We start from the raw sequence: 56,367 nt of genomic DNA, 5'->3' as shown, positions 1-56,367 counted from the left end.
ACTGGGCACGTCCGCCAAGATGCTGTCGATCGTGCCGCTGATGGCGGGTGGCGGCATGTACGAAACCGGCGCCGGCGGCTCCGCGCCGAAGCACGTGCAGCAGCTGGTCGAAGAAAACCACCTGCGCTGGGATTCGCTGGGCGAGTTCCTGGCCCTGGCCGTCTCGCTGGAAGACCTCGGCATCAAGACCGGCAACAACAAGGCCAAGGTGCTGGCCAAGACCCTGGATTCGGCCACCGGCAAGCTGCTGGACAACCGCAAGTCGCCATCGCCGAAGACCGGCGAGCTCGACAACCGCGGCAGCCAGTTCTACCTGTCGATGTACTGGGCGCAAGAGCTGGCCGCGCAGACCGAGGATGCCGAACTGGCCGCCAAGTTCGCGCCGCTGGCCAAGCAGCTGGGCGAGGGCGAAGCCAAGATCGTCGCCGAACTGCTGGAAGTGCAGGGCAAGCCGGCCGACATCGGCGGCTACTACAAGCTGGACGAAGCCAAGGTCGGCGCCGTGATGCGTCCGAGCGCGACCTTCAACGCTGCGCTGCAATCGCTGGCGTAATCTGGAGCGTCAATAAAAAACCCGCCGTACCGTGAGGTCGGCGGGTTTTTTTATATTCTTACCTCGGTATATTCACCTGGCATCAATGGATGCGTCGCCAGCGAGAACGGCCCGATACTGCTTCGCACCAGGCGCAGGGTGGGGAAGCCCACCGCCGCCGTCATCCGCCGCACCTGCCGGTTCTTTCCCTCTTCGAGCGTGATCGCGATCCACGCGGTCGGCTTGTCCTGGCGCGCGCGGATCGGCGGATTGCGCGGCCACAGCCATTCGGGCTCGGCGATGCGCACCGCGCGGCATGGGCGGGTAGTGAAGTCGCCCAGGTCGAGCGGCGCCTGCAGGCGCGCCAGCGCGGCGGCGTCCGGCACGCCATCCACCTGCACCAGATAGGTCTTGGCTTCCTTGTGGTCGGGGTGGGCGATCTTGTGCTGCAGCTTGCCGTCGTCGGTCAGCAGCATCAGGCCCTCGCTGTCGGCGTCCAGCCGGCCGGCGGGGTAGATGCCTGGAATATCGAGATAATCGGCCAGCGACTCGCGGCCCTCCTGCGGCGAGAACTGGCACAGGACCTGGAATGGCTTGTTAAAGAGAATCAGGGGCATGGGATAGCGTGTGAACGGATGAGGATAGCTGAGGCATAATGCAGGGCACGCCGATGTCTCGTGGCGGCAGGCCGGGCGTCATTGTAAGCGAGTTCGCGCCGCCGGCCGCCGCCCTAATGGAGGAATGGATGGTCCAGCATATCACCGTCCCGGCCGCTGGCCGGAAGATCACCGTCAACGCCGACTCTACCCTGAACGTCCCGGACAACCCGGTCATTCCCTATATCGAGGGCGATGGCACCGGCGTGGACATCACGCCGGTCATGGTCAAGGTGGTCGACGCGGCGGTCGACAAGGCCTACGGCGGCGCGCGCAAGATCAGCTGGATGGAAATCTTCGCCGGAGAGAAGGCGACGCAACGCTACGGTGCGGATACCTGGCTGCCGGACGAGACGCTCGCCGTGCTGAAGGACTACGTGGTCTCGATCAAGGGCCCTCTGACGACGCCGGTGGGCGGCGGCATCCGTTCGCTCAACGTCGCGCTGCGCCAGGAACTCGACCTGTATGTCTGCCTGCGTCCAGTGCGCTACTTTGCCGGCGTGCCGTCGCCGCTCAAGCAGCCGGAAAAGACCGATATGGTCATCTTCCGCGAGAACTCCGAAGACATCTATGCCGGCATCGAGTGGGAAGCCGGCTCCGAAGGCGCGAAGAAACTGATCGCTTTCCTTTCCGAGGAAATGGGCGTGAACAAGATCCGCTTTCCGGACACCTCGGGGCTGGGCATCAAGCCGGTCTCGCGCGAAGGGACCGAGCGCCTGGTGCGCAAGGCGATCCAGTACGCGATTGACCATGACAAGCCTTCGGTGACCCTGGTCCACAAGGGCAATATCATGAAGTACACCGAAGGCGCGTTCCGCGACTGGGGCTACGCGCTGGCGCAGAAGGAATTCGGCGCTGAACTGTTCGACGGCGGCCCGTGGTGCAAGGTGAAGAATCCGAAGACCGGGCGCGACATCATGATCAAGGATTCGATCGCCGACGCCTTCCTGCAGCAGATCCTGCTGCGTCCGGCGGAGTACAGCGTGATCGCCACGCTGAACCTGAATGGCGACTATATCTCGGACGCGCTGGCTGCCCAGGTCGGCGGCATCGGCATCGCGCCGGGAGCGAATATGTCCGATTCGGTCGCGATGTTCGAAGCGACCCACGGCACGGCGCCGAAATACGCGGGCAAGGATTATGTGAATCCGGGTTCGCTGATCCTGTCGGCCGAGATGATGTTGCGCCACATGGGCTGGAGCGAGGCGGCCGACCTGATTATCTCGGCGATGGGCCGGGCGATCGCCGCGAAGACGGTGACCTACGATTTCGCGCGCCTGATGGAAGGGGCGACCCAGGTGTCGTGTTCGGGATTCGGCGAGGCCATGATCGAAAACATGTAGGCGTCATTTCATTCAATTCGCATAAGGAGGGACTGTGAGCGAAGAATCGATCACGCAAGCCAGATACGAGAGAATCGGACGTTTTATCTATGCCTTTCAGCGGCACGCCGATCCGGAACGATTGCGCGCGGCAGCCGCGACCGCTGAACTGGCGCCCGACCTGGCCGAACGTGCGGCGTCGCTGGTGCGCCGTTACGACGAGGCGCTGGATGCGCTCCAGCGCAACAGCGCGCAAGCCATGCCCGATTCGATTGACGACGATCAGCTGAATGCGATTCTCGCCGACGCGGAGGCATTCGTACGGGAGAGCGGCTGGACGCACGGAGATGCGCCTGGTTGATGGTCAAAAAAAGGACGAAAAAAAACCCCGCATGCGCGGGGTTCTTCGCTTCCGGGAGGGGAGAGATTACAGACCCTGGATGTTGGAAGCTTGCTTGCCTTTAGGGCCTTGCGTGACTTCGAATTGGACTTTTTGACCTTCTTTGAGGGTCTTAAAACCGTTCATGTTGATCGCGGAGAAGTGAGCAAACAGATCCTCGCCGCCGTCATCAGGAGTGATGAAGCCAAAACCTTTGGAATCATTGAACCACTTAACAGTACCAGTTGCCATAAAAGAACTTTCAAATTTAACAAATCACACGAGCCATAAAAGCAAGAAGCTTCTTGCCCCCTCCTCAGCCTGCTCACTTCTTATCAACAAGTACATAAGTACAATGTCAATAACTGCATTGTTGGTGGAATAATCACTGAAGTCAAGCGCGTTTGCGTGCCTATTGCCAAATATTTCCGCGCCAACTCATCGGTGCTCTTGATTTCCTCAATCGGAACGCCATCTGCGCAAATATCCGAAAACGCGTAAGATGGAAGCACCAGAAAACGAGCTGATGTTTACGCTTGGCACCAACCTCGGAAGTATTAGAATAACCCCATGGCAACGAAGCACGATACTGAACAACTGCTTGAGCGGCAGACCGTCAAACCGCCTCCGCTGTACCAGGTGGCGCTACTGAACGATGACTACACGCCGATGGAGTTCGTGGTCGCCGTGATCCAGGAGTACTTCAACAAGGATCGCGAAACCGCAACCCAGATCATGCTCTCTGTTCACCGTCATGGTAAGGGTGTGTGTGGGGTGTTTTCCAAAGATATAGCGTGTACCAAAGTGGAGTTTGTCTTAACGCATGCGCGCAAGGCCGGGCACCCCCTGCAGTGCGTGATGGAGGAAGTATGATTGCGCAGGAACTTGAAGTATCCCTACACATGGCCTTTGTCGAGGCACGCCAGGCACGCCACGAATTCATCACCGTGGAACACCTGCTGCTCGCGCTCCTCGATAATCCATCGGCCGCCGAAGTCCTGCGTGCGTGCGCGGTCAATATCGAAGACCTGCGCAAGACCTTGACTAATTTTATCGGTGATAACACCCCGACCGTGCCAGGCACGGGCGAGGTCGACACCCAGCCGACGCTCGGTTTCCAACGCGTGATCCAGCGCGCCATCATGCACGTGCAGTCGGCCTCGAACGGCAAGAAAGAAGTCACCGGCGCGAATGTGCTGGTCGCGATCTTCGGCGAGAAGGATTCGCACGCCGTCTACTACCTGCACCAGCAGGGCGTGACGCGCCTGGACGTCGTCAACTTCATCTCGCATGGCGTGCGCAAGGACCAGCAGATGGACACCCAGAAGGCGTCCGAAGGCGTGGAAGAAGCGCAGGTCGAAGGCCAGGCGAAGGAATCGCCGCTCGACCAGTTCACCCAGAACCTGAACAAGGCGGCCGCCGACGGCAAGATCGATCCGCTGATCGGACGCGAGGAAGAAGTCGACCGCGTGATCCAGATCCTGTGCCGCCGCCGCAAGAACAACCCGCTGCTGGTGGGCGAGGCTGGCGTCGGTAAAACCGCGATCGCCGAAGGCCTGGCCTGGCGCATCGTGCAAGAGGACGTGCCCGAGATCCTGCAGAACGCCGTCGTGTTCTCGCTCGACATGGGCGCGCTGCTGGCCGGCACCAAGTACCGCGGCGATTTCGAGCAACGCCTGAAGGCCGTGCTCAAGCAGATCAAGGACACCCCGAACGGCATCCTGTTCATCGACGAGATCCACACGATCATCGGCGCCGGCTCGGCCTCGGGCGGCACGCTCGACGCATCGAACCTGCTCAAGCCGGCACTGGCAAATGGCCAGCTCAAGTGCATCGGCGCGACCACGTTCACCGAATTCCGCGGCGTGTTCGAGAAAGACCATGCGCTCTCGCGCCGGTTCCAGAAAGTCGACGTCAACGAACCGTCGGTCGAGCAGACCGTGGCGATCCTGCGCGGCCTCAAGTCGCGCTTCGAGGAGCACCATGGCGTGAAATACTCGGCGTCGGCGCTGTCGACCGCGGCCGAACTGGCGGCCCGCTTCATCAACGACCGTCATTTGCCGGACAAGGCGATCGACGTGATCGACGAAGCCGGCGCGGCCCAGCGCATCCTGCCGAAGTCGAAGCAGAAGAAAACCATCGGCAAGACCGAGATCGAGGACATCATCGCGAAGATCGCGCGGATTCCCCCGCAAACGGTCAACCAGGACGACCGCAGCAAGCTGCAGACGATCGACCGCGACCTGCGCAACGTCGTGTTCGGGCAAGACCCTGCGATCGAGGCGCTGTCGGCCGCGATCAAGATGGCGCGCGCGGGCCTGGGCAAGACCGACAAGCCGATCGGCTCCTTCCTGTTCTCCGGTCCGACCGGCGTCGGCAAGACCGAGGTGGCGAAGCAGCTGGCCTTCATCCTGGGCATCGAGCTGGTACGCTTCGACATGTCCGAGTACATGGAGCGTCACGCCGTGTCGCGCCTGATCGGCGCGCCGCCGGGCTATGTCGGCTTCGACCAGGGCGGCCTGCTGACCGAGGCGATCACCAAGAAGCCGCACACCGTGCTGCTGCTGGACGAGATCGAGAAGGCCCATCCGGACATCTTCAACATCCTGTTGCAGGTGATGGACCATGGTACCCTGACCGACAACAACGGCCGCAAGGCGGACTTCCGCAACGTGATCATCATCATGACCACCAATGCGGGCGCCGAAAGCCTGACCAAGCGTTCGCTGGGCTTCGTGGATTCGCGCGCGACCGGCGACGAGATGGCCGACATCAAGCGCATGTTCACGCCGGAGTTCCGTAACCGCCTGGACGCGATCATCAGCTTCCGCGCGCTGGACGAGGACATCATCCTGCGCGTCGTCGACAAGTTCCTGATGCAGCTCGAAGAGCAGCTGCACGAGAAGAAGGTCGAAGCGGTGTTCACCGAGAAGCTGCGCAAGTTCCTCGGCCAGAAGGGCTTCGACCCGGCGATGGGCGCGCGTCCGATGTCGCGCCTGATCCAGGACATGATCCGCAAGGCGCTGGCCGACGAGCTGCTGTTCGGCCGCCTGGTCAACGGCGGCCGCGTGACGGTCGACCTGAACGAGAAGGACGACGTGGTCCTCGAGTTCCCGGAGGGCGACGCACTGCCGCCACCGGCGCCGGCCGAGACGGTCGAGATCGAGTAATCGCGATCGATTAGGCCAGATTGAGGCGGCCGACAGTCGTCTCATTCAAGAAAGCCCGCGCACGGATGTGCAGCGGGCTTTTTTACTTTTCGCTGCGATTATGTGATTTGTCGGAATTAGCACGATGACGATCGGGGAGCCAAGGCCGGAGTGTAGAAACTCCACTCAAATATCACCAACTTGGGTACACTTGGAAGAAAGCCGCTTGCCGACCTTCGTTTTTCGGGTGACGGTAGAAAGCGTTATCGCTGCAAGGAGCATCAATGGCCAAAAGAGATTTTTTTTCTGAGCTAATGGAAGGGTTCGACGCACTGGAAGGTGCACGGCAAGGAAAAGTTACGCTCAAAACGTCCGAAGTGGAAATCAAGGCGCCGCCTGTCATGGACGCGGCAAGGGTAAGAGCGGTGCGGGAAAAGCTGCGTGTATCGCAGCCGGTCTTCGCGCGCAAGTTACGTACCAATCCGCAAACCATCAAGAATTGGGAGCAAGGTACGGCGAAGCCAAACGCGCAGGCCGCCATTCTCTTGAGCCTGATCGATCGCAACCCCCAGTTGATCGAAGAAATCGCGGCGCTGTGACTGCGGCTGGCATTCCTGATAACTATATTGATCGAAGTGCAATAAGGTTTGCAAAGGCTTATGGCAATTCTTGAAATGTAAGTTCATGACTGTGTCATATAACATTTCTAAAATGCACGCATCGTTGCCCCACCTCATCACGGACTACCCATGCGACTCGCACAGCTCAACACCTCCGCCAAGCTCATCGGCGCCTTCGGCATCCTCTCCCTCGTCATCGTGATCATCGCCGCCGTCGCGGTATGGCGCATGCACGCGGCGGATGTCATCACCTCCAACCTGGTCGACGACAAGCTGGCCAAGCAGCAGCTGGTATCCGACCTGCTCGGCATCGAACGCCTGAATGGCTCGCGCACGGTCTCGATCGCGCGCAGCGACAGCCTGGAACTGGCCGACTACTTCCAGGCCGAGCTGGCCGAAGGCCGCAAGAACATCGCCGCCATCGAGGCCAAGCTGGCCAAGTTGCCGGTGTCGGAACGCGAGCGCGCGATGCTGCAGGACGCGGCCCGTCACAAGGCCGCGCTCGGCACGGTGCAGGAAGCGCTGTTCAAGGCCAAGGACCTGGGCCAGACCGGCCTGGTCGAGGAGATCCTGACCAAGAAATGGGAACCGGGCTACAAGGCCAAGGTCGGCGCCTTCGAAGCCTTGCTCGCCTACGAGAGCAGCGAGGCGCACCGCCTGGCCGACGAAACGACCGCGTCGTCGAGCTTCAGCAAGATCCTGCTGCTGGGCCTGGGCGGCGCGGCGCTGCTGGTCGGCGTCGGCCTGGCCTGGGCCTTGAGCCGCAACCTGGTGGTGCCGCTGCGGCAGGCCGCGATGCTGGCCGAGCAGGTGGCCCACGGCGACCTGCGGCCGACCATCAGCCACCAGCGCAGCGACGAAATCGGCCGCCTGTTCGACGCCCTCAACGGCATGACCCACGGCGTCTCGAATACCGTGTCGCAGGTGCTGGTCGGCGCACAGGCGATCGATTCGGCCTCGAACGAGATCGCCGAAGGCAACCAGGACCTGTCGACCCGTACCGAGCGCCAGGCCGATGCGCTGCGCCAGACCGTGAGCGCAATGGATGAACTGAGCGAGGCGATCGCCAGCAACAACACCAATGCGAAGAATGCCAATGCGCTGGCCCAGACCGCGTCCGGCGTCGCGACCGAAGGCGCAAGGGCGGTCGAGCAACTGGTGGCGCGTATGGAAGCGATCAAGGCTTCGGCCGCGCGCATCGTCGACATCACCGGCATGATCGACAGCATCGCCTTCCAGACCAATATCCTGGCGCTGAACGCGGCGGTAGAAGCGGCGCGCGCCGGCAGCGAAGGCCGCGGCTTTGCCGTGGTGGCCAGCGAGGTGCGCAACCTGGCCCAGCACTCGGCCGGGGCGGCCAAGGAAATCAAGAAGCTGGTCCAGGAGTCGTCGAGCGAGATCGAGGCCGGCACCGGCATGGCCGAATCGGCCGGATCGACCATGCGCGCGATGCTGCAGCACGTGCACGAAGTGGCCGGCATCCTCGGCCAGATCCACACCGCCAGCGCGGGCCAGGCCGATGGCGTCACCCTGGTCAGCAAGTCGATCGCCGAGATCGACATGTCGACCCAGCAGAACGCGGCGATGGTGGAAGAAGCCGCGGCGGCGGCGGCCTCGATGCGCCAGCAGGCGGCGGAGTTGTCGGCGCTGGTGGCGACGTTCAAATTGCGCAGCGCGCTCGCCGCGCCGGAGCAGCCGCATCAGCGCCTGCTCGAAGCGGCTTGATCGACCTTCAGATCGCCGCCAATGCGCGGCGCAGATCCTCACGCTGGTCGTCGATGTGCTCGATGCCCACCGACAGGCGAATCAGCCCATCGCCGATCCCCAGCTCGGCGCGCTGCTCCGGTGGAATGGTGGCGTGGGTCATCAGGGCGGGATGCTCGATCAGGCTTTCCACGCCGCCCAGGCTCTCGGCCAGGGTGAACACTTCGCAGGCCTCCAGGAAGCGGCGCGCGCCGGCGATGTCGGTGTCGAGGTCGATCGACACGATGCCGCCGTAGCCGTGCATCTGGTGGCGCGCCAGCGCGTGCTGGGGATGCGATTCCAGGCCCGGGTAGTACACTTTGCGCACTTGCGGCTGCTGCTCGAGCCAGCTGGCCAGCAGCAGGGCGTTGGCGTTGCTGCGCTCGACGCGCAGGGCCAGGGTCTTGATCCCGCGCAGCACCAGGAAGCTGTCGAACGGGCCCTGGATGGCGCCCACGGCATTCTGGATGAAGCCGAGCTTCTCGGCCAGGCCGGTCTGGGCGTCGCCGGCGCCGACCACGGCCACGCCGCCGATCACGTCCGAGTGGCCGTTCATGTACTTGGTGGTGGAGTGCACCACGATGTCGAAGCCGTGTTCCAGCGGACGCTGGTTGATCGGGCTGGCGAAGGTGTTGTCGCACACGCTGATGATGCCGCGCGCGTGGCAGACGCCGGCGATCGCCGTCAGGTCGGCCAGCTTGAGCATCGGGTTGGTCGGGGTCTCGACCCACACCATGCGCGTTTCGGGCTTGATGGCGGCGGCCAGCGCGTCAGGGTCGGACAGGTCGACGTAGCTGAACGACAGGCCGGCGCTGTCGCGGCGCACGCGCTCGAACAGACGGTATGTGCCGCCGTACATATCGTCGCCGGCCACGATGTGCGAGCCGCTGGGTAGCAGCTCGAGCACCGCCGCGATCGCGGCCAAGCCGGAAGCGAAGGCGAACGCGGCGCGGCCGCCCTCGATGTCGGCCACGCAGCGCTCGAGCGCCCAGCGCGTCGGGTTGTGCGAGCGGCCGTAGTCGAGGCCCTTGTGCACGCCGGGGCTCTCTTGCCGGAAGGTCGAGGTGGCGAAGATGGGCGGCATCACGGCGCCGGTGGCCGGTTCGGGCGCCTGGCCGCCGTGGATGACGCGGGTAGCCAGGTGGCGCTTGAATTCGATTGGATGAGTCAAGACAGGGTCCTTCGCAGATGGTTGAGCAGGTCGTAGCGCGTGATCAGGCCGTAGAAGGTCGGCCCGTCGGCAATGACGGCGGTCAGGCCGCGGTCGAGGATCTCGCGCAGCTGGCCCATGCTCGCCGCCGGATGCAGGGTTTGCAGTTCGGACGTCATGGTGCCGGACACCGGCGCATTGAAGCGCGCGGTATCTTGCGTCACCTGGTGCAACAGGTCGGATTCGTCGATCAGGCCCAGCAGCCGGTTGCCGGCGTCGACCACCGGCAGCTGCTGCAGGTCGCTCGAGCGCATGCGGTTGAAGGCGGTGAGCAGGGTGTCGTCGGGCGAGAGCGTGATGACTTCACCCAGGTCGTGGCGGCGGCCGATCAGGTCGCGCAGGTCGCCCGTTTTCGGCCGCGTGATCAGGCCCTGGTCGACCATCCAGCCGTCGCTATATACCTTGCTCAAGTAGCGCGTGCCGGTGTCGCACACGAAGGTGACCACGCGCTTGGGTCGGGTCTGTTCGCGGCAATAGCGCAGTGCAGCGGCCAGCAGGGTGCCGGTGGAGGAGCCCGCCAGGATGCCTTCGCGCTGCAGCAGCAGGCGCGCGGTGGAGAAACTCTCTTCGTCGCTGATGGTATAGGCGGTTTTTACGCGCGACAGGTCGGCGATGCCGGGGATGAAATCCTCGCCGATGCCCTCGACCGCCCACGAGCCCGCGTGTTGCGAGACGTGGCCGGTCTCGACGTACTCGGCCAGGATCGAGCCTTTCGGATCGGCCAGGACGAATTCGAGCAGGGGCTGGGTCTTCTTGAAATAGCGCGACAGGCCGGTGAGGGTGCCGGATGAGCCGACGCCGACCACGATGGCGTCGAGCTTGTGGTTGGTCTGGTCCCAGATCTCGGGGCCGGTCGTCGTTTCGTGGGCGCGCGGATTGGCCGGATTGTTGAACTGGTCGGCGAACCAGGCGCCGGGGATCTCTTTCGCCAGGCGCGCGGCGTAGTCCTGGTAATACTCGGGATGGCCCTTGCCGACGTCGGAGCGGGTCAGGTGGATCTCGGCGCCGAGCGCCTTCAGGTGCAGGACTTTCTCGGCCGCCATTTTATCGGGAACGACGAGCACCACGCGGTAGCCCTTGATGCGCGCCACCAGCGCCAGGCCCAGGCCGGTATTGCCGGCCGTGGCCTCGATCACGGTGCCGCCGGGCTGCAGCAGGCCGTCGTGCTCGGCCTGCTCGATCATGGTCTTGCCGATGCGGTCCTTGATGGAGCCGCCCGGGTTCTGCGATTCGAGCTTGAGGAACAGCTGGCAGGGACCGGTATCGATCCGGGTGACTTCAACCAGCGGGGTATCGCCGATCAGCGAAAACAGTGCAGCTTGCGACGCATGTTGCATATTGCCTCCGTTAAGCCGACCAGCCGGCGCGGGTAGCGCAAGAGTCCGCGGCGGGCCGACGTGCTACGACGAACTGGCGCGGGTAGGCGCCAGCACTTTAAAGATTCATGATACGAGTTTTTGTCGAGCGCTGCTTTGGATCAGCTTAAAGTTTTGTTAAGAGCCCTCGGCCTTGATACGGCGCCACAGGGTGGTGCGGCTGATGCCTAGATGCTGCGCGGCAAGATCACGCTGTCCGCCGAAGCGGGCCAGCACGGCCGCCGTCGATTCGCGCGCCGAGCCGGGCGTGGGCAATACGTCGACCGCCGGCGCCGCTTGCCGCCCCAGTTCCGGCGCCACCGACAGCATGAAGGCCGGCGTGAGCGCCTGCAGCGGCTCGGCCGCCAGGAACAGCGCCACCCGCTCCATCAGGTTGCGCAGCTCGCGCACATTGCCCGGCCACGCATAGGAAGCAAGCAGTGGTGCGCAAGCGGTGATCTCGGCCGCCAGGTTCGGATGCGGGCGTGCGTCGAGCGCGGCCAGCGCCTGTTTCAACGACCACTCGGCCAGCGGCGCGATGTCCTGCGTCCGCGCGCGCAGCGGCGGCAGTGCCAGGCGCAGCACCGCCAGCCGATAGAACAGGTCGGCCCGAAAACGCCCGTCGCGCACCCGTGCTTCGAGGTCGCAGTGGGTGGCGCTGATCACACGCACATCGATCGGCACCGGCCGGGTGCCGCCGACCCGCATCACCTCGCGTTCTTCCAGCACGCGCAGCAGGCGGGTCTGCAGGGCCAGGGGCATTTCACCGATCTCGTCCAGGAACAGGGTGCCGCCGTTGGCGGCCTCGAACAGGCCGGCGTGGCCGCCGCGGCGCGCGCCGGTGAACGCGCCTTCCTCGTGGCCGAACAGTTCCGACTCCAGCAGCGACTCGGCGATCGCGCCGCAGTTCACCGCCACGAAGGGGCGATTGGCGCCGCGGCGCGGGCTCTCGCGGTGGATCGCCTGGGCCACCAGTTCCTTGCCGCTGCCGGTCTCGCCCTCGATCAATACCGTGCTGGGCGAGCGCGCGTACAGCACCACGGTCTGGCGCAGGCGCTCCATCGCGGGCGAGTCGCCGCGCAAGTCGTTCATGCCGCGCCGCGCGCGTTGTTCATTGGGCTTGCGCCGTCCACGGCCGGCCTCGAGCCGGGTCAGGCGCGCCAGCTCCAGCGCATCGTCGAAGGCCTGGCGGATCGAGGCTGCCGAATACAGGAACACGCCGGTCAGGCCAGCTTCCTCGGCCAGGTCGGTGATCAGGCCGGCGCCGACGATGACCTTGATGCCTTCGGCCTTCAGCTCGTGCACCGCGGCGCGCGCATCCTCGCGCGTGACATAGGTGCGCTGGGCCAGGTCGAGGCCGAAGGTGGCGGCGAAGTCGCCCAGTTCCGGCAACGGCGCCTGGTAGCTGATGACGCCGATGCGGTTCGAGACGCGCCGCGCCCGCGCCAGCGCCTTCAGCACGTCGAAGCCGCTGGCCTTGGCCGCCACCACCGGCACCGACACGCGGCCCTTGAGCCAAGCGGCATTCGAGCCGGCCGCGATAACCACGTCACAGTGTTCAGTAGCCAGGCGCTCGCGGATATGTTTCGCAGCCTCGTCAAAACCAAGATGCAGCGGTTCGATCAAAGCTAGGTGGTCGTATTCGACGGTGATATCGCGGAACAGGTCGGACAGGCGCGAGACGGAGACGGTCCAGATGACGGGCTTGTCGCCGGCATCGAGCGGGGAGCGGGGCGAATTCATGTTTCAAGTTTAGTGCATTTTTCAGCGTGAAGTTTCAATTTGAAACGCCGCGGCGTAAGCGAACGAGCGGTCAATTACTTCCATGCCGTAAGAATCCGGTAAGGGGCCGCCCGTAGGATGGGTCTCAGCCGCAAAGGCAACACCAGAAAAATCAGGAGACAAAATTGGATCAAGACGTCGTACAAAGGGTCAAGAGCGACCCGAATTACCTCAAGCTCAAAGAGACCCGTTCCAAGTTCGGCTGGACGCTGACCTGGGCCATGATGATCGTGTACTACGGCTTCACGCTGCTGGTCGCCTTCAACAAGGAGTTCATGGGTTCCCGCATCGGTGAAGGCGTCATGACCTGGGGCATTCCCCTGGGCCTGTTCGTCATCGTGTTCACCGTCGTCATCACCGGCATCTACGTGCGCCGCGCCAATCGCGACTACGACGAGCTGAGCGACGCCATCAAAGCGAAAGTGGGTGCCTGATGAAACGCTTCCACACCGCAGCCGCTCTCGCCCTGCTGGCTGCCGCCGGCATCGCCCAGGCCGCCCCCGACCTCGGCCAGGGCGTCAAGCAAGCCACCAACTGGACCGCCATCATCATGTTCGGCGTGTTCGTGCTGGGCACCCTGTACATCACCAAATGGGCTGCCGCCAAGACCCGGTCGGCATCCGACTTCTATACCGCCGGCGGCGGCATCACCGGCTTCCAGAACGGTCTCGCGATCGCGGGCGACTTCATGTCGGCCGCCTCCTTCCTGGGTATTTCCGCCGCCGTGTTCCTGGATGGCTTCGATGGCCTGATCTATGCGATCGGCTTCCTGGTCGGCTGGCCCGTCATCACCTTCCTGATGGCCGAGCGCCTGCGCAACCTGGGCCGCTTCACCTTCGCCGACGTCGCCTCCTACCGCTTCGCCCAGAAGCCGATCCGCGTGTTCGCGGCCTCCGGCACCCTGGTCGTGGTGGCCTTCTACCTGATCGCGCAGATGGTCGGCGCCGGCCAGCTGATCAAGCTGCTGTTCGGCCTGGACTACTGGATCGCGGTGGTGCTGGTCGGCATCCTGATGATGGTCTATGTGCTGTTCGGCGGCATGACCGCCACCACCTGGGTGCAGATCATCAAGGCCGTGCTGCTGCTGTCGGGCGCCTCGTTCATGGCGTTCTCGGTGCTGGCACAGTACAACTTCAGCCCGACCCAGCTGTTCCAGAGCGCCACCGAGCTGCACGCCAAGGGCGAGGCGATCATGGGCCCGGGCAGCTTCATCAAGGATCCGATTTCCGCGATTTCCTTCGGCATGGCGCTGATGTTCGGCACCGCCGGCCTGCCGCACATCCTGATGCGCTTCTTCACCGTCCCGAGCGCCAAGGAAGCACGTAAATCGGTGCTGTGGGCAACCACCTGGATCGGCTACTTCTACATCCTGACCTTCATCATCGGTTTCGGCGCGATCGTGCTGGTCGGCACTAACCCGGCCTTCAAGGATGCAGCCGGTGCACTGCTGGGCGGTAACAATATGGCGGCGGTCCACCTGGCGCAAGCCGTGGGCGGCGACGTCTTCCTGGGCTTCATCTCGGCCGTGGCCTTCGCGACCATCCTGGCGGTGGTGGCTGGCCTGACCCTGTCGGGAGCCTCGGCGGTCTCGCACGACCTGTACGCCACCGTGTTCAAGAAGGGCCAGGCAACCAGCGCCAACGAACTGAAAGTGTCGAAGATCACGACTATCTGCCTCGGCATCATCGCGGTGCTGCTGGGTATCGCCTTCGAAAAGCAGAACGTCGCCTTCATGGTGTCGCTGGCCTTCGCGATCGCCGCTTCGGCCAACTTCCCGGTGCTGTTCATGTCGGTGCTGTGGAAAGACTGCACCACCCGCGGCGCCACCGTGGGCGGCTTCCTGGGCCTGGCGACCGCGGTCGTGCTGACCCTGCTGTCGAAATCGGTGTGGGTCGACGTGCTGGGCAACAGCGCCGCGATCTTCCCGTACGCCTCGCCGGCGATCTTCTCGATGGCGGTCGGCTTCTTCGGCATCTGGATCTTCTCGATCACCGACAAGGGCCCGCGCGCCCGCATCGACCGCGCCGGCTTCGAGGCGCAGGAAGTGCGCGCCGAGACCGGTATCGGTGCGGCGGGTGCGTCGGCGCACTAAACCGTCGTTGAGTATCCAAAAGGGGCGGCCTGTGAGGGCCGCCCTTTTTTATTGGCGCTGTCATCGTTAAATATGGATGAGCATTGAACTGCTGGGCTGATCCTGCGGTCCAATCCCGGTCGCCATCGATCGGGAGCCCGCCATGCAAGCGCCGAAGTTTGAGGAGTTGTTCGCCCAGCTGGCGTTGCTGAACCAGCCTCAGCGCCAGCAGGTGCTCGCCGCCCTGCATCCGGCAGCCGGGCTCGACCGGGTGGTCGCCCTGATTGGCGAGATCCGGTCAAAGCGGCGCCGCTGCCCGGATTGCGCCTGCGAGCGCTGCCACCGCCATGGCCAGGCCAACGACCTGCAACGCTTTCGCTGCTGTGCGTGCGGCCGCACCTTCAACGACCTGACCGGCACGCCGCTGGCACGGCTCAGGCACAAGGGCAAGTGGCTCGATTATCTGGACACGGTGCTCGATTCCCGCACGGTCCGGTCTGCGGCCAAGCGTGTCGGCGTACACCCGAACACCACGTTTCGCTGGCGTCATCGCTTTCTCGACCGGGTCAAGGACGACCGACCCGAGCGCCTGGTCGGCATCGTCGAGGCCGACGAAACGTTCCTGCTCGAATCGCAGAAGGGGTCACGCAAGCTCGATCGCCAGCCGCGCAAGCGTGGTGGCAGGGCTGCTCTGCGCGGCATTTCCCATCATCTCGACTGCATCCTGGTGGCGCGCGACCGCAGCGGCCAGACCATCGACGCCGTCACCGGCCGCGGCGCCTTGAAGGTGGCCCAACTGGTCAAGCATCTGCTGCCGAAACTCGATCTTCAAGCGCTGCTGGTCACCGACGCAAACGCCGCCTACCCCGCCTTTGCCCGTGCCCATGGCATCGCCCATCAGGCAGTCAATCTCAGCGCCGGCGAACGGGTCCGCGATGGCGTCGAAGGCGCCATCCATGTACAAAACGTGAACGCCTACCATCGGCGCTTCAAGGAATGGCTGGCGCGCTTCCATGGCGTGGCGTCACGCTGGTTGCCCAACTACCTGGGCTGGCACTGGGCGCTCGATGGCGGGCGGGTCACTTCTGTCGAGCAATTGCTGCGTATTGCATTCGGAGTCATCAACAGATAACGATGACAGCGCCTTTTTACTTACTGAACGTCGCGTCCCACGGCCCGATGCTGAAGGCCGCACCTTCGATGTGGCGGACGACGGGTTCGCCCGCGAGATAGTCCTGCAAGCCCGCCATGAACAGCTGGTGGTCGTCGCTCGTTTCGAAGCGCGGGGTGTGATCTTCCAGTGTCTGCCAGCGCACGATGAGCGTGAACTGTTGCGGCAACTCGATCCCGGGCGCCAGCAAATGGCCGCGATATCCGTTCGCGCGGGTCAGCAGATGAGCGACGTCGGCGAATGCATGTCTGAACGCGTCGGTGTGTTCAGGCCGGACGAGCAGGGTGGCGATTTCGTAAACCATGATGTTCCTTTCGAAGTGAATCAACCGGCTCAGGCTTGCGCGCTCGTGCGATCGGCCAGCGGCCCCACCGCGATTGCGATCTTCCCCCTGAGGCCGTTGTCTCGGCTTTCCAGCCGCGCATGGGCAAGCGGGATGTCGGCCAGCGAGTAGACGGCGCCGACGTGGGGTTTCAGCTGGCCGCGCTCGATCAGGGCGCTCAGTTCGTCGAGCTTGCCGCGGTTCTGGCGGGTGAAGACGAAGTGGTAGCTCGCGTTCTTGCCCCAGGCCTGGATCAGGTTCTGCGGTATCGCGATGTCCACGATCGAGACCACCCGACCGAGTTGCGCCAGCACGTCCGGACTGCGGGTCAGCGTGTCGCCGCCGATGGTGTCGAACACCACGTCGACGCCGTGGCCGCCGGTCTCGCGCTGGATGGCCTCAACATAGTCCTCTTTCGTGTAATCGATGACCACGTCGGCGCCCAGGGAGCGTGCGAACTCGAAATTCTCTTCCTTCACCGTGGTGAACACGCGGGCGCCCATTGCCTTGGCGACCTGGATCACGACGTGGCCCACGCCGCCCGCGCCGCCGTGGATCAGGATGTTTTCACCGGCTTTCAGCTGCGCACGCACGGCGAGGGCTTCCCAGACGGTGCCGCCGACGAGGGTCAGGCTGGCGGCCTCGAGATGGGTCAGCGAAGCGGGCTTCCTGCCGACGATGCTCTCGTTGGCGACATGGTATTCGGCATAGCTGCCGGGGCCGTCGAAGATTTGCGGGGTGTACCAGACTTCGTCGCCCGGCGCGAACGCCGTCACGCCTGGACCGACTTCCTCGACCACGCCCGAGACGTCGTGGCCGGTGATGCCCGGCAGCGGCACCAGGTCGGCGTAGTCGCCGCGGCGCACCTGATAGTCCAGGGGATTGATGGAGGTCGCTTGCACGCGGACCAGCACCTGGCCGGCTTGCGGCACCGGTTTCGGCACGTCGCGCAGTTCGAACGATTCCGGGCCGCCAAAAGATGTGAGCACTTGAGCTTTCATGATTATTTCCTCGTTTCGTTAAAAAGGGATATCGGGAATTATCGATATATAGTGGTAAAAAAATTTACAGCTCTTTGCCAATGATCTCGGCGAGCGCACTGATGGCTGCCTCATTGCGCTTGTAGTACGTCCACTGGCCAATGCGCCTGACTTCCACCAGGCCGGCTCTTTGCAGCGTTGCGAGATAATCGGACACGGTCGACTGTGACAAGCCGACACCTTCCTGGATGCTGCTGACACAGACGCCAACCGTGTGCACATCGCCCTCATCCTGCGGAGGGAAATGATTCTCGGGATCCTTCAAGCCTTTCAATATGTCCAGGCGTGTGCGGTTCGAGAGGGCTTTGAAGATATCGAGCAGTTCCATGGATTCCAGTATATCGGGATATCCCGATATGTCAAGCGGCTTGCTTCGATCGCAGTGGCGTTTAAGCTGGACGTAATTGTTTCACGCGTTGCATCCCGTCGTTTCAGTGTGAAACGATGCGGCGCCGGCAGTACCCGGTGGTCGCGCGCGGAAATACGAACTAAGTGTTTGAATACAATGAAAAAATGCCGCTAAATAGCGATGATGATCGGGGCTGGCACGCGGTTTGCAATATCAAACCCGACATCAACCGCATCTGAAAGGACACCGCATGACCAAGCTCTCCGCCGGCGCCGCATTCCGCAAGGCAATGCAGGAAGAATCCCCATTGCAAGTGGTCGGCGCGATCAATGCCAACCACGCCCTACTGGCCAAGCGTGCCGGCTTCAAGGCGATCTACCTGTCGGGCGGCGGGGTGGCGGCGGGTTCGCTGGGCTTGCCGGATCTCGGCATCTCGAACCTGGACGACGTCCTGATCGACGTGCGCCGCATCACCGACGTGTGCGACCTGCCGCTGCTGGTCGACGTCGACACCGGCTTCGGCGCCTCGGCCTTCAACGTCGCGCGCACCGTGCGCACTTTGGCCAAGGCCGGCGCCGCCGCCTGCCACATCGAAGACCAGGTCGGCGCCAAGCGCTGCGGCCACCGTCCGGGCAAGGAAATCGTCAGCAAGGACGAGATGGTCGACCGCATCAAGGCGGCGGCCGATGCCCGTCCGTACGACGAGTTCGTGATCATGGCGCGCACCGATGCGCTGGCCGTGGAAGGGCTGGACGCCGCCATCGAGCGCGCCGTGGCGTGCGTGGAAGCCGGCGCCGACATGATCTTCCCCGAAGCCATTACGAGCCTGGAGATGTATAAACAGTTCGCCGACGCGGTCAAGGTGCCGGTGCTGGCCAATATCACCGAATTCGGTTCCACGCCGCTGTTCACCGTCGACGAATTGAAGGGCGCCGGCGTCGGCCTGGTGCTGTATCCGCTGTCGGCCTTCCGCGCGATGAACAAGGCGGCCGAGAACGTGTACAACGCGATCCGCCGCGACGGCACCCAGCAGAACGTGCTCGACACCATGCAGACGCGCGCCGAACTGTACGACCGCATCGACTACCATAGCTACGAACAGAAGCTCGACGCGCTGTTTGCCCAGAATAAAGCCAAGTAATCAGGAGACCAGGACATGAGCAACACCAACAACGAGACCCCGACCTTCAAACCGAAGAAATCCGTGGCCCTGTCCGGCGTCGCCGCCGGCAATACCGCGTTGTGCTCGGTCGGCAAATCGGGCAATGACCTGCACTACCGCGGCTACGACATCCTGGACGTGGCCGGTGCCTGCGAATTCGAGGAAATCGCCTACCTGCTGGTGCACGGCAAGCTGCCGAATGAGGCCGAGCTGCGCGGTTATAAAGCCAAGCTGAAGTCGCTGCGCGGGCTGCCTGCCGCCGTGAAGAGCGCGCTCGAGGCAGTGCCGGCCGGCGCCCATCCGATGGACGTGATGCGTACCGGCGTGTCGGTGCTGGGCTGCACCTTGCCCGAGAAGGATGACCACAATCTCGCCGGCGCGCGCGACATCGCCGATCGCCTGATGGCCTCGTTCGGCTCGATGCTGCTGTACTGGTACCACTACAGCCATAACGGGAAGCGCATCGAAGTGGAAACCGACGACGATTCGATCGGCGGTCACTTCCTGCACCTGCTGCACGGCTTCAAGCCGAGCGCATCCTGGGTGCAGGCGATGCACACCTCGCTGATCCTGTACGCCGAGCACGAATTCAATGCCTCGACCTTCACCGCGCGCGTGATCGCCGGCACCGGTTCCGACATGCACTCGGCCATCACCGGCGCCATCGGCGCGCTGCGCGGTCCGAAGCACGGCGGCGCCAACGAAGTGGCGCTCGACATCCAGAAGCGTTATGAGAACGCCGACGAAGCCGAGGCCGACATCCGCAACCGCGTGGCCAACAAGGAAGTCGTGATCGGCTTCGGCCATCCGGTGTACACGATCTCGGACCCGCGCAACAAGGTGATCAAGGAAGTGGCGCGCTTGCTGTCTTCCGAGGCCGGCTCGATGAAGATGTTCGACATCGCCGAGCGCCTGGAGTCGGTGATGTGGGAAGTGAAAAAGATGTTCCCGAACCTGGACTGGTTCTCGGCCGTGTCGTACCACATGATGGGCGTGCCGACCGCCATGTTCACGCCGCTGTTCGTCATCTCGCGCACCTCGGGCTGGGCCGCCCACGTGATCGAGCAGCGCATCGACAACAAGATCATCCGCCCGAGCGCGAACTACGTCGGTCCGGAAGACCTACAATTCGTGCCGCTGGCCGAGCGCAAATAAGAGCATTGCCATGAATTCGAACCACCTGAAACCCTTGCCTGGCACCGACCTGGAATACTTCGACACGCGCGCTGCGGTCGAGGCCATCCAGCCTGGCGCCTACGACACCTTGCCCTACACCTCGCGCGTGCTGGCCGAGAACCTCGTGCGCCGCTGCGATCCCGCCTGCATGAACGACTCGCTCAAGCAGATCATCGAACGCAAGCGCGAGCTCGATTTCCCCTGGTTCCCGGCGCGCGTGGTCTGTCACGACATCCTGGGCCAGACCGCCCTGGTCGACCTGGCCGGCCTGCGCGACGCCATCGCGCTGCAAGGGGGCGATCCGGCCCTGGTCAATCCGGTGGTGCCGACCCAGCTGGTGGTCGACCACTCGCTGGCTGTCGAATGCGGCGGCTTCGACCCGGACGCGTTCACCAAGAACCGCGCGATCGAGGATCGCCGCAACGAAGACCGCTTCCACTTCATCGACTGGACCAAGAAGGCATTCCAGAACGTCGACGTGATCCCGCCCGGTAACGGCATCCTGCACCAGATCAACCTGGAACGCATGTCGCCCGTGATCCAGGTGGAGAACGGCGTGGCCTATCCGGACACGCTGGTCGGCACGGATTCACACACGCCGATGGTCGATGCGCTGGGCGTGATCGCGATCGGCGTCGGCGGGCTGGAGGCCGAAAGCGTGATGCTGGGCCGCGCCTCCTACATGCGCCTGCCCGACATCGTCGGTGTCGAGTTGACCGGCCAGCCCGGCCCCGGCATCACCGCCACCGACACCGTACTGGCGCTGACCGAATTCCTGCGCAAGTCGAAGGTCGTCTCCGCCTACCTGGAGTTCTACGGCGAGGGCGCAGCCGCTCTCACGCTGGGCGACCGCGCCACGATCTCGAACATGGCGCCGGAATTCGGCGCCACCGCCGCGATGTTCTACATCGACGAGCAGACCATCAAGTACCTGCGCCTGACCGGCCGCGAGGACGAGACCGTGCACCTGGTCGAGACCTATGCGAAACAGGCCGGCCTGTGGGCCGACACCCTGAACAACGCGCAGTACGAACGCACGCTGAGCTTCGACCTCTCCAGCGTGGTGCGCAATATCGCCGGCCCGTCGAACCCGCACAAGCGCGTGCCGACCTCGGAGCTGGCGGCGCGCGGCATCGCCGGGAAAGTGGAGAACGAGCCTGGCCTGATGCCCGACGGCGCAGTGATCATCGCCGCCATCACCAGCTGCACCAACACCAACAACCCGCGCAATATGATCGCCGCCGGCCTGCTGGCGCGCAACGCCAATCGCGCCGGCCTGCTGCGCAAGCCCTGGGTCAAGAGCTCGCTCGCGCCGGGGTCGAAAGCCGTCGCCCTTTACCTGGACGAAGCCGGCCTCACGCCCGAATTGGACCAGCTGGGCTTCGGCGTCGTGGCGTTCGCCTGCACCACCTGCAACGGCATGAGCGGCGCGCTCGACCCGATCATCCAGCAAGAGATCATCGAGCGCGACCTGTATGCGACTGCCGTCCTGTCGGGCAACCGCAATTTCGACGGCCGCATCCATCCGTATGCCAAGCAGGCCTTCCTGGCTTCGCCGGCGCTGGTGGTGGCGTATGCGATCGCCGGCACCATCCGCTTCGACATCGAGAAGGACGTGCTGGGCTTGGACGCCGCCGGCAAGGAGATCCGCCTGGCCGACCTGTGGCCATCGGACGACGAGATCGACGCCGTGGTCGCCGCCAGCGTCAAGCCCGAGCAGTTCCGCAAGGTCTATACGCCGATGTTCGCGCGCGTGGTCGACGATGGCGCGGCGGTCAGCCCGCTGTACGACTGGCGTCCACAGAGCACCTATATCCGCCGCCCGCCGTACTGGGAAGGCGCGCTGGCAGGCGAGCGCACCCTGCGCGGGATGCGCCCGCTGGCGGTCCTGGGCGATAACATCACCACCGACCACCTGTCGCCGTCGAACGCCATCCTGCCCGACTCGGCCGCCGGCGAGTACCTGGCGAAGATGGGCTTGCCGGAAGAAGACTTCAATTCCTACGCCACCCACCGCGGCGACCACCTGACGGCGCAGCGCGCGACCTTCGCCAATCCGACCTTGAAGAACGAGATGGTGAAGGATGGCATGGGCAATGTGATTGCCGGCTCGCTGGCGCGCATCGAGCCTTCGGGCGAGGTGACCCGCATGTGGGAAGCGATCGAGCATTACATGGAACGCAAGCAGCCGCTGATCGTCGTGGCCGGCGCCGACTATGGCCAGGGCTCGTCGCGCGACTGGGCGGCCAAGGGCGTGCGCCTGGCGGGCGTGGAAGCGATCGTGGCCGAAGGTTTCGAGCGCATCCACCGCACGAACCTGGTGGGCATGGGCGTATTGCCGCTGGAATTCAAGCCGGGCGTCAACCGCATCACGCTCGGCATCGACGGCACCGAGACCTTCGACGTGGTGGGCGAGCGCACGCCGCGCGCCGACCTGACGCTGGTGATCCATCGCAGGAACGGAGAACAGCTCGAGGTGGTGGTGACCTGCCGCCTCGATACGGCCGAGGAAGTCGCCATCTATGAAGCGGGCGGGGTGCTGCAGCGCTTCGCCCAGGATTTCCTTGAATCGTCGGCGCCGAAGGCGGCGGCTTGATGGAGAACCGCACGATGCCCCACACTCCTCAAATCAAGATCCCCGCCACCTATATGCGTGGCGGCACCAGCAAAGGCGTGTTCTTCAAGCTGCAAGACCTGCCCGAAGCGGCGCGCGTGCCCGGCGCCGCGCGCGACGCGTTGCTGCTGCGCGTGATCGGCAGCCCCGACCCCTACGGCAAGCAGATCGACGGCATGGGCGGCGCCACCTCCAGCACCAGCAAGGCCGTGATCGTCGAGCGCAGCACCCGTCCCGACCACGACGTCGACTATCTGTTCGGCCAGGTGGCGATCGACAAGCCCTTCGTCGACTGGAGCGGCAACTGCGGCAACCTGTCGGCCGCGGTCGGGCCTTTCGCCATCGCCAACGGGCTGGTCGACCCCGCACGTGCGCCGCGCGACGGCATCGCGGTCGTGCGCATCTGGCAGGCCAATATCGGCAAGACCATCATCGCCCATGTGCCGATGACGGACGGACAAGTCCAGGAAACGGGTGACTTCGAGCTCGATGGCGTGACCTTCCCGGCGGCCGAGGTGCAGCTCGAATTCATCGATCCGGCGGCCGAGGAGGAGGGCAGCGCCGGCGCGATGTTCCCGACCGGGAACCTTGTCGACGAACTGGACGTGCCCGGCGTCGGCGTCCTGCGCGCGACCATGATCAATGCCGGCATCCCGACCATCTTCGTCGAGGCGGGTGCGGTGGGCTACGACGGGACCGAGCTGCAGGACGCCATCAATGGCGACGCGCGCGCGCTGGCCATGTTCGAGACCATCCGCGCCCACGGCGCGCTGCGCATGGGCCTGATCGCGAGCATCGAAGATGCCGGCAAGCGCCAGCACACCCCGAAAGTCGCTTTCGTCGCGAAAGCGGCCGGCTACCTCTCGTCCAGCGGTAAACAGGTCGCGCAGGGCGACGTCGATCTGCTGGTGCGCGCGCTCTCGATGGGCAAGCTGCATCACGCGATGATGGGGACGGCGGCGGTGGCGATCGGCACCGCGGCGGCGATTCCCGGCACCCTGGTCAACCTCGCGGCCGGCGGCGGAGAACGCAGCGCGGTGCGCTTCGGCCATCCGTCCGGCACCCTGCGCGTGGGCGCCGAAGCGGTGCAGCGGGACGGCGCCTGGAGCGTCAGCAAGGCCATCATGAGCCGCAGCGCGCGGGTCTTGATGGAAGGGCGGGTATGCGTGCCGGGTGATATGTTCTGAAACCACGGGGCGGCATCTGCAAGGTGTCGTTTTCTTGCTGCTGGCAGTTCAAATCCAGGCCCGTTTCGGGGTATGATGGTCGCCCTTGTTGCTAATCGGCAACTGAAGGCAACCATGAGTATTAGCCTCGATTGCAACAACCGATGGATGGATTTTCGAACCTGCAATTAGGCGACGTTGCGGAGACCGGTGGATACGATGCGCAGCTGGCGGACCTGTCCGCCCTGCGGCGCATGGTGCGCGAGCAGCGCGCCGTGTTCGAAAACGCACCGGTCGGCATCGCCGTCACCCAGCCCGACCAGATCCGCTCGTTCAACCCGCGCGCGGGCGAGATGTTCGGCTTCGCGCAGGACGAGGTCGGCAGCATCGCGCCGGCCGAGGTCTGCGTCTCGCCCGAGGATTACGACACGCTGATCCGGGAAGCGTTCGCGGTGCTGGCCGGCGGCGGCCTGTTCGAGAAGAGCGAGCAGCAGTTCCGGCGCCGCGACGGCAGCACCTTCTGGGCGCGCCTGCGCGGCTGCGCGGTCGAACCGGGCAACCGCGGCGCCGGCACCATCTGGATCGTCGAGGACGTGACCGAGGCGCGCCAGGCCATGAGCGAGGTGCAGGCGATCATGAACAATGCCTCGATCGGCATCATGTTCACCCGCAACCGCGTGATCCGGCGCGCCAATCCCGCCTTCTGCCAGATGTTCGGCTATGCCGAGGGCGAGCCGATCGGGGTGTCAACGCGCGTGATCTACCCGGACGAAGGCGCCTATCGCCAGCTCGGCGCCGAGGCCTATCCGCAGCTGGCCGACGGCCGGCCGTTCACGACTTCGCGCACCCTGGTGCGCAAGGACGGCACGCCGGCCTGGGTCCAGATGATCGGCTACCAGGTCAATGCGAAAGACCCCGACAAGGGCACGATCTGGATGCTCGAGGACCGCACCCGCGAGCGCAGCGACGAGCAATCGCTGCGCGAGGCGCTGATGGAAAACCGCGCCATCCTCGACAACGCGGTGCTGGGCATCGCCGTGGTCGAGGGCGGCCGCACCCTGCACTGCAACCGCAAGATGGAAGAGCTGTTCGGCGCGCCGCCGGGCGGCATGGACGGCATCGCGGTGCGCTCGCTGTATCCCGACCACCCCAGCTGGAAGGAGGCGCGCGCGCTCTCCGGACGCCAGTTCGCCGAGGGCCAGGCCCACATGGCCGAGCACGAGATGGTGCGGCGCGACGGCAGCCGCTTCTGGGCGCGCCTGTCGGGCCGCCTGTTCGACCTGGCGCAAGCGAGCGGCAGGAGCGTGTGGCTGGTGGATGATGTCACCGCGCAGCGCGAGGCGGCCGACGCCATCCTGCGCGCGCGCGACGAACTCGAGGTAAGGGTGGCCGAGCGCACCGCCGAACTGGCCGGCGCCAACGCCCTGCTGCAGGAAGAGATCAACGAGCGGCGCCAGGCCGAGGCGCGCGTGCACCACATGGCCTACCACGACAGCCTGACCGGCCTGCCCAACCGCGCCATGCTGTCCGAGCGGCTCGATGCGGGGATGCGCGTCGTGGCCTCGGGTGACGCGCCACAGCATGGGCAGCAGCTGGCCTTGATGTTCATCGACCTCGACCGCTTCAAGAACATCAACGATACCCTGGGCCACATGGTCGGCGACCAGCTGCTGCGCAACGTCGCGCTGCGCCTGGTGACGGCGGTGCGGCCCCACGACCTGGTGGCGCGCCTCGGCGGCGACGAGTTCGTGGTGCTGATGCCCGAGATCGCCGGCCGCGACGATGCCGCCGCGGTCGCCGGCCGCATCATCGCCGCGCTGTCGCTGTCCTGCCAGATCGACGGCCACAGCCTGCACATCTCGCCCTCGATCGGGATCTGCCTGTATCCGGACGACGGGGTCGACGTCGAGACCCTGATGCGCCACGCCGACGCCGCGATGTACCAGGCCAAGGCGGCCGGCCGCAACAATTACCAGTTCTTCACCGAGCGCATGAACCTGGCGGCGGCGCGCCATTTCGAGCTCGAGTCGAGCCTGCGCGGCGCCCTGGCGCGAGACGAGTTCGAGCTCCACTTTCAGCCGATCATGTGCACCGAAACGCGCCGCCCGCGCGCGCTGGAAGTGCTGCTGCGCTGGCGCCGCGGCGGCGCGCTGGTGGGGCCGGACGAATTCATCCCGATCCTGGAAGAGAGCGGCATGATCATGGAAGTCGGCGAGTGGGTGATCCGCAGCGCCTGCGTCCAGGCCATGCAGTGGCAGCGCGAGGGGCTGGACGTCGTGCCGCTGGCGATCAACCTGTCGGCGCGCCAGTTCACGCACCAGGGCCTGATCGACTCGATCCGCGCCATCGTCGACGAGACGGGGATCGCGCCAGGCATGGTGGAATTCGAGATCACCGAGACCGCCTTGATGCAGCACGGCGGCCAGACGCTCGAGATCCTGCGCCAGATAAATGCGATGGGGATGTGCCTCTCGATCGACGATTTCGGCACCGGGTATTCGAGCCTGGCCTACCTGAAGCGCTTCCCGGTACGCAAGATCAAGATCGACCGCGCCTTCGTGCGCGAACTCGAAGCCAGCACCGAGGACCGCGCCATCGTGGCGGCGGTGATGGCGCTGGCCAACAGCCTGCAATTGTCGGTGGTGGCCGAAGGCGTGGAGACGGAAGGGCAGTATGCCTTGCTGCGCTCCTTCGGTTGCCAGTATGCGCAGGGCTATCTGTTCGCGCGGCCGTTGCCGGCGGAGCAGGTGGCCAGGTTGCTGGCCGGCTGATTCGACCGGCCGGCGCACACCCGCCGGTCGAACGCACCATCAGTCCGCCAGCGTCGCCACCACCGGCGCATGATCCGACGGCTGTTCCCACTTGCGCGTCTCGCGATCGATATGGCAGGCGGTGCAGCGATCGGCCAGTGTCTTCGACAGCAGGATGTGGTCGATGCGCAGGCCGCGGTTGCGGCGGAACGCCATCTGGCGGTAGTCCCACCAGCTGTATTGCTTCTCGGGCTGCTCGAACAGGCGGAAGGCGTCCGATAGGCCAAGCGCCATCAGTTCCTGCAGCGCGGCGCGCTCGGGCAGCGAGAAGTGGATGCGGCCTTCCCATTCGGCCGGGTCGTGCACGTCGCGCGCTTCGGGCGCGATATTGTAGTCGCCCAGGATCGCGAATTGCTCGTGCGCGGCCATTTCCGCCGCCACCCAGGTGCGCAGCGCGTCCAGCCAGGCCAGCTTGTACGTATATTTGTCGGAACCGACTTCCTGCCCGTTCGGGACGTAGGCGCAGATGAAGCGCACGCCCCCGATCGTGGCCGCCAGCAGGCGCTGCTGGGCATCTTCATAATGCGGGTTGTTCCTGACCACGTCCTCGATCGGATGCTTCGACAGGATGGCCACGCCGTTATAGGTTTTCTGGCCGGAAAACGCGGCCTGGTAGCCGGCGGCGTTCAGCTCGGCCAGGGGGAATTTGTCATCCGTGAGCTTGGTCTCCTGGATGCAGAGCACGTCGACCGGATTGGCCTCCAGCCACTGCAGCAGATGCGAGAGTCGGACTTTCAGGGAGTTTACGTTCCAAGTAACTATTTTCATTGTTCTATGTGTGTCATGGTAGAGTGTTGGCTGTAACATACTGTCGTGCGGCCAAGTTGCTTGCCAACGAGCTATTATCACCGAGTCCGCGATCGGCCATTGGGCGGCCTCTCTTTCCTTGGAGGGAAGTGAGGCGCCAACTTGGCTAAGTCGCAACAGGTGATAATAAAATTGATTAACAGATTGCCAAAGAGTATTGCTCCACCGCCGGGTCGGCGCTATAAACGAGATCAGGTGGAGTTTGATACGAACGAACTCGGCAGTGTGAGTTTGTTGCTTTTCGGTAATAATAAAATTGCGTACGGGCAACTTCCATTGTACCATTAGCGTGTCGTGAGGCAGGTTCGGTCGGACCACACAGTTGTCCAGGACCATCGACACGCGGTAGTGGTACTATTGTGAAATATTCGGTTTCACGAGTTAATAATCCGAACGCAGATTTGAAAAAGGACAGAAATGCGCAGTGCATTTGAAGCGTGGGCCCAGCGTGAGGGTCATATTGTTCGCCGCCGCGAAGACAAGCCCGAGGAATACCTCGTTTTTGAAACCCAGCGCCGTTGGGTGATCTGGCAGGCAGCGCTGGCGCATGGCGCCAAGGCCGCCGCCGACACGCCGTCGAAGTTCGCCAAGGATGGCGAGCAGAAGCCGGCGATCGCCCAGGACGAAGCAGCCGTGCGCAATCGCGTGCTGAACGAAGTGCTGGACGCCTTCAGCGAACTGGACGAGACCGCCGGCATGGAAGGCGTGCTCAAGGTCATCCAGGGCCTGAAGAAAAAGCAGAAGGCCGAGACCGAAAAGGCTTGACCCCGTCCGCATGCCGACGCGTTACCGCCATTACAAGGGCGGCATCTACGAGCTGGTGTGCGAAGCAGTGCTGGAAGCCGATCACACACCCGTGATCGTCTATCGCGGCCAGGATGGTGTCGTGTGGGTACGGCCCCGTGACGCCTTCTTCGAGGAGGTAGCGGTCGACGGCAATACCCTGCCGCGATTCACCTTGCTCGACGCCACACCCGCGTGAGCGGAGCAGGCAGGGCTTCAGTGTCGGCGCACTGCTGCCGTTAACGGGGTATCTGCCTCTTGAAGCTCGCCATGCCGTTTCCATACCGCTCGTTTGCCGTTGCCGCTGTTGCCTCCCTTGCCCTGGGCGGCTGCGCGACCATGTCTGAATCCCCCGTGCAACAGCTCGAGGTGCGCGCCGTGCTCGATTACCGCGAGATCGGCGGGGTCGGTTGCATCCTCAGCAATGACGTGGGCCGCTGGTACATGATCGCGCCCGGACGCGTGACCGTCACCCGCAGCAGCCAGCCGCTGTCGATCAGCTGCAAGAAGGGCTCGGCCGCCACCGCCGCCGAAGTCGTCCAGGCCCGGCTCGACACCAGCAACCTGATGGGCAACCTCGTCATCAGCGCGGGGCTCGGCTATTTCGTCGACCGCCATTCGGGGGCGGGGTATGGCTATCCGGCCATTCTGACCGTCGTGATGCAGCCGGCTGCGCCGCCAGCCGAGGCGGCAGGGGCGAATCCGCTCGATACGCGGGTGTTCTGAGCCACCAAGTAAAACGGCCCCGCATGCGGGGCCGTCTTCGTTGCACGCCTCAGGCGGCGACTACACCCTCGCTTTACACCCTATTCATCAGGAAGGTCGTCAGCAGCGGCACGGGACGGCCGGTCGCGCCCTTGTTCGCGCCCGATTTCCAGGCGGTGCCGGCGATGTCCAGGTGGGCCCAGGTGTACTTGCGGGTGAAGTTCTCCAGGAAGCAGGCCGCGGTGATCGAGGCCGCGCCCGGGGTGCCGATATTGGCCAGGTCGGCGAAGTTCGACTTGAGCTGGTCGTTGTAGATCTCGCCCAGCGGGAAGCGCCATGCCACGTCGCCGGCTTGCTTGCCAGCGTCCAGCAGCTCGTTCGCGAGGCCGTCGTGGGCGGCGTCGTCGCGGGTGAACAGGCCGCTGGTGTGGTGGCCCAGGGCCACGATGCAGGCGCCGGTCAGGGTTGCGATGTCGACCACGGCGGCCGGCTTGAAGCGCTCGGCGTAGGTCAGGGCGTCGCACAGGATCAGGCGGCCTTCGGCGTCGGTATTCAGGATCTCGATCGTGGTGCCGTTCATCGCGGTGACGATGTCGCCCGGCTTGCTGGCGCGGCCCGATGGCATGTTCTCGCAGGCGGCAACGATGCCGACCACGTTGAGCTTCAGGCCCATCTCGCCGATCGCGCGGAAGGTGCCCAGCACCGAGCCGGCGCCGCACATATCGTATTTCATCTCGTCCATGCCTGGACCAGGCTTGAGCGAGATGCCGCCGGTGTCGAAGGTGATGCCCTTGCCGACCAGGACCACCGGCGCATCCTTCGATTTGCCGCCGTTGTGCTTGAGGACGATGAACTTCGGCGCTTCGTCGCTGCCCTTGGCCACCGACAGGAAGCTGCCCATCTTGAGCGCTTCGAGCTGCTTGCGCTCCAGCACTTCGATGTCGAAGCCATAGTCGTCGGCCAGCTTGCGCGCGGTAGTGGCGAGGAAGGTCGGGGTGCAGACGTTCGGCGACAGGTTGCCCAGCTCGCGGGTCAGGTTCATGCCGTTGGCGATGGCCGCGGCCTGGCTCAAGGTAGCCTTGTCCAGGCCAGCGGCCGGCGCCGCAACGACGATCTTGCGCACGCCGGTGATGGCCGGATCTTTCTTGCTCTTTTGGCCGTCGGTACGGAATTCCGCTTCGCTGGCGCCAAGCACCAGGGCGCGCAGCGCCCAGTTTGCGTCGCGCTCTTTCACGCTGTCGAGCGGGAATGCGATAATGGCGTCCGCCGCGCCCAGGGTGGAAAACACCTTCAGTGCGGCGGTGACGCCGGTGGCGAAGCTTTTCTCGCTGACGGTTTCATCGGCGCCGAGGCCGACCAGCAGCACGCGGGGAGCCGCCACGCCGGCCACGCCGCGCAGCAGCAGGGTCGAACCCGGCTTGCCGCTGATGTCGCCCGACTTGAGCGCCGCGCTGATGTCGCCGTTCACATCGAGTGCTTTTGCCGCAGCCGACAGTTTCTTGTTCTCGTACACCGCAACCGCGATGCAGCCGGATTTCGCAGCGGCCAGGGTGTTTTTTGTGTCGAATGCTTTTATGCTAAAGTCCATTTGGTTCTCCGTTTCGATGTTTGGCGGCGGACTGCCTAATCTGCAATTATAACTACTCTATTGAATGATTTTCCGACGTTCCCTGCAACGTGAACTGGCGAGCGCCGCGGGCGCCACTTTCACGGTGCTGTTTTCCATCCTCGTCACCTGGACCCTGATCGCCATTCTTGGCCGGGCCGCGGGCGGCAAGGTGGCATCCGGCGACGTGCTGGCGCTGATCGTATTCCGCAGCGCCGAGCTCTTGCCGATCATCCTGATCCTCACGTCCTTCATCGCGGTGGTCGCGACCATCACGCGCAGCTATCGCGATTCCGAGATGGTGGTCTGGTTCGCCTCGGGTCAATCCCTCCTTGGATGGATCCGGCCGGTGCTGGTCCTGGGCCTGCCGATGGTGGCCCTGGTCGGCGCGCTGTCCTTCGTCGTCACGCCCTGGGCCAAGATGAAGAGCGCCGAATTCGTCGAGCGCTTCCAGAAGCGCGAAGACCTGCAGCGTGTGGCGCCGGGCCAGTTCCGCGAGTCCAGCTCGAGCGACCGCGTGTTCTTCGTCGAACGCAGCGCCGAGGGCTCGACCGTGGTGCAGAACGTGTTCGTCGGCGGCGTCGACGGCGACAGCCACTCGGTGGTGGTGGCCAAGCAGGGCGTCATCGAATCGGACGGCAAGGGTGGCCAGTTCCTGGTGCTCAGCAATGGCCGCCGCTACGAGGGCGTGCCGGGCCAGGCCGATTTCCAGACCATGGAATTCGAGCGCTACAGCATGCGCGTGGCGACCCAGGCGCCGATGATCGGCGCCGACGTGCCGGTCGCGGCGCTGTCCACGCCGGCGCTCCTGGTCGCCCCCAACCGCTTCACCCAGGCCGAGCTGCTGGCCCGTATCGCGGCGCCGATCACCTGCCTCGTCCTGATGCTGCTGGCGATTCCGCTCGGCTTCGTCAATCCGCGCGCGGGTTCGTCGGCCAACCTGATCGTCGCCTTGCTGATTTTCTTCACCTATAACAACCTGGTGCGGCTGACCGAAGCCAGCGTCAAGCAGGGCAAGCTCGCCTTCGCCATGGGCTGGTGGCCATTGCACTTCGCTGCGCTGCTGGTGGTGGTGGGCCTGTTCGCCTGGCGCCTGAACGTGAACCACCGCTATCATCCGCTGGTCCTGATCAGCGCCTTCAAGCGCCGCCGCCACCTGAAGAAATCGCCGGCTGCCAAGCGCGAGGAGGCGCGCGCAGAATGAAAATCCTCCAACGCTATTTCGCCGTCAATATTTTCCAGGCGGTGGCCTTCGTGCTGGCCGCCTTCCTGGCCCTGGTCGCCTTCATGGACCTGACCAGCATCCTGCCGTCGGTCGGCAAGAACGACTTCGGCATGCAGCACGCCTTGTTGTACGTGTTGTTGCTGGTGCCGGGCAATGTCTATCAGGTGATGCCGGTGGCTGCCCTGATCGGCACCATCTATACGATGGCGCAATTCGCCTCGAGCTCCGAGTTCACCATCATGCGCGCCTCGTCGATGTCGACCCGCCAGGCCGCCATGATGCTGTTCAAGATTGGCGCGGTGTTCGTCCTGATCGCCTTCGTGTTCGGGGAGCTGATCACGCCGCGCACGGCGCCGATCGCCGAGCGCATGCGCCTGACCGCCAAGGGCGGGTCGGTGTCGGCCGAGTTCCGCTCGGGCATGTGGACCAAGGACAGCGTGCACGCGGACGGGGTGCGCGGCAATATCACCGGCTCGCGCTTCTTCAACGTGCGCCGCATCGCGGCCGACGGCCAGCTCGAGGACGTGCGCCTCTACGAGTTCGACAACAATATGCGCATGCGCTCGATCGTCACGGCGGTGCGCGGCACCTATGGCGGCAACAATACCTGGCGCCTGTCCGACGTCACCGAGACCATGTTCACCAACAGCCGCGAGCTGCCGGCGCCCGGATCAAAGGTTCCGGAAGGGCAGACCATCCAGAGCACCTATGGCCAGGAAACGGCTTCGGTCTCGACCCGCAAGCTCGACAGCTACGTGCTCGCTTCCGAGATCACGCCCAAGATCCTGTCGGTGTCCCGCTCCGACCCCGAACGCATGTCGGCCTCCGAACTGGCCGTGTACACGCGCCACCTGGCCGAAAACCGGCAAGAGACCGAACGCTTCAAGGTCGCGTTCTGGAAGAAAGTCATCGACCCGTTCTCGATCTTCGTGCTGATGGCGCTGGCGCTGCCGTTCGCCTACCTGCACACGAGAAGCGGCGGCGTCAGCCTCAAGATCTTTATCGGCATCATGATCGGGGTGAGCTTCCTGCTCATCAACTCGCTGTTCTCGCACCTGGGCGTGCTGACCATCCTGCCGGCCTTCCTGACTGCAGTGGCGCCGAGCCTGCTGTTCCTGCTGATGGCGCTCGGGGCACTGTGGTGGGTGGAGAGGCATTGATGACGCAGCCAACCCAACGAGGACTGATCCTGTTCGCCCACGGGGCGCGCGCCGCCAGCTGGGCCGCGCCGTTCGAGCGCCTGCGCGACGCCACGCAGGCGCAAGCGCCGGACGCCGAGGTGACGCTGGCCTTCCTGGAACTGATGACGCCCAGCCTGCCGGATACGGTGGCGGCGATGGCGGCGCGCGGGATCGATCGGGTCACCGTGGTGCCGGTCTTCCTGGGGCAGGGCGGCCACTTGCTGCGCGACCTGCCGGCGCTGTGCGACACCATCCGCGCCGCGCATCCCGGCTTGACACTCGACGTGGTCGGCGCGATCGGTGAAGACCCGGGCGTGCAACGCGCCATGGCCGACTATTGCCTGGCCGCGCTCGGCAACTGATATTTGCCTTGATGGCTTGTTGTTCAAATAATATGTTGGTTTTGCGTCGCATTGCCGCATAAAATTTAGTGGCTCCCTATCAGGAACAGCTTGCATGGTGCATGATCGCCTGAAGTCTTCTTCAGGATATTGGCATGAGCACCGAACTCGACTACGCCCCGGTCGGCATCGTTGACGACCGCGACACGCTGTTCACCACCCTGCACGACGGCGACCTCGCCGCTACCTTGAGCGCGATCGACACCGGCCCGCTGACCGGCGGGCGCTGGATCATCGACGACTAGGCGCAGCCCGGCCTGTTCAGGATCGCCTACGATCCGGCGGTCGACACCTCGGCGCGCCTGCTGGTGGCGAATGCGGCCTTGCTCGAGGAAGGCCGGCCGACCTCGGTAACCGTGCACTACTACGACCACAACGGGCTCGACGCGCGCGGCAATTCCTTGCCCGGCCGTGGCGTCGCCGAGACGCTGGTGTATGCGGTGGAGGCGGGACGCACGCAGGACCTGGCGGGTTTCGGCGCCGAGTCCGCGCTCGATGCGAACGGCGCCGGGACCGATCCGGCCATGGCCACCCTGGCCGATGGCCGCCTGGTCACCGTGTGGCAGTCGGCTGGCGCGTCGCTCTGGTGCCGGATCGGCGAGACCGCGTTCGAGCTCACCGGCGCGGCCGCGACCGCACCTGCGGTGATGGGGCTCGCCAACGGCGCTTGCGTGGTCGCCTATGGCGTCGACAGCGGCATCGCCTGGCGCATCGTGGGCGCCGACGGCAGCATCGGTGGAGAGCACAGGCTTGACACCGGCGCGCACGCGGACGCCGCCATGCCCGACCTGGCGTTATTGCAGGACGGTGCCTTCGCCCTGGCCTGGCGCGAAGGCGGGCAGGTCGCGGTGCGCCAGTTCGACGCCGACGGCGCGGCGCGCGGCGCCGTCGAGACCTTCGGCGCGCTCGGGACGGCCTACAGCCCCCAAGTCGTCGCGCACGGCGATGGTTATGCGGTGTCGTGGGGCGAGATCGGCGACGGCAACGTCTACCTGGCGCGTAGCGGCGCAGCCCCGGTCGCCGTCAATGGCGACGGCATGGCGGCCAGCGACAGCACCGGCGCGCCGCTCCCGGGCATGACCGCGCTGGCGGACGGCGGCTTCGTGGTGGCCTGGGACAGCTATGCCAACAACCCCATCGGCTTTGCCAGCAGCGACATCTTTTTCCAGCGCTACGACGAAGCCGGCCAGCCGGCGGGCGGCATCACCCAGGTCAACACCGACTACGCGATTACGGGCCGGTTCGACGCCCAGGTGACGGCGCTCGCCGACGGCGGCTTCGTCGTGGCCTGGCAGGCGGGCGACTTCGACGGCAATGGGATCTACGGACGCCGCTTCGACGCCGCGGGCAACGCGCTCGACGTGAGCGAGTTCGCGATCAACGAACTGCGCCAGGGCGACCAGGCCCGCCCGGCGCTGAGCGCGCTGGCGGATGGCGGGTTTGCCGCGGCCTGGGTCGACACCCAGGCCGATGGCGCTGGACGGATCGAGACGCGGCTGCTGGCCGCCGCCGAACCCCAGGCGTTGGCGCTGAGGCACGACATCGACGGCGTCGCCGGACAAGCCTACCGGCTGTATGCGGCGGCCTTCGACCGCACGCCGGACCCGAAGGGGCTGGGCTACTGGATCGACATGATGGACAAGGGCGTGAGCCTGCGCGCCGCCGCCGCCGGATTCACGAACAGCCAGGAATTCATCGACCTGTATGGCGCCCACACGAGCGATGCGCAATTCGTCGACCTGCTGTACCAGAACACGCTGCACCGCGCGCCGGATGCGGACGGGCGCCAGTTCTGGGTCGATGCGATGCAGGTGCAGCACGCGCCGCGCGAGGAGTTGCTGGCGCAGTTCAGCGAGAGCCCGGAAAACCAGGCGCAGGTGATCGCGGCGATCCAGGACGGGATCGCGTTCACTCCGTGGTTTTAAAATTCAGGCCTGGTGCTCGCGCTTGGCAAGCGCCTCGCCCATCATCACCAGTACGGGCCCATGGCCCGGCTCGAGGCCGCGCGCAAGGTCGGTAAGCGTCAGGCGCAGGATGCGCTCGTCGGCGCGGCTGCAGTTTTCCACCACCACCACCGGCAGGTCGGGGCGCCGGCCCTCGGCCAGCAGGCGCTCGGCGGTGGCGGCGGCTTCGCGGCCGCCCATGTACTGGACCAGGGTGTCGGTTTCGGGCAGGGCTGGATGATCGGGCTCGTCCGGCGCCGTGCTCGAGGTGAAGAAGGCGACGCTGCGCGCCAGTCCGCGCTTCGTCAAGGGCTGCTTGGTCGCGGCGGCGGCCGCCACCGCGGTGGTGATGCCGGGGACGACTTCGACTTCGACCCCCTCGGCCTCCAGCGCCCGCAATTCCTCGTCAGCGCGGCCGAACAGCATCGGATCGCCGCCTTTCAAACGCACGACCAGCGCGTACTTTCTCGCGCACTCGACCAGCTGTTCGTTGATCAAGGTCTGCGCCGTCGAACGCTGGCCAGACCGTTTGCCGACCGAGATTTTCTCGGCCCGCGCGCACAGCTCCAGCATCTCGGGCGTAACGAGGGCGTCGTACAGGACGACATCGGCCTGGGCCAGCAGGCGCGCGCCGCGCACCGTGATGAGGTCAGCCGCGCCGGGTCCGGCTCCTACCAGATACACTTTTCCCAGCGCCGCCATACGTTCCTCTATAACGATTACTCTTCGATGCGGATCATACCCGCTGCGACGGTCTGGTGGGTGACTTCGTCGATCAGGATGAAGGCGCCGGTGGCGCGGATGTCGGCGTAGGCGTCGGCCGCCAGCGGCTGCTGGACCGTCAGCTGCACGCGCGCGATGTCGTTCAGCTTCAGGCCTTCGGCCGGATGACGTTGCTGCGTGTTGACGTCGAGGATGGTGTCCAGGCGCGCCACCTTGGCCGCGGTCTGGCGCGTGCCGTGCTTGATCCAGTACTTGCGGCGCAGGTCCAGCGGCTCGTCGGCCATCCAGCAGACGTCGGCCGTCACTTGCTTGAGCAAGGTCGCCGGCTGCGCGCTGCCGGCCAGCATGTCGCCGCGCGAGACGTCCACGTATTCGTTCAGCACCAGGGTCACCGACTGGCCGGCCACGGCCGATTCCAGCGAACCGTCGAAGGTGACGATCTCTTTCACCGTCGCGCTCTGGTTCGAGGGCTGCACGACCAGCCTGTCGCCGACCTTGACGACGCCCGATTCGATGCGGCCCATATAGCCGCGGAAGTCGTTCGCCTCGTGGCCGTTGTGGCGCGCCACCAGCTGCACCGGGAAGCGGAATGGCGCGGCGTGCGACTGGTCGTAGACCGACAGCGATTCGAGCAGCTCGATCAGGGTCGGGCCTTCATACCAGGCCAGTTTGTCCGAACGGTCCACGACGTTGTCGCCGGCCAGCGCCGACAGCGGGATCGCGGTGATGTCCTTCAGGCCCAGCGATTGCGCGAACTTTTCGTATTCAGCCACGATGCGCTCGTAGACGCCGCGGTCGTAGCCGACCAGGTCCATCTTGTTCACGGCCACCACGACGTGCTCGATCTGCAGCAGCTTGGCGATGGTCGAATGGCGCTTGGTCTGCGTCAAGAGCTGGACGCTGCCGTCTTCGCCGAACTTCACCTTCGACACGTCGATCAGGATGATGACGGCATCGGCGGTCGAAGCGCCGGTGACCATATTGCGGGTGTACTGCTCGTGGCCCGGGGTGTCGGCGATGATGAACTTGCGTTTCGGCGTGGCGAAATAACGGTAGGCCACGTCGATCGTGATGCCTTGTTCGCGCTCGGCTTCGAGGCCGTCGGTCAGCAGCGACAGGTCGATGGTGTCGCCCACGGTGCGCTTGTGCTTGGCGCGCGAGACGGCTGCCAGCTGGTCGGCGAAGATGCCCTTGCTGTCGTACAGCAGGCGGCCGATCAGGGTGCTCTTGCCATCGTCCACCGAGCCGGCGGTGATGAAGCGCAGCAGGGTCGAACCCGCTTGTTGGTTCAGTTTTTCAGTCATGGCGTTCATCAGAAATATCCCGCTTTCTTGCGTTTTTCCATCGAGGCTTCGGAGGTCTGGTCGTCCATCCGGGTCGCACCGCGTTCCGTCACTTCGGTGACGGCCGTCTCGGCGATGATGCCGGCCACGGTATCCGCACTTGACGCCACCGGGCAGGTGCAGGAGATGTCGCCGACGGTCCGGAAGCGCACGGTGCGGTTCTCGACGGTCTCGCCTTCGCGCGCCGGGGTGAGCGGGGTCAGCGGCACCAGCAGGCCGTTGCGCGGGATGACGTCGCGCTGGTGGGCAAAATAGATCGACGGCAGCGCCAGCTTTTCGCGGGCGATGTACTGCCACACGTCGAGCTCGGTCCAGTTAGAGATCGGGAACACGCGCATGTTCTCGCCCGGGTGCACGCGGGTGTTATACAGGTCCCACAGCTCGGGGCGCTGGGCTTTCGGATCCCACTGGCCGAACTCGTCGCGGAAGGAAAAGATGCGTTCCTTGGCGCGCGCCTTTTCTTCGTCGCGGCGGGCGCCGCCGATGCAGGCGTCGAAGCCGTGCTCGGCGATGGTTTCCAGCAGGGTCACGGCCTGGGCCGCATTGCGCGAATCCGTTTGCGGATTGCGCAGGCGCACGGTGCCGCGCTTGATCGAGTCTTCGACGCTGCCGACGATCAGGCGTTCGCCCAGCTCGGCGGCGCGCGCATCGCGGAAGGCGATCACTTCGTCGAAGTTGTGGCCGGTGTCGATGTGCACCAGCGGGAAGGGGAACTTGCCCGGGCGGAAAGCCTTCTCGGCCAGGCGCAGCAGGACCACCGAGTCCTTGCCGCCCGAGAACAGCAGGGCAGGATTGCTGCATTCGGCCGCCACTTCGCGCAGGATGTGGATCGCTTCCGATTCCAGCGCGTCCAGGTGGGCGGCGTTCACGTCGCTCAGTACTACATTGTCGCTAACAGTTGTCATGGCTGTGCCTGTTCTTTTCTCGGGTCGTGGCTCAAGCGGCCACGGATTTGATGCGAATAAGTTTGCCGTCCACTACGTGCAAGCCGCATTCCTTCGATTCCGGGTTTTCCCACCACCAGCGTCCGGCGCGCACGTCCTCGCCCGGCTGGATGGCCCGGGTGCAGGGTTCGCAGCCGATCGACGGGTAGCCGCGGTCATGCAGGGCATTGTAGGGCACGTTGTTGCTCCGCAGGTAGTCCCAGACGTCCTGCTCGCTCCAGTCGGCCAGCGGATTGAACTTCTGCATGCCGTGTGCATGGTCGTCTTCCTGCACCGCCAGTTCGGCGCGCGTGCTCGACTGGGCGCGGCGCTGGCCGGTGATCCAGGCGCGCTTGCCGGCCAGGGCGCGGCCCAGCGGCTCGACCTTGCGGATGCGGCAGCATTCCTTGCGCATCTCGACGCTGTCGTAGAAGGCGTTCAGGCCGTGGTCCGCGACGTAGCGCTCCACTGCCTCGGCTTGCGGGCTGTACAGGGCAATGTCGTAGTCATACACCTGCTTGACGCGCTCGACCATCGACAGCGTCTCGGCATGCAGGCGGCCGGTCTCGAGCGAGAAGATCGCGATCGGCAGTTTCGCCTTCAAGATCAGGTCGGTCAGCACCATGTCTTCGGCCGCCAGGCTCGATGCGAACACGGCGGGCGTGAAATCGCGGGCAATACGGGTCAGTATCGCGTGGGTTTCTTCCACGCGATGATGCAGGTCGCTCATGTTGAAGCTCCTAGATGCTGGCGCCGAGGTCGCGGTGCTCCGCCGGGGTATCGCGTGGGACCCTGCGGAACAGCGGGATCGGATTGTCGACCGTTGCCTGGTAGGTTTCCGAAAACACCGACAAGCCCTTGAGTGCGTCGTGGATGCTGCGGTCTTGCCTGGTGGCGTAGGCGTCGAAGCCGCAGCGCGCCATCTGGAACAGCTGGTCGCGCAGCACGTCGCCGATCGCGCGCAATTCGCCGGTCCAGCCGAGGCGCTTGCGCAGGTTGTAGGCGATCGAATAGCCGCGGCCATCGGTGAATTTCGGGAAGTCGATGGCGATCACGGCAAAGCGCTGCAGGTCGTCCTTGATGGCGGCGGCGCTTTCGTCCGGCGCCAGCCACACGCCAAGTTCGGAGCGGTCGGCCAGCACATTGCGCTGGGCCAGCCACACGGTCAACGGCACGATGATCTTGCCGGACGGGACTTCAACAGTCTCCGCGGTCTGGTTCTCGTCGAGCTTGAGTACGCTCCAGTCGTCGTCGACCACTTCGCGACCCTTGATGATCTGTGGGTGTCGGTCAAGCATAGTGGTCCTCTCCAACCAGTTCTTCCGCCGCGATCGGCGTGGCGTATACATGTTCCTTGAATGGGGTGATCCCCAGGCGCTGCACGGTGTCGACGAAGCGCTCACCTTCGATGCGACAGCGGACATAGACTTCGAGGAGGCGTCCGATGACCTCAGGCATCTGCACCGCCGAGAACGACGGGCCGATGATCTTGCCGATGGCGGATTCGTTGCCCTGGGCGCCGCCGATCGACACCTGGTACCACTCGCTGCCGTCCTTGTCGACGCCCAGCACGCCGATATTGCCGACGTGGTGGTGTCCGCAGGCATTGATGCAGCCCGAGATATTCAGTTCGATGTCGCCGATATCGTGCTGGAAGTCCAGGTCGTCGAAGCGTTCGGCGATGGCGGCGGCGATCGGGATCGATTTCGCGTTCGCCAGCGAGCAATAGTCGCCGCCCGGGCAGGCGATGATGTCGGTCAGCAGGCCGATGTTCGGCGTCGCCATGCCTTTCGACTTGGCCAGCTGCCACACCTCGAACAGTTTATCTTGCTCGACGTCGGCCAGCACCAGGTTCTGCTCGTGGGTCACGCGCACCTGGCCGAAGCTGAAGCGGTCGGCCAGTTCGGCCACGAAGTCCATCTGCTCGGCGGTGGCGTCGCCCGGCGGCACGCCGGTCTTCTTGAGCGACAGCACGACGGCGGCATAGCCCGGCACCTTGTGCGGCTTGACGTTGCGATTGAGCCAGTTGGCGAAGGCGCGGTTGTCACCGTGCGCGGAGGCGAGCTGCGACGCAGCGACGTCGGTGTCGGCCAGTTCGCGGTAGGCGTGCGGCTGGAACCACTTGGCCACGCGGTCGAATTCTTCCTGGGTCAGCGTCTCGGGACCATCCTTGAGGTCGGCCCATTCTTCCTCGACCTGGCGCGTGAATTCCTCGACGCCCAGGGCCTTGAGCAGGATCTTGATGCGGGCCTTGTACTTGTTGTCGCGGCGGCCGTGGGTGTTATACACGCGCATCACGGCTTCGGTATAGGTCAGCAGGTGCTGCCACGGCAGGAACTCGCGGATCACGCTGCCCAGGATCGGGGTGCGGCCCATGCCGCCGCCGGCCATGAACTTGAAGCCGACTTCGCCGGATTCGCTGCGCACGACGGTCAGGCCGATGTCGTGCACGGCGATCGCGGCGCGGTCTTCCAGGGCGCCGTTGATGGCCACCTTGAACTTGCGCGGCAAGGCCAGGAATTCGGGGTGGAAGGTGCTCCACTGGCGCAGGATTTCGGCGAAGGGACGCGGATCGACGATCTCGTCGGCCGCCACACCGGCGTATTCGTCAGTGGTAATGTTGCGGATGCAATTGCCGGAGGTTTGGATCGCGTGCATTTCGACCGAGGCCAGGTCGGTCAGGATGTCCGGCGTCTGCTCGAGCTCGATCCAGTTGTACTGGATGTTCTGGCGCGTGGTGAAGTGGCCATAGCCGCGGTCGTACTTGCGGGCGATATGGGCGAACATGCGCACCTGGCTCGACGACAGCAGACCATACGGCACGGCGACGCGCAGCATATAGGCGTGGCGCTGCATGTACAGGCCATTCTGCAGGCGCAGGGGCAGGAATTCTTCTTCCAGCAGCTCGCCGGAGAGGCGGCGCGCGACCTGGTCGCGATACTGGGCGATGCGCTCGCGCACGATGAGGTGGTCGTAATGGTCGTAACGGTACATGTGCTGGGGTCCGTGAAGGGCAGGCGGATGGTGTTCGCCCATTAAATAATGTCCCGATGATACGGAGCTAAGCTTATATTCCAAACTACGGATAATTTATTTGCTTATATACGTAACCCGAATAAGCATCTTAGAATGTCGTTCGTTACCGGTCTGCTGTCTCTTTAACAACAATAATTATCAAATGAATCTCCACCAACTGCGCTTCGTGCGCGAGGCCGTACGCCAGAACTACAATCTGACCGATGCCGCCAAAGCATTGTTCACTTCCCAGCCCGGGGTCTCGAAGGCCATCATCGAGCTGGAAGAAGAACTTGGCGTCGACATCTTCACCCGCCACGGCAAGCGCATCCGCGGCCTGACCGAGCCGGGACGGCTGGTGCTGCAATCGGTCGAGCTGATCATGCAGGAGATCGACAGCCTGAAACGCATCGGCAAGGAATACGCCGCCCACGACAGCGGCAGCTTCACCATCGCCACCACCCACACCCAGGCGCGCTACATGCTGCCGAAGGTGGTGCAGGGCTTCATGCAGAAGTATCCGAAAGTGCGCCTGTCGCTGCTGCAGGGGAATCCGAAGCAGATCGCCGACATGGTCAAGAACGACCAGGCCGACCTGGCCATTGCCACCGAATCGATCGCCGCCGTCGAAGGCCTGATCACCTTGCCCGCCTACCAGTGGGAGCACGTGGTGGTGGCGCCGCCGGACCACCCGCTGTTCAAGTCGCGCGCCATTTCGCTCGAAGAAATCGCCAGCTACCCCGTGATCACGTATGATGCCGCCTTCGCCGGCCGCAGCAAGATCGACCACGCCTTCTCCTTGCGCAACCTGAAGCCGGACGTGCTGCTGGAAGCGATCGACGCCGACGTGATCAAGACCTATGTCGAGCTGGGCATGGGCGTCGGCATCATCGCCGGCATGGCCTTCGACCCCGAGCGCGACCGCAACCTGCGCGCGCTGCCGGTCGGCCACCTGTTCGGCATGAACACCTCGCGCGTGGCGATCAAGCAGGGCGCCTACCTGCGCAGCTATATCTATACCTTCATCGAGCTGCTGACGCCGACGCTCAACCGCAAGATGGTCGAGTCGGCGATGCGCGGTGGGGAAAACTACGAACTGTGATGGAATCAACGATGGACAAGAACGAGGTCATTGCCTACTACGACGGCATCGCCGCCCACTACGACAACGCTAGCGCCGACTATTCGGAAGAGCAGCTGGAAGACCTGGACGAGGCGCGCGAGCAGCTCGCCACCTTGCTCAGCGGTCACCGCATCCTGGAACTGGGTTGCGGCACCGGCGCCTGGACCGAGGTGCTGAGCGAGAGCGCCGAATCGGTACTCGCGACTGATGCCAGCGCAGCCATGCTCGACCTGGCGCGCATGCATGGCGAAGACCTGGACAATGTCGAATACCGCCTCGCCGATGCGCTGGCCCTGCCGGATGATATCGGCAGCGGCGAGGACAAGTTCACCGCGGTGTTCATGGCCGGCCTGTGGTCGCGCCTGACGCGCGACCAGCAGGAAGCGCTGCTGCTGTCGCTCAAGAAACGCCTGGGCAAGGACGTGCTGCTGGTGGTCTTCGACGATGCGTATGTCGAAACCGAGAGCGCCACCATCGCCCGCACCGACCTGCAGGGCAATACCCATGAATTCCAGCTCGACGCCGACGGCAACCGCCACGAGCTGGTCAAGAATTACCCAACCGACAGCTACCTGCGCAAGCGCCTGGACAAGGTCGGCCGCGAGATCAAGATCGCGCGCTGGGAGTTTTATTGGGTGCTGACCTGCCGCCTCAAGTGATGTCGCAGGACTTGCACATCTGGGTCGACGCCGACGCCTGTCCCGCCGTCATCAAGGACATCCTGTTCCGGGTGGCCGAGCGCCTGCAGCTCAACGTCACGCTGGTCGCGAACCAGCTGATCCGGGTGCCGGGCTCGCGCTTCATCCGCGCGCTGCAGGTGCCGGCCGGGCCCGACGTGGCCGACGCCGAGATCGTCGCGCGCGTGAACCCGGGCGACATCGTCGTGACCGGCGATATTCCGCTGGCGGCGCAGGTGCTGGACAAGGGCGGCCTGCCGCTCAATCCGCGCGGCGAGTGGTACACCAGGGACACCATCGCCCAGCAATTGACGATGCGCGCCTTCATGGAAGAGCTGCGCGGCAGCGGCGTCGATACCGGCGGGCCGGCCGCCTTCAGCCAGGCCGACCGCCAGAACTTCGCCAATGCGCTCGATCGCCAGCTGGCGCGGTCCAGGCCGCGCGCGCCGGATCGTTAGACCGGCAGCGCCGAATGGCAACACATATTGACCCGCGCACGATACGGTTGTGTCGTTGATAACAATGTTGTTCTTGTTATAATTTGTCAAGGGTGCACGCGCTAGTGATGGCGTGGCAGGATGCGCGATGGTCGGGCCGCCACGCGTAACGGTTCACGCCCATGTCAACCGGACGCGGGCGTGAGCGTTGAGAGCTTGCCATGCACGCCAACGTACTACCCGATCACCGCACCAAGCCACTGTCGTCAGTATTCCCGAGGGTGGCCGCATGACGCGCACCCGCTACGGCCTGCGCTCGCCCGACAGCCCCGACGGCCGCAGCGGCGCCAGCCTGCTGATCGAGCGCATGTACGCCTGGCGCGGCTACCAGGCGGCAAGGCTCGACGCCGACGACCCGCACCGCATCACCCTGACCGCGTCCGACCGTGGCGAGGTGGTGGGCACCCTGACCATCGGGATCGATGCCGGCCGTGGGCTGATGGCCGACCACATGTACAAGGAAGAACTGGATGCCTTGCGGCGCCAGGGCGCGCGCCTGGCCGAGGTCACCAAGCTCGCGTTCGACCATTCGGTCCAGTCCAAGCACGCGCTGGCCAGCGTGTTTCATCTTGCCTTCATCTACGCGCGCGAGATGCACGGCTGCACCGACGCCGTCATTGAAGTCAATCCGCGCCATCGCCGCTTCTACGAACGCATGCTCGGTTTTCGGCAGGTCGGGGAGCTGAAGGTGAATCCGCGGGTGAACGCGCCGTCCTTCCTGCTGCACGTCAGCCTGGCCTATGTGGCGCAACAGGTCGAGGCGGTCGGCGGCGCGTTCAAGCGCGGCATCGACACCGGCGAGCGCTCCTTCTACCCCTATTTCTTTTCGCCGGAAGAGGAACGGGGCATCGCGGCCCGGCTGCTGCGCACCGAGGTCGCCGACGCCGATCGCTGAGCCAGGACGTGGCCAGCCGGTGGGCTCAGGAAAAGAGCCCGGGATCGTAGTGCCAGCGCTTGAGCGTGGTCGCGCCGATCGCCGCGGCGCCATCATGCCGGTGATTGATCAGGACATTGTATTCTTCGGGCACGATCACGGAAGGAACCAGCAGCAGCGCCGTCGTGCGCGCCAAGACCCAGGCGTCGCCGAGGGGCCTGGAGGTGAGGCCGGCCGGAATCGCATCCCATCCCGCAGGCGGTGGATCGAGCACCCTGCGTGCGGCCCACAGCGCATCGGGAATGTCGATCCTTACCAGGTAGCGGTTGTACGGCAGGCCTTCACCGCTGAAGTAATGCACCGTTTCGAGCGTGGCGAGGGCGATGCTGCTGGCGCAATAGACGACGGGTGTGCCCTTGCTGTTCCATCGTCCTCCGGTCGTGCTGGCGCCGATGCCTTGCATATCGTGCGGGTTGTAGTCCGGCGTTTCGCTTGCGATCCGCCAGGCCGTGACGGTCACGCGTAGACCCCGCTTTGCGTCCTTGCGAGCAGTTCGGCCACCAGGCGCTGGCCTTCGATGGTGTCCATATAGCTGGCAGGCGTCGCGCCAGCCAGCGCCGGAACCGGACTGGCGAGCCAGCCGGCCACCCAGCGCGCCGCATCGAAGCCGGCCGGGTCGCCCGATTGCTGCACCATTGTGTGCACCATGCCGATCAACATGCCCACCCCGAGCACACGCTCCGACTCGTCCCTGGACAGGGGCGTGGCGCTTCTTTCCTTGCGATTGATCGTGGCCCGCGACAGGCCGAGGCTCGCGAGCAGGTTTTCCTTGCTGATGCCCATGTGCGTGGAGAGCTCGCCGATGCTGGAGGCGGGAACACCCTCGCGGATGAGCGCGATCCTGGCCTGTGGGTCGACGTGGTAGAGCTGGCTCGCCTCGGCGACGAAATGGGTGGACTCGCCAGTGGGGGCAGCGGCGGGATAGGTGACGGCATCGGCCAGACCGGATGCTGCGCCGCCATGGCCGGACTTGCGGGTGCGCGCTGCCGTTGCGCCTGCTTTCACTTTTCTCGACTTGGACATGATCGTCTCCTTTGATCCTTCACTCTACTTCAGGTGAGACAAACGGTCGTTGGAGTATGTCCGATGATTGATCGGTCGCAAGCGATGACCCGACGCGGCTACGGAAGTCATTGTGGGCGCCATGAAAAACGCCGGCATGTGCCGGCGTCAGGCATTCCCGCGGACACGGGAACGAAGAGGAAACCGTCACAGGCCGCCGGAGGCGACCTGCGCGGCCCTGCGTCATTAGAACGAGTGACGCAGGCCGACGGTGAACACCGAAGGATCGGCGCCCAGCGCGGTCGCTGGCGGGGTCACGTTGTTCGACGAGGCGTTGATGCCGAACACGCCGCGGCTGTTGTTGCGCAGTTGGGCGTAGGTCGTGTAGATGTTGGTGCGCTTCGACAGCGAGTAGGTGTACGACACCGACACGGTGTTGCCCTTGGCATCGGAGTTGTCCAGCTTCTGCTGCTGGAAGTTCAGGAAGAACTTGTTCGCGCCGACGGCGTACGAAGCGCCGATGTTGGCATTCGTGTACTCGATGTCGGCGGCGGCGCCGGTGCCTTCCACCTCGGCCTTCATCCAGTTGCCCTTGATTTCGAACGCGCCGAAGTTGTAGCCGGCGCCGAAGGCCATTTCCTTGTCGTCGCCTTCGCTCAGGCGCTCGATGGTGTGGTAGCCGGCGCCCAGGTACAGGCCGCCGTTCTTGTATTCCAGCGATGCGCCCAGCAGGTCGCCCGATGGGTCGACGGTCTTTTCGCCGGTCGAGTAGGCGGCGTTGACGACGAAGCCCGACAGCGAGTTCGATTTGTAGTTGACCGAGTTGGCCAGGCGGCGGGTCAGGCGGTTGGTGCCGAAGGCCGACAGGTTCGAGCCGTACAGGCCCTGGCCGTTGATGTCCGATGCGGCGGCGACGGCGGCGATCGGCGAGTATTCGCGGCCGACGGTCAGGGTACCGAAGTCGCCCTGCAGGCCGACCACGGCGCGGCGGCCGAAGGTCTGCGAATCGGTGGCGCCGGTGTCGAGCGACACGCCGGCTTCGATGTTGAACAGGGCTTTCAGGCCATTGCCGAGATCTTCGGTACCGCGGAAGCCCAGGCGGCTGCTCGACTGGTTGCCCGAGCTGACGGTGGTGCGGCGGTCTTCGCCCGGTGCATCGGTGTCTTCCAGGGCGATGGCAGCGTCCATGACGCCGTAGATCTGGACGTTGGTCTGGGCTTGGGCGAACAGTGGCAGGGACGACAGCACAGCGGCAGCCAGGAACTTATACTTCATGAAGATCTCCAGTTTAGTTTCGACAAGATGTTGAGTTATCAATCAACTCAGATCGACAGCGATCTTATCGAGCCAATATGTCGAGTTCATGACATCCTGACTATGTTGTTTTTACGCAATAGCCCGAATAATATTCTTTACTTTCGGGAGCCGTAGAAAACTTTAGACGACATGTCCGCTCAGCGGCAGCACGATGTCGATGCGGGTGCCCGGCGCTTCGTCGCCGGCGATGGTGATGTCGCCCCCCATCCCCCAGACCCGTTCGCGCATGCCGACCAGGCCCAGCGACTGCGCCTTCTCCATGTCTTCGGCGCGGATGCCGCGGCCGTCGTCCTGGATCGTCACCAGCAATTCTCCATTGGTGCGGTAGAGGTTGAGCAGGACGTTCTGGGCCCCCGCATGGCGCGCGATATTGGTCAGCGCCTCTTGCACGATGCGAAACACGGCCGTGCTTGCGGCATCGTCCAGGCGCAGCTCGGCCTCGTCGGCGAGCAGGGTGCAGGCGATGCCGTGGCGTTCGACGAATTCGTCGCGCAAGCCCTGCAGCGCGAAATACAGGCCGCCTTCGTCGAGGGCCCGCGGACGCAGGTTGGCGGCGATCCGGCGCAGCGAGGCGATGGCGGTGAGCAGGTTGGTTTCCATGCCGGCGACCAGGCGCACGCTATCGTCCGGCAATTGGTCGACCCGGGCCAGCAACGTCAGGTCCATGCGCAGCGAAGCCAGCAGCTGGCCGAGGTCGTCGTGCAGCTCGCGCGCGATGTGGGTGCGCTCTTCTTCGCGGATGCTTTGCAGGGCCGAGGACAGCTGGCGCAGCTGGTCGTGCGAGCGCGCCAGCTTTTGCTGCACCAGGTGGCGCTCGGACACGTCGCGCAGGATCACCGTAAACACGAGGCGGCCTTCGTGCTCGACGCTCGAGATCGATCCCTCGATGGGAAACAGCTGGCCGCCGGCGCGGATGCCGGTGACGGCGTAGTCGGTGGCGCGCCGTCCCGCGCGGCCGCCGCCGGCCGGGAAGTAGTCGAATGGGGTATGCGCTTCTGGCGAGGGCGGCTGGATGAAGCGCGACAAACGGCTGCCCTGCATGGCGCTCACGCTCGAATTGAACATCTGGGCCGCGGCCGGGTTGGCCAGCAGGATGGTGGTGTGCTCGTCGACCGACAGGATGGCGTCGCTCGCGCTGTGCACGATGCGGCGGCTGTCGAAGCCGCGCGCGCCGCGCTGTGGGCCGCGGGCGCGCCTCGGCGCAGCGGCCATATTGCCGGTGCAATAGTCGGACAGGAAGCCGGCCACCAGCTCAGCCGGACCCGTGCGGCGGCTGCGTGCCCTGCGCTGAGGTCTCATGCGGAATAGATATATAGAGGGGAGGGCCGCAGACGCGGACCTGGCCCTCTACATTATGCGCAAGGAGGAGGGTGGGCGTTGAGACGAGACAAGGCGCCAGCGCTCAGCCGCGCCGGCCGGCTTCACATCTGCTTGAACAGGTGCAGGAAGCTGCGGCTGACCTCGAGTTTTTCCGGGCGCCCCTTGACCAGCACGAGGTGACGGCCGCGGATGTCGCGCGTCACGCCCTCGATCGCATTCACGTTGACCAGGGTCGCGCGGTGGATCTGCCAGAACAGCGAAGGATCGAGCTCGTCGGCCAGGTCGCGCACCGGCTTGCGGATCAGGGCTTCGAAGCTGGCCGTCTGCACGGCCGTGTATTTCTCGTCCGACCGGAAGAACAGGATGTCCTCGACCGGGATCATGCGCAAGTCCTGGCCGATGCTGGCCTGGATCCATTGCAGGTGTTTTTGCTTCGGCGCGGCGATCTTCTCGGCCAGCTGGCTCAGCATGGCCGACACGCTGTCGTTGACGCTGCCGGCTGCCTGCGGCTTCTCGAGGCGCTCCTTGAGGCGGTCGACCGTGATCTTCAGGCGGTCCGGCTCGGTCGGCTTGAGCACGTAGTCGATCGCGCCGCGCTCGAAGGCTTCCACCGCGTACTGGTCGTAGGCGGTGACGAACACGATCTGGCTGGCGTCGCCGATCTCGCGCGCCGCTTCCATGCCGGTCTTGCCCGGCATGCGGATGTCGAGCAAGGTCAGGTCGGGCGTGAGCTCGCCGACCAGCTGCACGGCTTCTTCGCCATTCTTCGCTTCGCCGACGATCTGCAGTTCGGGCCAGGCTTCCTGCAGGCGCATGCGCAGCTGGTCGCGCATCAGTCTCTCGTCATCGGCAATAATCGCGGTAGGCATGGTGAGTCTCTTCTCAGGTTTATTATGCAATGATTATTCAATGAAACCGGGCGTCAGGCAAGCCGGGCCGCCAGCGACGCGCATTTCCAGCCCTACCTTCAAGCCTGTTTCGACAGCTGGTAAGGCACCTCGATCGTCGCGATCACGCCGCTCGGGCTGTTGGCGCCGATGTGCAGGCGGGCGCTGTCCCCATGCAGCAGCTTGAGGCGGTCGCGGATCGTCTGCAGGCCCAGGCCGGTGCCGTCGCTCGGCACCACGCCGAAGCCCACGCCGTCGTCGGTCACGGTCACGCGCAGCTTGCTGTCGGCCACCTCGGCCACGATCCTGAGGGTACCGCCTTCGGGCTTGCACTCCAGGCCGTGCTTGATCGCGTTCTCGACCATCGACTGCAGCATCATCGGCGGGAAGGCGGCGCTGCGCAGGCCCTCCGGGATCTGCAGATCGACCGTCAGGCGTTCTTCCATCCGCATCTTGAGCAGGGCGAGATAGGCGCTGACCATGTCCACCTCGCGCCCGAGGCCGGTGAGCACGGCGTTGTCGCGCATCTGCGGCAGCACCGCCCGCAGGTACTGGATCAGGCTGCGCTGCATGGCCGAGGCGCGCGGCGGGTCGACCCGGATCAGGTGCTCGACCGAGGCCAGCGTGTTGAACAGGAAGTGCGGTTCGACCTGGGCCTGCATCATCTGCATCTTCGTTTCGGACAGCTGGCGCTGCATGGCTTCGCGCTCGGCGGCGGCGTTGGCGACCTGGGCCTCGGCATCGGCGCGCTTCTTGCCGCCGACCAGGGCCTTGGTGCCGAACAGGGCGAGCAGGAGCAGCAGCACGAAGTTCATGAACCAGGTCGAGGCCTGCTTGTGGTAGCGCGACACCTTCTGCTCGGCGGCGTCCTCGACCGCCGCTTCGATCGCGTTCGACAGTTCTTCGCCGATCTGGGGCGGCAGCTCGATATGGACGGAATCGTCGCCCGGGTGGATATTGATGCCGCTGCCGCTGCCGCTGCCGCTGCCGCTGCCGCCGGTGGCGGGCGGTTTCGGCGGCAGCGGCGGACGCGGCGCCTCCGTGGCATCCGGATCGGCCGGCGGAACCGGTTCGACAGGTTCCGCCGGCTCGGCCGCGCCGCTGCGCGCACGGGTGCGCGGATTGAAGCGGATGCCGCTCTCGTCGATCAGGATGCTGGCTTCGCTGCGCCGCCCGGCCTCGCGCTCGGCGCGCGCGATCTCTTCCTGGGCCGGGCCGTTGAACAGTTCTTCCTGCAGGATGCCGGCGGCGGTCAGGGTCAGGCAGGCGAACAGGAGGAATTTCCACCACGATAGCTGGGTAACCCAGGTCGCCACCGCGTCGAAGGCCCGGTAGAGCCAGGACAGGATGCCCGTCAAATACTGTTGTGTCGAACTGCGTGCTTGCATGGTCGTCAATCTTGTGTGTCCGCCATCGCCGACGGATAGTCGGAGGATGGAGCGTTGGAATGTTGCAACTTTAACGCGCCGGACGCGTCAGGACCAGCCCCCTGCGACAGCCTGCAGGATTCGGGGAATGGACGGTGCTCATGCGCTCGAAATGATCGAACTCAACAGCTATTAATTAGAAACATTGCAAGGTATGATGATCTTCTCCGATGGCCGGGCCTTTTGGGCACGTTCTGGGACCAATCACAACCGACGACGAAAGGGTGTGCCAGATGTCCGCTATTGCCAGTAAATTCCGCCTCGTGACCCGCAGCGACTTCGACGGTCTCGTGTGCGCCGTGCTGCTCAGGCATCTCGAGCTGATCGACGACATCCTGTTCGTCCATCCCAAGGACATGCAGGACGGCAAGATCGTGATCACCGCCCGCGACATCACGACCAATCTGCCGTACGTCGCCGGCGCCCACTTGGTGTTCGACCACCACCTGTCGGAAACCATCCGCAATACCGGCCGCCGCGAGAACCACATCATCCACCCCGAAGCGCCGTCGGCGGCGCGCGTGGTGTATGACCACTACGGCGGCGCGCGCACCTTCCCGGCCGCCTGGAACACCATGATGGCGGCGGTCGACAAGGGCGATTCGGCGCGTTTTACACGCCAAGAAGTGCTCGATCCGCAGGGCTGGGACCTGCTCAATTTCTTGATGGATGCGCGCACCGGCCTCGGGCGCTTCCACGATTTCCGCATCTCGAACTACCAGCTCATGATGGACCTGATCGGCTACTGCGCCACCCAGGACGTCGAACAACTGATGGCGCTGCCGGACGTGGTCGAACGCAGCACCCTGTACCGCGAGCACAGCGAGCGCTGCAAGGAGCAGATCCGGCGCTGCGCGCGGGTCGAAGGCAACCTGGTGGTGCTCGACCTGCGGGAAGAGCCAGTGATCTATGCCGGCAACCGCTTCATCATCTATGCCCTGTTCCCCGAGACGAACATCTCGATCCACGTGCTGTGGGGCGTCAAGCAGCAAAACACGGTGTTCGCCGCCGGCAAGTCGATCCTCAACCGGTCTTCGAAGACGAATATCGGCGCGCTGATGCTGGAATACGGCGGGGGCGGGCACGAGAATGCCGGCACCTGCCAGGTGGACAACGAGCTGGCCGAGGACGTGCTTGGGGCGCTGGTCAAGCGCATTACCAGCGAGGGATAGTGCTCAGGCAGTATGCTGCCGCTGCGCCAGCAAATGCCGCGCCGCGTCGGCCGACAGCGGTTCGCAGAACCACTGGCCCTGCATCTGGTCGCAGCCGTGGCTGCGCAGGAATTCCACCTGCTCCTCGGTTTCGACCGCCTCGCCGACCACCGTGATGTCGAGGTTGCGGCCGATGTCGATCAGGGCCCTGGCCAGCGAGCCGCCGCGGCCGTGGTCGGCGATATCGTGCACCGCCGCCTTCGACAGCTTGACCTGGCGCACCGACAGCTGCTGCAGGAAATTCAGATCAGAGATGCCGCGCCCGAACTGGTCGATCGACAGCATGGCGCCGACGTCGCGCAATTGGGCCGCCAGGTCGCGTCCCAGGCCCGGATTCCTGATCAGGTCGGCCTCGGGGATCTCGATCTCGAGGGCGCCGGGCGGCAGGCCGTAGCGCGACATGCGCTCGGCGATGCCGGCGATGAAGGTGGGCCGGCTGTATTCGCGGTGCGAGACATTGACCGCCACCGGCAGCGCCGTAAAGCCGGCATGGCGCAGCTCGCGCGCGAAGGCGCAGGCCTGGTCCAGCACCCGGTTGCCGATCTCGACGATCAGCCCGTTCTCCTCGGCCTCGCTCAGGAAGGCCGCCGGCAGCATCACCCCGTGTTCGGGATGGCGCCAGCGCAGCAGCGCCTCGAAGCCGCGCACCTTGCCGCTGCGCGCGTCCATGCGCGGCTGGAACAGCAAGAACAGTTCGTCGTTGTCCAGCGCGCTTTTCATGCTGCCGGCCAGGGTCGCGCGCGCCTCGCTGGCCAAACGCATCTCGCTGGAATAGAAATGCACGCCCCCGCCGCTGTTCTTGGCCCGGTACATGGCCATGTCCGCCGCCCGCACCAGGTCGGCCGGGGTGCGGCCGTCGTGCGGGAAGGACGCCACGCCCAGGCTGGCGCCGACCGGGATCTCGCTGCCGCCGAAGGCCACCGGCATGGTCAGCGCACGGCGCACGCGCTCGACCATGCGCAGCGTATAGCGCAGGTTGGGCTGGTCGACCAGCACCATCACGAATTCGTCGCCCGACATGCGCGCCACCGTGTCGCTGTCACGCACCGTGGCCTGCAGGCGGCGCGCCACCACCTTCAGCACCACGTCGCCGGCGTCGTGGCCAAAGGTGTCGTTGATGGGCTTGAAGTTGTCCAGGTCGATCAGCACGGTCGCCACCAGCGTCTGGTGGCGCTGGGCCAGGTGCACCGCGTGGCCGAGCCGGTCCCACAGCAGCGTGCGGTTGGCCAGGCCGGTCAGGTTGTCGTGGTTGACCTCGTGCTCGAGGTGGTCGGTGCGCTGCTTGCTGGCCGTGACGTCGGTCACGATGCCGACGAAGTGGGTCACCTGGCCGTTGTCGTCATGCACCGGCGTGATGTGCAGGTCGTTCCAGAACAGCTCGCCGTTCTTGCGCAGGTTGCGCAGCACCGCGTGCACCGAGCGCTGCTCGTGCAGCGCCCTGCTCAAGCGCTTGCGTTCGTCCTCGTCCAGCCCGGGTGCGGCCATGAAGCGCGTATCCTTGCCGAGGATCTCGTCGGCCGTGTAGCCGGTGATGCGTTCGAAGGCGGGATTGACGTACTCGACCGGATGGTCGGGGTCGCCGTTGTGGGCGATGATCACGCCGTTGCTGGCCGCGTCCAGGGCCCGCTTGTACAGGTTCAGCTGGCGTTCGTGCGCGCGCCGCCTGGAGATGTCGATGCCCATGCCGAACAGGTACCGGCCGCCTTCGCAGTCGATGCGGGCGCCCCGCAGCAGGACGGGAATTTCCCGCCCGCTACGCGCGACGTAGTCGACCTCCATCTCCAGCTCGATGTTGTCGTCGAACATGCGATGAACCTTGTCGGTGAATTCGACACGGTCGCACGGATCGAGCATCTCGAACGCATTGGCTGCCGCCAGTTCGTCGGGCATCATTTCGCAGACGCGTTCAAGATTGTGGTTCCACATCAGGATGCGACCTTCGCGGTCGAGGATGTAGAAGGTGCCCGGCAGCAGATCGACCACGTCCTTCAGCGCGGTGGCGCCGAGACGCTCGGCGTCGGACATGGCATCGGCTGCCGGAATGACGGTGACGCTGACGCCGTGCGCGCCGCCGCTCGCATCGAGCTGGGCCGAGAGCGTGACGCTGGCCGCGCGCCCCGCCGGCAACACGAGCCGGACGGCGCCGGCGTCGAGCAGCTCGGGCCAGGGCGGCGCGCCCAGCAACCGCGAGACCTCCCGGCCGAGCGCATCCGCCGCCGCCAGGCCGAACAACGCGACGCATCGCGGGTTCCAGGTGACAATCGTACCTGTGTCGTCGGCCAGGAAACTGGCCTGCTCGGAGGGGTCGAACGCTGACATGCCGGATCGCCTTTCTTGCAACGCAGCGCGTGCCGCCACGGCCAGCGCTTGCGTGAAGCCAGCTTACACCTGTTCCAAATTAGCTTGGCAAGCGTTATGTGACGTGCGCGACAGTAGCGTCATGCAGGCGGCGCGGGTGGGTGTAGGTCACGTGGCGGCCGCCGCGCACGAAACCGGCCAGGGTCAGCCCGGCCCGGTCCGCCAGTCGCACCGCCATCGCGGTCGGTGCCGAGATGGCCGCCAGCAAGCCAATGCCGGCGCGGGCCGCCTTCTGCACCATCTCGAAGCTGGCGCGGCTGGTGACGAGCGCGAAGCCGTCGTGAGCATCGATGCCCGTGCGCACCAGCGCCCCGACCAGCTTATCCAGCGCGTTGTGACGGCCCACGTCTTCGCGCACCAGCAGCAGGCGGCCGTCGCGGTCGGCCCAGCCGGCGGCATGCATGGCGCCGGTGACCTGGTGCAGGCGCTGCTGGCCGGGCATGGCGGCCATGGCGCGCTGCAGCGCGGCCGGGGCGAGCGGGGCGTTGGTCTCGCGGGCGCCGCCGTCGCGCGGGTCGTTCTGCGCCATCTCGTGCTCGAACCAGGCCAGGCTGTCGATGCCGCACAGGCCGCAGCCGGTCTGGCCCAGGCGTGCGCGCCGCGTTGCCTTCAGGCGCGCCATGGCGCCGGGCGCGATGTCGATGGACAGCGCGATGCCGTGCGGGCCGGCCTCGATCTCGATGTCACGGACGTCATGCGCGGCGCGGACGATGCGTTCGGAGAGCGAAAAGCCGATGGCGAAGTCTTCCAGGTCTTGCGGCGACGCCAGCATCACGGCGTGGCTGATGCCGTTGTAGACCAGGGCTACCGGCACTTCCTCGGCCAGCAGCTCGCTGCCGTCCTCGATCGCGCCATCGCGCCAGCTTGCTGCCGGCACGCTGCTGGCGAGCGCGAACGTCGCGTCGCCGGCTTCGGCAATCGGTGCGCGCGCGTTCATGGCGTCGTCACGGCGGCGCTGCGTTCGAGCAGCACGTCGATCGACTTGGCCGCCGGCACCTTGCTTTCCTTGGCATGGTGCCACAGCGGAATCAGGGGATTGCATTCCGGGTAGTAGCCGGCGATGCAGCCGGGAGGCACGTCGTAGGGTACGATCTGCAGGCCGTCGACGCGGCGCTCGACGCCGTCGTCGGCTTTCGTGCGCAGTGCCACCACGTCGCCCTTGGTGAGACCGTATCTCGCCATGTCGGCTTCGCCCATGAACAGCACCATGCGGCTGCCGTACACGCCGCGGAAGCGGTCGTCGTGGCTGTAGATCGTGGTGTTGAACTGGCCGTCGCTGCGGATCGTGAACAGGCGCAGCACCTTGGGCCCGCCGTCCATGTCCGGGTTGCCGGGCAGCTCGTCCGGCGCCGTGAACTCGGCCTTGCCGCTCTCGGTCTTCCAGATCCGTTCGGCGGCGGCGAGCGGCTTGCGGAAGCCGCCGGGGGTCCACATGCGCTCATTGAAATCGTGGAAGATCTCGGGGAAGGTCTCGGCGATGGCGGCGCGGATCGTGCCGTAGTCGGCGACCCAGGCATCCCAGTCCACGCGCGGGTTCGGATCGAGCGTGGCCTTGGCGATGCCGGCCACGATGGCCGGTTCGGACAGCAGGGATGGCGCGACCGGCTCGGCCATGCCGCGCGAACCGTGCATGCACGAGGTGCTGTCCTCGACCGTCACCGCCTGCGCTCCCGTGCGCTGGCGGTCGATCTCGATCCGTCCCAGGCAGGGCAGCAGATAGGCGGCCTTGCCGTGGATGACGTGATTGCGGTTGAGCTTGGTCGCGACCTGCACCGTCAGCGGCAGCTCGCGCCACGCTGCCTCCATCAGGCGGGTCTCCGGCACCGCGCGCAAGAAATTGCCGCCCAGGCCAATAAATGCTTGCAGCTCGTGCTTCAGGATCGCCTCGCAGGCATCGATCGTGGTCAATCCTTCGTCGCGCGGCGGCTCGAAGCCGTATTGCTCCTTGAGCTTGTCGAGCGGGGCGAGTTCGGGCTTCTCGGTGATGCCGACCGTGCGCTGGCCCTGCACGTTCGAGTGGCCGCGCACCGGGCAGATGCCGGCCCCGGGCTTGCCGATATTGCCGCGCAAGAGGAGCAGGTTGACCAGCATGGTCACGTTCTGCACGCCGTTGCGGTGCTGGGTCAGGCCCATGCCGTAGACACCCATCGCGGCGCCGGCCTTGCAATAGACCCCGGCCGCCCCTTCGAGCGCGGCGCGCGGCAGGCCCGATTCACGCTCGATCGCATCCCAGCCGCAGGCGCGCACGGCGCGCTCGAAGTCTTCGAAGCCGTGGGTGTGCTCCTGGACGAAGGCGACGTCGATCACGCGTTGCGCGCCGCTGTCCCTGG

At 65.0% G+C, this 56,367-nt stretch carries 53 protein-coding genes (2 of these 53 running past the window's edge); 28 read left to right on the top strand and 25 right to left on the bottom strand.

Annotated elements, in window-relative coordinates:
• On the top strand, positions 1-553 hold the end of the coding sequence (locus J3U95_RS19655; RefSeq protein WP_208280345.1) for an NADP-dependent isocitrate dehydrogenase. It extends 1,679 nt beyond the left edge of the window; 553 of the gene's 2,232 nt are visible here — the last part of the coding sequence; the start codon falls outside the window, past its left edge; its stop codon occupies positions 551-553.
• Between the two features lie 50 nt (positions 554-603).
• On the opposite strand, the gene J3U95_RS19650 is transcribed toward J3U95_RS19655, so the two are convergent.
• A complete protein-coding gene (locus tag J3U95_RS19650) occupies positions 604-1,149 on the bottom strand; it encodes a pseudouridine synthase (RefSeq protein WP_208280344.1) in 546 nt (181 codons plus the stop codon).
• A gap of 128 nt (positions 1,150-1,277) precedes the next feature.
• Between J3U95_RS19650 and icd the strand changes: the two genes are divergently transcribed.
• Positions 1,278-2,531, top strand: a complete 1,254-nt coding sequence (icd, locus tag J3U95_RS19645; RefSeq protein ID WP_208280343.1) for an NADP-dependent isocitrate dehydrogenase — start codon at positions 1,278-1,280, stop codon at positions 2,529-2,531.
• 34 nt (positions 2,532-2,565) lie between these two features.
• Complete coding sequence (locus J3U95_RS19640) at positions 2,566-2,871, top strand: hypothetical protein (protein WP_208280342.1); 306 nt, start codon at positions 2,566-2,568, stop codon at positions 2,869-2,871.
• A 66-nt stretch (positions 2,872-2,937) separates the two neighbouring features.
• Here J3U95_RS19640 and cspE read toward each other — a convergent pair whose 3' ends face one another.
• Positions 2,938-3,141, bottom strand: a complete 204-nt coding sequence (cspE, locus tag J3U95_RS19635; RefSeq protein ID WP_005669258.1) for a transcription antiterminator/RNA stability regulator CspE — start codon at positions 3,139-3,141, stop codon at positions 2,938-2,940.
• A 318-nt stretch (positions 3,142-3,459) separates the two neighbouring features.
• Between cspE and clpS the strand changes: the two genes are divergently transcribed.
• From clpS to J3U95_RS19615, 4 genes are all read left to right on the top strand, one after another.
• A complete protein-coding gene (clpS, locus tag J3U95_RS19630) occupies positions 3,460-3,762 on the top strand; it encodes an ATP-dependent Clp protease adapter ClpS (protein WP_020653505.1) in 303 nt (100 codons plus the stop codon).
• On the top strand, positions 3,759-6,059 hold the full coding sequence (gene clpA, locus J3U95_RS19625) for an ATP-dependent Clp protease ATP-binding subunit ClpA (RefSeq protein WP_071363564.1): 2,301 nt from the start codon (positions 3,759-3,761) through the stop codon (positions 6,057-6,059). Before clpS ends, clpA begins: the two co-directional genes overlap by 4 nt.
• A 263-nt stretch (positions 6,060-6,322) precedes the next feature.
• Complete coding sequence (locus J3U95_RS19620) at positions 6,323-6,637, top strand: helix-turn-helix domain-containing protein (protein WP_208280341.1); 315 nt, start codon at positions 6,323-6,325, stop codon at positions 6,635-6,637.
• A gap of 150 nt (positions 6,638-6,787) precedes the next feature.
• Complete coding sequence (locus J3U95_RS19615; protein ID WP_208280340.1) at positions 6,788-8,383, top strand: methyl-accepting chemotaxis protein; 1,596 nt, start codon at positions 6,788-6,790, stop codon at positions 8,381-8,383.
• A 7-nt stretch (positions 8,384-8,390) separates the two neighbouring features.
• Here the strand turns inward: J3U95_RS19615 and J3U95_RS19610 are convergent, their stop codons facing one another.
• From J3U95_RS19610 to prpR, 3 genes are all read right to left on the bottom strand, one after another.
• Positions 8,391-9,572 carry a trans-sulfuration enzyme family protein gene (locus J3U95_RS19610; protein ID WP_229519960.1) on the bottom strand — a complete coding sequence of 394 codons (1,182 nt, stop codon included), beginning with the start codon at positions 9,570-9,572 and terminating at the stop codon, positions 8,391-8,393.
• A complete protein-coding gene (locus J3U95_RS19605) occupies positions 9,569-10,948 on the bottom strand; it encodes a pyridoxal-phosphate dependent enzyme (protein WP_208280339.1) in 1,380 nt (459 codons plus the stop codon). Before J3U95_RS19605 ends, J3U95_RS19610 begins: the two co-directional genes overlap by 4 nt.
• A gap of 156 nt (positions 10,949-11,104) precedes the next feature.
• The gene (gene prpR, locus J3U95_RS19600) at positions 11,105-12,709 is read right to left on the bottom strand and encodes a propionate catabolism operon regulatory protein PrpR (RefSeq protein ID WP_208280338.1); all 1,605 of its coding nucleotides are present in this window, start codon (positions 12,707-12,709) and stop codon (positions 11,105-11,107) included.
• 164 nt (positions 12,710-12,873) lie between these two features.
• On the opposite strand from prpR, the gene J3U95_RS19595 reads away from it, so the two are divergent.
• The 3 genes from J3U95_RS19595 (at position 12,874) to J3U95_RS19585 (ending at position 15,951) form a co-directional block, all read left to right on the top strand.
• The gene (locus J3U95_RS19595; protein ID WP_071363558.1) at positions 12,874-13,182 is read left to right on the top strand and encodes a DUF485 domain-containing protein; all 309 of its coding nucleotides are present in this window, start codon (positions 12,874-12,876) and stop codon (positions 13,180-13,182) included.
• On the top strand, positions 13,182-14,840 hold the full coding sequence (locus J3U95_RS19590) for a cation acetate symporter (protein ID WP_208280337.1): 1,659 nt from the start codon (positions 13,182-13,184) through the stop codon (positions 14,838-14,840). Before J3U95_RS19595 ends, J3U95_RS19590 begins: the two co-directional genes overlap by 1 nt.
• A 142-nt stretch (positions 14,841-14,982) precedes the next feature.
• Complete coding sequence (locus tag J3U95_RS19585; RefSeq protein WP_208280336.1) at positions 14,983-15,951, top strand: IS1595 family transposase; 969 nt, start codon at positions 14,983-14,985, stop codon at positions 15,949-15,951.
• Between the two features lie 16 nt (positions 15,952-15,967).
• Here the strand turns inward: J3U95_RS19585 and J3U95_RS19580 are convergent, their stop codons facing one another.
• The 3 genes from J3U95_RS19580 to J3U95_RS19570 all read right to left on the bottom strand — a co-directional run bounded on the left by J3U95_RS19580 (position 15,968) and on the right by J3U95_RS19570 (position 17,680).
• Positions 15,968-16,294, bottom strand: a complete 327-nt coding sequence (locus J3U95_RS19580; protein WP_208280335.1) for an antibiotic biosynthesis monooxygenase family protein — start codon at positions 16,292-16,294, stop codon at positions 15,968-15,970.
• Between the two features lie 29 nt (positions 16,295-16,323).
• Entirely contained in the window at positions 16,324-17,313 is a 990-nt protein-coding gene (locus tag J3U95_RS19575) for a zinc-dependent alcohol dehydrogenase family protein (protein WP_208280334.1), read from the bottom strand.
• Positions 17,314-17,377: 64 nt separating this feature from the next.
• The gene (locus J3U95_RS19570; protein WP_123071318.1) at positions 17,378-17,680 is read right to left on the bottom strand and encodes an ArsR/SmtB family transcription factor; all 303 of its coding nucleotides are present in this window, start codon (positions 17,678-17,680) and stop codon (positions 17,378-17,380) included.
• Positions 17,681-17,951: 271 nt separating this feature from the next.
• Between J3U95_RS19570 and prpB the strand changes: the two genes are divergently transcribed.
• From prpB to J3U95_RS19545, 5 genes are all read left to right on the top strand, one after another.
• Positions 17,952-18,842: a methylisocitrate lyase gene (prpB, locus tag J3U95_RS19565; protein WP_208280333.1), complete on the top strand. Its 891-nt coding sequence runs from the start codon at positions 17,952-17,954 to the stop codon at positions 18,840-18,842.
• Positions 18,843-18,857: 15 nt separating this feature from the next.
• The gene (gene prpC / locus J3U95_RS19560) at positions 18,858-20,018 is read left to right on the top strand and encodes a bifunctional 2-methylcitrate synthase/citrate synthase (protein WP_208280332.1); all 1,161 of its coding nucleotides are present in this window, start codon (positions 18,858-18,860) and stop codon (positions 20,016-20,018) included.
• Positions 20,019-20,028: 10 nt separating this feature from the next.
• On the top strand, positions 20,029-22,635 hold the full coding sequence (gene acnD / locus J3U95_RS19555) for a Fe/S-dependent 2-methylisocitrate dehydratase AcnD (RefSeq protein ID WP_208280331.1): 2,607 nt from the start codon (positions 20,029-20,031) through the stop codon (positions 22,633-22,635).
• A gap of 14 nt (positions 22,636-22,649) precedes the next feature.
• Positions 22,650-23,840, top strand: a complete 1,191-nt coding sequence (gene prpF / locus J3U95_RS19550) for a 2-methylaconitate cis-trans isomerase PrpF (RefSeq protein WP_208280330.1) — start codon at positions 22,650-22,652, stop codon at positions 23,838-23,840.
• Positions 23,841-23,983: 143 nt separating this feature from the next.
• On the top strand, positions 23,984-26,590 hold the full coding sequence (locus J3U95_RS19545) for a bifunctional diguanylate cyclase/phosphodiesterase (RefSeq protein ID WP_208280329.1): 2,607 nt from the start codon (positions 23,984-23,986) through the stop codon (positions 26,588-26,590).
• A gap of 39 nt (positions 26,591-26,629) precedes the next feature.
• Here J3U95_RS19545 and xth read toward each other — a convergent pair whose 3' ends face one another.
• Positions 26,630-27,397, bottom strand: a complete 768-nt coding sequence (gene xth / locus J3U95_RS19540) for an exodeoxyribonuclease III (RefSeq protein WP_208280328.1) — start codon at positions 27,395-27,397, stop codon at positions 26,630-26,632.
• 456 nt (positions 27,398-27,853) lie between these two features.
• Here xth and J3U95_RS19535 point away from each other — a divergent pair, with 456 nt between their 5' ends.
• The 3 genes from J3U95_RS19535 (at position 27,854) to J3U95_RS19525 (ending at position 28,945) form a co-directional block, all read left to right on the top strand.
• Entirely contained in the window at positions 27,854-28,201 is a 348-nt protein-coding gene (locus tag J3U95_RS19535; protein WP_208280327.1) for a phiTE_015 family protein, read from the top strand.
• A 10-nt stretch (positions 28,202-28,211) separates the two neighbouring features.
• A complete protein-coding gene (locus J3U95_RS19530; RefSeq protein ID WP_208280326.1) occupies positions 28,212-28,418 on the top strand; it encodes a DUF1653 domain-containing protein in 207 nt (68 codons plus the stop codon).
• Positions 28,419-28,558: 140 nt separating this feature from the next.
• Positions 28,559-28,945, top strand: a complete 387-nt coding sequence (locus J3U95_RS19525) for a hypothetical protein (RefSeq protein WP_208280325.1) — start codon at positions 28,559-28,561, stop codon at positions 28,943-28,945.
• A gap of 73 nt (positions 28,946-29,018) precedes the next feature.
• Here J3U95_RS19525 and J3U95_RS19520 read toward each other — a convergent pair whose 3' ends face one another.
• Positions 29,019-30,512, bottom strand: a complete 1,494-nt coding sequence (locus J3U95_RS19520) for a leucyl aminopeptidase (protein ID WP_208280324.1) — start codon at positions 30,510-30,512, stop codon at positions 29,019-29,021.
• A gap of 64 nt (positions 30,513-30,576) precedes the next feature.
• Between J3U95_RS19520 and lptF the strand changes: the two genes are divergently transcribed.
• The 5 genes from lptF to J3U95_RS28650 all read left to right on the top strand — a co-directional run bounded on the left by lptF (position 30,577) and on the right by J3U95_RS28650 (position 35,262).
• A complete protein-coding gene (lptF, locus tag J3U95_RS19515; RefSeq protein ID WP_208280323.1) occupies positions 30,577-31,734 on the top strand; it encodes an LPS export ABC transporter permease LptF in 1,158 nt (385 codons plus the stop codon).
• Positions 31,731-32,915, top strand: a complete 1,185-nt coding sequence (lptG, locus tag J3U95_RS19510; protein WP_208280322.1) for an LPS export ABC transporter permease LptG — start codon at positions 31,731-31,733, stop codon at positions 32,913-32,915. Before lptF ends, lptG begins: the two co-directional genes overlap by 4 nt.
• Positions 32,915-33,298 carry a sirohydrochlorin chelatase gene (locus tag J3U95_RS19505; protein WP_208280321.1) on the top strand — a complete coding sequence of 128 codons (384 nt, stop codon included), beginning with the start codon at positions 32,915-32,917 and terminating at the stop codon, positions 33,296-33,298. Before lptG ends, J3U95_RS19505 begins: the two co-directional genes overlap by 1 nt.
• A 134-nt stretch (positions 33,299-33,432) precedes the next feature.
• Positions 33,433-33,582: a hypothetical protein gene (locus tag J3U95_RS19500; protein ID WP_208280320.1), complete on the top strand. Its 150-nt coding sequence runs from the start codon at positions 33,433-33,435 to the stop codon at positions 33,580-33,582.
• Between the two features lie 63 nt (positions 33,583-33,645).
• A complete protein-coding gene (locus tag J3U95_RS28650) occupies positions 33,646-35,262 on the top strand; it encodes a DUF4214 domain-containing protein (protein WP_208280319.1) in 1,617 nt (538 codons plus the stop codon).
• Between the two features lie 3 nt (positions 35,263-35,265).
• On the opposite strand, the gene cobA is transcribed toward J3U95_RS28650, so the two are convergent.
• The 6 genes from cobA to J3U95_RS19465 are packed head-to-tail and all read right to left on the bottom strand — an operon-like array spanning position 35,266 to position 41,263.
• Entirely contained in the window at positions 35,266-35,982 is a 717-nt protein-coding gene (gene cobA / locus J3U95_RS19490) for a uroporphyrinogen-III C-methyltransferase (RefSeq protein ID WP_208280318.1), read from the bottom strand.
• 17 nt (positions 35,983-35,999) lie between these two features.
• Positions 36,000-37,316 (bottom strand): sulfate adenylyltransferase subunit 1, encoded by a 1,317-nt coding sequence (locus tag J3U95_RS19485; RefSeq protein WP_208280317.1) that lies wholly within the window; start codon positions 37,314-37,316, stop codon positions 36,000-36,002.
• Positions 37,316-38,251, bottom strand: a complete 936-nt coding sequence (cysD, locus tag J3U95_RS19480) for a sulfate adenylyltransferase subunit CysD (protein ID WP_208280316.1) — start codon at positions 38,249-38,251, stop codon at positions 37,316-37,318. Before cysD ends, J3U95_RS19485 begins: the two co-directional genes overlap by 1 nt.
• Positions 38,252-38,282: 31 nt before the next feature.
• Positions 38,283-38,999: a phosphoadenylyl-sulfate reductase gene (locus J3U95_RS19475; protein WP_208280315.1), complete on the bottom strand. Its 717-nt coding sequence runs from the start codon at positions 38,997-38,999 to the stop codon at positions 38,283-38,285.
• A gap of 10 nt (positions 39,000-39,009) precedes the next feature.
• Positions 39,010-39,567: a DUF934 domain-containing protein gene (locus J3U95_RS19470; protein WP_208280314.1), complete on the bottom strand. Its 558-nt coding sequence runs from the start codon at positions 39,565-39,567 to the stop codon at positions 39,010-39,012.
• A complete protein-coding gene (locus tag J3U95_RS19465; protein WP_208280313.1) occupies positions 39,560-41,263 on the bottom strand; it encodes a nitrite/sulfite reductase in 1,704 nt (567 codons plus the stop codon). The genes J3U95_RS19470 and J3U95_RS19465 overlap by 8 nt, the downstream gene beginning before the upstream one ends.
• A gap of 184 nt (positions 41,264-41,447) precedes the next feature.
• On the opposite strand from J3U95_RS19465, the gene J3U95_RS19460 reads away from it, so the two are divergent.
• The 4 genes from J3U95_RS19460 to J3U95_RS19445 all read left to right on the top strand — a co-directional run bounded on the left by J3U95_RS19460 (position 41,448) and on the right by J3U95_RS19445 (position 44,476).
• Positions 41,448-42,386, top strand: coding sequence for a CysB family HTH-type transcriptional regulator (locus J3U95_RS19460; protein WP_208280312.1), 939 nt, complete (start codon positions 41,448-41,450; stop codon positions 42,384-42,386).
• Entirely contained in the window at positions 42,386-43,066 is a 681-nt protein-coding gene (locus tag J3U95_RS19455; RefSeq protein WP_208280311.1) for a class I SAM-dependent methyltransferase, read from the top strand. The genes J3U95_RS19460 and J3U95_RS19455 overlap by 1 nt, the downstream gene beginning before the upstream one ends.
• A gap of 11 nt (positions 43,067-43,077) precedes the next feature.
• Positions 43,078-43,542 (top strand): YaiI/YqxD family protein, encoded by a 465-nt coding sequence (locus J3U95_RS19450; RefSeq protein ID WP_208280372.1) that lies wholly within the window; start codon positions 43,078-43,080, stop codon positions 43,540-43,542.
• A gap of 268 nt (positions 43,543-43,810) precedes the next feature.
• Positions 43,811-44,476, top strand: a complete 666-nt coding sequence (locus J3U95_RS19445; protein ID WP_229519959.1) for a GNAT family N-acetyltransferase — start codon at positions 43,811-43,813, stop codon at positions 44,474-44,476.
• 25 nt (positions 44,477-44,501) lie between these two features.
• Here J3U95_RS19445 and J3U95_RS19440 read toward each other — a convergent pair whose 3' ends face one another.
• From J3U95_RS19440 to J3U95_RS19415, 6 genes are all read right to left on the bottom strand, one after another.
• Positions 44,502-44,975 carry an RES family NAD+ phosphorylase gene (locus J3U95_RS19440; protein WP_208280310.1) on the bottom strand — a complete coding sequence of 158 codons (474 nt, stop codon included), beginning with the start codon at positions 44,973-44,975 and terminating at the stop codon, positions 44,502-44,504.
• Positions 44,972-45,538 (bottom strand): Xre family toxin-antitoxin system antitoxin, encoded by a 567-nt coding sequence (locus J3U95_RS19435; protein WP_208280309.1) that lies wholly within the window; start codon positions 45,536-45,538, stop codon positions 44,972-44,974. The genes J3U95_RS19440 and J3U95_RS19435 overlap by 4 nt, the downstream gene beginning before the upstream one ends.
• 225 nt (positions 45,539-45,763) lie before the next feature.
• On the bottom strand, positions 45,764-46,792 hold the full coding sequence (locus J3U95_RS19430; protein WP_208280308.1) for a porin: 1,029 nt from the start codon (positions 46,790-46,792) through the stop codon (positions 45,764-45,766).
• A gap of 162 nt (positions 46,793-46,954) precedes the next feature.
• Positions 46,955-48,133 carry a PAS domain-containing sensor histidine kinase gene (locus J3U95_RS19425; RefSeq protein WP_208280307.1) on the bottom strand — a complete coding sequence of 393 codons (1,179 nt, stop codon included), beginning with the start codon at positions 48,131-48,133 and terminating at the stop codon, positions 46,955-46,957.
• Positions 48,134-48,255: 122 nt separating this feature from the next.
• Complete coding sequence (locus tag J3U95_RS19420) at positions 48,256-49,023, bottom strand: LytR/AlgR family response regulator transcription factor (RefSeq protein WP_208280306.1); 768 nt, start codon at positions 49,021-49,023, stop codon at positions 48,256-48,258.
• Between the two features lie 98 nt (positions 49,024-49,121).
• On the bottom strand, positions 49,122-50,429 hold the full coding sequence (locus J3U95_RS19415) for a sensor histidine kinase (protein WP_208280305.1): 1,308 nt from the start codon (positions 50,427-50,429) through the stop codon (positions 49,122-49,124).
• A gap of 272 nt (positions 50,430-50,701) precedes the next feature.
• Here J3U95_RS19415 and J3U95_RS19410 point away from each other — a divergent pair, with 272 nt between their 5' ends.
• Positions 50,702-51,640 carry a DHH family phosphoesterase gene (locus J3U95_RS19410; protein ID WP_208280304.1) on the top strand — a complete coding sequence of 313 codons (939 nt, stop codon included), beginning with the start codon at positions 50,702-50,704 and terminating at the stop codon, positions 51,638-51,640.
• Positions 51,641-51,643: 3 nt separating this feature from the next.
• Here J3U95_RS19410 and J3U95_RS19405 read toward each other — a convergent pair whose 3' ends face one another.
• The 3 genes from J3U95_RS19405 to J3U95_RS19395 all read right to left on the bottom strand — a co-directional run.
• Positions 51,644-53,998, bottom strand: a complete 2,355-nt coding sequence (locus J3U95_RS19405) for a sensor domain-containing protein (protein WP_208280303.1) — start codon at positions 53,996-53,998, stop codon at positions 51,644-51,646.
• A 94-nt stretch (positions 53,999-54,092) separates the two neighbouring features.
• The gene (fdhD, locus tag J3U95_RS19400) at positions 54,093-54,974 is read right to left on the bottom strand and encodes a formate dehydrogenase accessory sulfurtransferase FdhD (RefSeq protein ID WP_208280302.1); all 882 of its coding nucleotides are present in this window, start codon (positions 54,972-54,974) and stop codon (positions 54,093-54,095) included.
• A protein-coding gene (locus tag J3U95_RS19395; RefSeq protein WP_208280301.1) for an FdhF/YdeP family oxidoreductase crosses the window boundary here: on the bottom strand, positions 54,971-56,367 show its 3' portion. The gene runs 913 nt beyond the window's last position; only the last 1,397 of its 2,310 coding nucleotides appear in the window; its start codon lies off the right edge, out of view; the stop codon is at positions 54,971-54,973. Before J3U95_RS19395 ends, fdhD begins: the two co-directional genes overlap by 4 nt.

The organism is Massilia oculi (assembly GCF_017582745.1).
Lineage (GTDB): Bacteria > Pseudomonadota > Gammaproteobacteria > Burkholderiales > Burkholderiaceae_D > Telluria > Telluria oculi_A.
This window is presented reverse-complemented; position numbering and strand designations above follow the sequence as displayed.

What these genes read in the sequence shown, in the direction of transcription:
- prpF (WP_208280330.1), top strand. Translation starts at nt 22,650, where the DNA reads ATGCCCCACACTCCTCAAATCAAGATCCCCGCCACCTATATGCGTGGC.
- J3U95_RS19535 (WP_208280327.1), top strand. Translation starts at nt 27,854, where the DNA reads ATGCGCAGTGCATTTGAAGCGTGGGCCCAGCGTGAGGGTCATATTGTT.
- cysD (WP_208280316.1), bottom strand. Translation starts at nt 38,251, where the DNA reads ATGACAACTGTTAGCGACAATGTAGTACTGAGCGACGTGAACGCCGCC.
- lptF (WP_208280323.1), top strand. Translation starts at nt 30,577, where the DNA reads ATGATTTTCCGACGTTCCCTGCAACGTGAACTGGCGAGCGCCGCGGGC.
- fdhD (WP_208280302.1), bottom strand. Translation starts at nt 54,974, where the DNA reads ATGAACGCGCGCGCACCGATTGCCGAAGCCGGCGACGCGACGTTCGCG.
- J3U95_RS19460 (WP_208280312.1), top strand. Translation starts at nt 41,448, where the DNA reads ATGAATCTCCACCAACTGCGCTTCGTGCGCGAGGCCGTACGCCAGAAC.
- icd (WP_208280343.1), top strand. Translation starts at nt 1,278, where the DNA reads ATGGTCCAGCATATCACCGTCCCGGCCGCTGGCCGGAAGATCACCGTC.
- J3U95_RS19570 (WP_123071318.1), bottom strand. Translation starts at nt 17,680, where the DNA reads ATGGAACTGCTCGATATCTTCAAAGCCCTCTCGAACCGCACACGCCTG.
- J3U95_RS19465 (WP_208280313.1), bottom strand. Translation starts at nt 41,263, where the DNA reads ATGTACCGTTACGACCATTACGACCACCTCATCGTGCGCGAGCGCATC.
- J3U95_RS19530 (WP_208280326.1), top strand. Translation starts at nt 28,212, where the DNA reads ATGCCGACGCGTTACCGCCATTACAAGGGCGGCATCTACGAGCTGGTG.
- J3U95_RS19585 (WP_208280336.1), top strand. Translation starts at nt 14,983, where the DNA reads ATGCAAGCGCCGAAGTTTGAGGAGTTGTTCGCCCAGCTGGCGTTGCTG.
- J3U95_RS19435 (WP_208280309.1), bottom strand. Translation starts at nt 45,538, where the DNA reads ATGTCCAAGTCGAGAAAAGTGAAAGCAGGCGCAACGGCAGCGCGCACC.
- J3U95_RS19445 (WP_229519959.1), top strand. Translation starts at nt 43,811, where the DNA reads ATGACGCGCACCCGCTACGGCCTGCGCTCGCCCGACAGCCCCGACGGC.
- J3U95_RS19475 (WP_208280315.1), bottom strand. Translation starts at nt 38,999, where the DNA reads ATGAGCGACCTGCATCATCGCGTGGAAGAAACCCACGCGATACTGACC.
- xth (WP_208280328.1), bottom strand. Translation starts at nt 27,397, where the DNA reads ATGAAAATAGTTACTTGGAACGTAAACTCCCTGAAAGTCCGACTCTCG.
- J3U95_RS19545 (WP_208280329.1), top strand. Translation starts at nt 23,984, where the DNA reads ATGGATGGATTTTCGAACCTGCAATTAGGCGACGTTGCGGAGACCGGT.
- J3U95_RS19650 (WP_208280344.1), bottom strand. Translation starts at nt 1,149, where the DNA reads ATGCCCCTGATTCTCTTTAACAAGCCATTCCAGGTCCTGTGCCAGTTC.
- J3U95_RS19575 (WP_208280334.1), bottom strand. Translation starts at nt 17,313, where the DNA reads ATGAAAGCTCAAGTGCTCACATCTTTTGGCGGCCCGGAATCGTTCGAA.
- J3U95_RS19470 (WP_208280314.1), bottom strand. Translation starts at nt 39,567, where the DNA reads ATGCTTGACCGACACCCACAGATCATCAAGGGTCGCGAAGTGGTCGAC.
- J3U95_RS19415 (WP_208280305.1), bottom strand. Translation starts at nt 50,429, where the DNA reads ATGCAAGCACGCAGTTCGACACAACAGTATTTGACGGGCATCCTGTCC.
- J3U95_RS19615 (WP_208280340.1), top strand. Translation starts at nt 6,788, where the DNA reads ATGCGACTCGCACAGCTCAACACCTCCGCCAAGCTCATCGGCGCCTTC.
- J3U95_RS19455 (WP_208280311.1), top strand. Translation starts at nt 42,386, where the DNA reads ATGGAATCAACGATGGACAAGAACGAGGTCATTGCCTACTACGACGGC.
- J3U95_RS19525 (WP_208280325.1), top strand. Translation starts at nt 28,559, where the DNA reads ATGTCTGAATCCCCCGTGCAACAGCTCGAGGTGCGCGCCGTGCTCGAT.
- J3U95_RS19430 (WP_208280308.1), bottom strand. Translation starts at nt 46,792, where the DNA reads ATGAAGTATAAGTTCCTGGCTGCCGCTGTGCTGTCGTCCCTGCCACTG.
- prpR (WP_208280338.1), bottom strand. Translation starts at nt 12,709, where the DNA reads ATGAATTCGCCCCGCTCCCCGCTCGATGCCGGCGACAAGCCCGTCATC.
- J3U95_RS19500 (WP_208280320.1), top strand. Translation starts at nt 33,433, where the DNA reads ATGAGCACCGAACTCGACTACGCCCCGGTCGGCATCGTTGACGACCGC.
- J3U95_RS19620 (WP_208280341.1), top strand. Translation starts at nt 6,323, where the DNA reads ATGGCCAAAAGAGATTTTTTTTCTGAGCTAATGGAAGGGTTCGACGCA.
- prpB (WP_208280333.1), top strand. Translation starts at nt 17,952, where the DNA reads ATGACCAAGCTCTCCGCCGGCGCCGCATTCCGCAAGGCAATGCAGGAA.
- J3U95_RS19405 (WP_208280303.1), bottom strand. Translation starts at nt 53,998, where the DNA reads ATGTCAGCGTTCGACCCCTCCGAGCAGGCCAGTTTCCTGGCCGACGAC.
- J3U95_RS19580 (WP_208280335.1), bottom strand. Translation starts at nt 16,294, where the DNA reads ATGGTTTACGAAATCGCCACCCTGCTCGTCCGGCCTGAACACACCGAC.
- J3U95_RS19425 (WP_208280307.1), bottom strand. Translation starts at nt 48,133, where the DNA reads ATGAGACCTCAGCGCAGGGCACGCAGCCGCCGCACGGGTCCGGCTGAG.
- clpS (WP_020653505.1), top strand. Translation starts at nt 3,460, where the DNA reads ATGGCAACGAAGCACGATACTGAACAACTGCTTGAGCGGCAGACCGTC.
- cobA (WP_208280318.1), bottom strand. Translation starts at nt 35,982, where the DNA reads ATGGCGGCGCTGGGAAAAGTGTATCTGGTAGGAGCCGGACCCGGCGCG.
- J3U95_RS19520 (WP_208280324.1), bottom strand. Translation starts at nt 30,512, where the DNA reads ATGGACTTTAGCATAAAAGCATTCGACACAAAAAACACCCTGGCCGCT.
- J3U95_RS19410 (WP_208280304.1), top strand. Translation starts at nt 50,702, where the DNA reads ATGTCCGCTATTGCCAGTAAATTCCGCCTCGTGACCCGCAGCGACTTC.
- J3U95_RS19505 (WP_208280321.1), top strand. Translation starts at nt 32,915, where the DNA reads ATGACGCAGCCAACCCAACGAGGACTGATCCTGTTCGCCCACGGGGCG.
- lptG (WP_208280322.1), top strand. Translation starts at nt 31,731, where the DNA reads ATGAAAATCCTCCAACGCTATTTCGCCGTCAATATTTTCCAGGCGGTG.
- prpC (WP_208280332.1), top strand. Translation starts at nt 18,858, where the DNA reads ATGAGCAACACCAACAACGAGACCCCGACCTTCAAACCGAAGAAATCC.
- J3U95_RS19485 (WP_208280317.1), bottom strand. Translation starts at nt 37,316, where the DNA reads ATGAACGCCATGACTGAAAAACTGAACCAACAAGCGGGTTCGACCCTG.
- cspE (WP_005669258.1), bottom strand. Translation starts at nt 3,141, where the DNA reads ATGGCAACTGGTACTGTTAAGTGGTTCAATGATTCCAAAGGTTTTGGC.
- J3U95_RS19420 (WP_208280306.1), bottom strand. Translation starts at nt 49,023, where the DNA reads ATGCCTACCGCGATTATTGCCGATGACGAGAGACTGATGCGCGACCAG.
- acnD (WP_208280331.1), top strand. Translation starts at nt 20,029, where the DNA reads ATGAATTCGAACCACCTGAAACCCTTGCCTGGCACCGACCTGGAATAC.
- clpA (WP_071363564.1), top strand. Translation starts at nt 3,759, where the DNA reads ATGATTGCGCAGGAACTTGAAGTATCCCTACACATGGCCTTTGTCGAG.
- J3U95_RS19605 (WP_208280339.1), bottom strand. Translation starts at nt 10,948, where the DNA reads ATGCAACATGCGTCGCAAGCTGCACTGTTTTCGCTGATCGGCGATACC.
- J3U95_RS19590 (WP_208280337.1), top strand. Translation starts at nt 13,182, where the DNA reads ATGAAACGCTTCCACACCGCAGCCGCTCTCGCCCTGCTGGCTGCCGCC.